This window comes from Massilia aquatica (assembly GCF_011682045.1).
Classification (GTDB): domain Bacteria; phylum Pseudomonadota; class Gammaproteobacteria; order Burkholderiales; family Burkholderiaceae_D; genus Telluria_A; species Telluria_A aquatica.
Window position 1 is genome coordinate 227469 of record NZ_VVIW01000007.1, and the last position, 56682, is coordinate 284150.

General features: G+C 64.4%; 51 protein-coding genes and 1 riboswitch (2 of these 52 running past the window's edge). Of the genes, 21 read left to right on the forward strand and 30 right to left on the reverse strand.

What is annotated here, in order from left to right:
* On the reverse strand, window positions 1-31 hold the 5' portion of the coding sequence (locus tag F1609_RS15005) for a WG repeat-containing protein (protein ID WP_167077204.1). The gene continues 1451 nt to the left of window position 1, outside the view; only the first 31 of its 1482 coding nucleotides appear in the window; the start codon lies at window positions 29-31; its stop codon lies off the left edge, out of view.
* A 168-nt stretch (window positions 32-199) separates the two neighbouring features.
* On the opposite strand from F1609_RS15005, the gene F1609_RS15010 reads away from it, so the two are divergent.
* The 3 genes from F1609_RS15010 (at window position 200) to F1609_RS15020 (ending at window position 3595) form a co-directional block, all read left to right on the forward strand.
* Window positions 200-2347: a S46 family peptidase gene (locus F1609_RS15010; RefSeq protein WP_167077205.1), complete on the forward strand. Its 2148-nt coding sequence runs from the start codon at window positions 200-202 to the stop codon at window positions 2345-2347.
* Window positions 2348-2438: 91 nt separating this feature from the next.
* On the forward strand, window positions 2439-3035 hold the full coding sequence (pnuC, locus tag F1609_RS15015) for a nicotinamide riboside transporter PnuC (RefSeq protein WP_167077206.1): 597 nt from the start codon (window positions 2439-2441) through the stop codon (window positions 3033-3035).
* A complete protein-coding gene (locus F1609_RS15020; RefSeq protein ID WP_167077207.1) occupies window positions 3032-3595 on the forward strand; it encodes an AAA family ATPase in 564 nt (187 codons plus the stop codon). The genes pnuC and F1609_RS15020 overlap by 4 nt, the downstream gene beginning before the upstream one ends.
* Here the strand turns inward: F1609_RS15020 and F1609_RS15025 are convergent.
* The 3 genes from F1609_RS15025 to F1609_RS15035 all read right to left on the reverse strand — a co-directional run bounded on the left by F1609_RS15025 (window position 3592) and on the right by F1609_RS15035 (window position 7883).
* Window positions 3592-5700, reverse strand: a complete 2109-nt coding sequence (locus tag F1609_RS15025; RefSeq protein ID WP_167077208.1) for a TonB-dependent siderophore receptor — start codon at window positions 5698-5700, stop codon at window positions 3592-3594. The genes F1609_RS15020 and F1609_RS15025 overlap by 4 nt on opposite strands.
* Before the next feature lie 77 nt (window positions 5701-5777).
* Window positions 5778-5876: riboswitch (TPP riboswitch) on the reverse strand.
* Window positions 5877-6102: 226 nt separating this feature from the next.
* Complete coding sequence (locus F1609_RS15030; RefSeq protein WP_167077209.1) at window positions 6103-7260, reverse strand: iron-containing alcohol dehydrogenase; 1158 nt, start codon at window positions 7258-7260, stop codon at window positions 6103-6105.
* Window positions 7261-7355: 95 nt separating this feature from the next.
* The gene (locus F1609_RS15035; protein ID WP_167077210.1) at window positions 7356-7883 is read right to left on the reverse strand and encodes an SRPBCC family protein; all 528 of its coding nucleotides are present in this window, start codon (window positions 7881-7883) and stop codon (window positions 7356-7358) included.
* A gap of 135 nt (window positions 7884-8018) precedes the next feature.
* Here F1609_RS15035 and F1609_RS15040 point away from each other — a divergent pair, with 135 nt between their 5' ends.
* Complete coding sequence (locus tag F1609_RS15040) at window positions 8019-8729, forward strand: glutathione S-transferase (RefSeq protein WP_167077211.1); 711 nt, start codon at window positions 8019-8021, stop codon at window positions 8727-8729.
* A 124-nt stretch (window positions 8730-8853) separates the two neighbouring features.
* Here the strand turns inward: F1609_RS15040 and F1609_RS15045 are convergent, their stop codons facing one another.
* On the reverse strand, window positions 8854-10059 hold the full coding sequence (locus tag F1609_RS15045) for an MFS transporter (RefSeq protein WP_167077212.1): 1206 nt from the start codon (window positions 10057-10059) through the stop codon (window positions 8854-8856).
* Window positions 10060-10219: 160 nt separating this feature from the next.
* On the opposite strand from F1609_RS15045, the gene F1609_RS15050 reads away from it, so the two are divergent.
* Window positions 10220-11131 carry a LysR family transcriptional regulator gene (locus F1609_RS15050; RefSeq protein ID WP_167077213.1) on the forward strand — a complete coding sequence of 304 codons (912 nt, stop codon included), beginning with the start codon at window positions 10220-10222 and terminating at the stop codon, window positions 11129-11131.
* A gap of 39 nt (window positions 11132-11170) precedes the next feature.
* Here F1609_RS15050 and F1609_RS15055 read toward each other — a convergent pair whose 3' ends face one another.
* A complete protein-coding gene (locus F1609_RS15055) occupies window positions 11171-11959 on the reverse strand; it encodes an oxygen-binding di-iron domain-containing protein (protein ID WP_167077214.1) in 789 nt (262 codons plus the stop codon).
* A 138-nt stretch (window positions 11960-12097) separates the two neighbouring features.
* Here F1609_RS15055 and F1609_RS15060 point away from each other — a divergent pair, with 138 nt between their 5' ends.
* Both F1609_RS15060 and F1609_RS15065 read left to right on the forward strand, forming a co-directional pair.
* Entirely contained in the window at window positions 12098-12409 is a 312-nt protein-coding gene (locus F1609_RS15060; RefSeq protein WP_167077215.1) for a thioredoxin family protein, read from the forward strand.
* 137 nt (window positions 12410-12546) lie between these two features.
* Window positions 12547-12894: a hypothetical protein gene (locus F1609_RS15065; RefSeq protein ID WP_167077216.1), complete on the forward strand. Its 348-nt coding sequence runs from the start codon at window positions 12547-12549 to the stop codon at window positions 12892-12894.
* A 61-nt stretch (window positions 12895-12955) separates the two neighbouring features.
* Here F1609_RS15065 and F1609_RS15070 read toward each other — a convergent pair whose 3' ends face one another.
* Window positions 12956-13327 (reverse strand): YXWGXW repeat-containing protein, encoded by a 372-nt coding sequence (locus F1609_RS15070; protein ID WP_370661632.1) that lies wholly within the window; start codon window positions 13325-13327, stop codon window positions 12956-12958.
* Between the two features lie 158 nt (window positions 13328-13485).
* On the opposite strand from F1609_RS15070, the gene F1609_RS15075 reads away from it, so the two are divergent.
* The 4 genes from F1609_RS15075 to F1609_RS15090 all read left to right on the forward strand — a co-directional run bounded on the left by F1609_RS15075 (window position 13486) and on the right by F1609_RS15090 (window position 18221).
* Window positions 13486-14037, forward strand: coding sequence for a TolB-like translocation protein (locus F1609_RS15075; protein ID WP_167077218.1), 552 nt, complete (start codon window positions 13486-13488; stop codon window positions 14035-14037).
* Window positions 14034-15482, forward strand: coding sequence for a flavin-containing monooxygenase (locus tag F1609_RS15080; RefSeq protein ID WP_167077219.1), 1449 nt, complete (start codon window positions 14034-14036; stop codon window positions 15480-15482). The genes F1609_RS15075 and F1609_RS15080 overlap by 4 nt, the downstream gene beginning before the upstream one ends.
* A complete protein-coding gene (locus tag F1609_RS15085) occupies window positions 15482-16930 on the forward strand; it encodes a flavin-containing monooxygenase (RefSeq protein ID WP_167077220.1) in 1449 nt (482 codons plus the stop codon). The genes F1609_RS15080 and F1609_RS15085 overlap by 1 nt, the downstream gene beginning before the upstream one ends.
* Window positions 16931-17144: 214 nt before the next feature.
* Window positions 17145-18221 carry a hypothetical protein gene (locus tag F1609_RS15090; protein ID WP_167077221.1) on the forward strand — a complete coding sequence of 359 codons (1077 nt, stop codon included), beginning with the start codon at window positions 17145-17147 and terminating at the stop codon, window positions 18219-18221.
* Here F1609_RS15090 and F1609_RS15095 read toward each other — a convergent pair.
* Window positions 18218-19591 carry a sensor histidine kinase family protein gene (locus F1609_RS15095; RefSeq protein WP_441294930.1) on the reverse strand — a complete coding sequence of 458 codons (1374 nt, stop codon included), beginning with the start codon at window positions 19589-19591 and terminating at the stop codon, window positions 18218-18220. The two genes, F1609_RS15090 and F1609_RS15095, sit on opposite strands and share 4 nt — an antisense overlap.
* Window positions 19591-20292, reverse strand: a complete 702-nt coding sequence (gene ompR, locus F1609_RS15100; RefSeq protein ID WP_229421903.1) for an osmolarity response regulator transcription factor OmpR — start codon at window positions 20290-20292, stop codon at window positions 19591-19593. The genes F1609_RS15095 and ompR overlap by 1 nt, the downstream gene beginning before the upstream one ends.
* 271 nt (window positions 20293-20563) lie before the next feature.
* Between ompR and F1609_RS15105 the strand changes: the two genes are divergently transcribed.
* Together F1609_RS15105 and F1609_RS15110 are read left to right on the forward strand one after the other, a co-directional pair.
* Window positions 20564-20950, forward strand: coding sequence for a hypothetical protein (locus F1609_RS15105; RefSeq protein WP_229421893.1), 387 nt, complete (start codon window positions 20564-20566; stop codon window positions 20948-20950).
* A gap of 269 nt (window positions 20951-21219) precedes the next feature.
* Window positions 21220-23052: a flagellar assembly protein A gene (locus tag F1609_RS15110; protein WP_229421894.1), complete on the forward strand. Its 1833-nt coding sequence runs from the start codon at window positions 21220-21222 to the stop codon at window positions 23050-23052.
* Window positions 23053-23069: 17 nt separating this feature from the next.
* On the opposite strand, the gene arfB is transcribed toward F1609_RS15110, so the two are convergent.
* A complete protein-coding gene (gene arfB, locus F1609_RS15115) occupies window positions 23070-23459 on the reverse strand; it encodes an alternative ribosome rescue aminoacyl-tRNA hydrolase ArfB (RefSeq protein WP_187363034.1) in 390 nt (129 codons plus the stop codon).
* A 5-nt stretch (window positions 23460-23464) separates the two neighbouring features.
* Window positions 23465-24523, reverse strand: a complete 1059-nt coding sequence (locus F1609_RS15120) for an HDOD domain-containing protein (RefSeq protein WP_370661633.1) — start codon at window positions 24521-24523, stop codon at window positions 23465-23467.
* Window positions 24524-24725: 202 nt separating this feature from the next.
* Here F1609_RS15120 and F1609_RS15125 point away from each other — a divergent pair, with 202 nt between their 5' ends.
* Entirely contained in the window at window positions 24726-25214 is a 489-nt protein-coding gene (locus F1609_RS15125; RefSeq protein WP_167077225.1) for a chemotaxis protein CheW, read from the forward strand.
* Between the two features lie 111 nt (window positions 25215-25325).
* Here F1609_RS15125 and F1609_RS15130 read toward each other — a convergent pair whose 3' ends face one another.
* The 8 genes from F1609_RS15130 to F1609_RS15165 form a co-directional block, all read right to left on the reverse strand.
* Complete coding sequence (locus F1609_RS15130; protein ID WP_167077226.1) at window positions 25326-27338, reverse strand: ATP-binding cassette domain-containing protein; 2013 nt, start codon at window positions 27336-27338, stop codon at window positions 25326-25328.
* A 25-nt stretch (window positions 27339-27363) separates the two neighbouring features.
* Entirely contained in the window at window positions 27364-28266 is a 903-nt protein-coding gene (gene prmB, locus F1609_RS15135) for a 50S ribosomal protein L3 N(5)-glutamine methyltransferase (protein ID WP_370661634.1), read from the reverse strand.
* A 13-nt stretch (window positions 28267-28279) separates the two neighbouring features.
* Entirely contained in the window at window positions 28280-29431 is a 1152-nt protein-coding gene (gene dapE / locus F1609_RS15140; protein ID WP_167077227.1) for a succinyl-diaminopimelate desuccinylase, read from the reverse strand.
* Window positions 29432-29452: 21 nt separating this feature from the next.
* A complete protein-coding gene (locus tag F1609_RS15145; protein WP_167077228.1) occupies window positions 29453-29806 on the reverse strand; it encodes an ArsC family reductase in 354 nt (117 codons plus the stop codon).
* Window positions 29807-29946: 140 nt separating this feature from the next.
* Window positions 29947-31098 carry a PilT/PilU family type 4a pilus ATPase gene (locus F1609_RS15150; protein ID WP_167077229.1) on the reverse strand — a complete coding sequence of 384 codons (1152 nt, stop codon included), beginning with the start codon at window positions 31096-31098 and terminating at the stop codon, window positions 29947-29949.
* 31 nt (window positions 31099-31129) lie between these two features.
* The gene (gene dapD, locus F1609_RS15155) at window positions 31130-31957 is read right to left on the reverse strand and encodes a 2,3,4,5-tetrahydropyridine-2,6-dicarboxylate N-succinyltransferase (protein WP_167077230.1); all 828 of its coding nucleotides are present in this window, start codon (window positions 31955-31957) and stop codon (window positions 31130-31132) included.
* Between the two features lie 32 nt (window positions 31958-31989).
* On the reverse strand, window positions 31990-33210 hold the full coding sequence (gene dapC, locus F1609_RS15160; protein WP_167077231.1) for a succinyldiaminopimelate transaminase: 1221 nt from the start codon (window positions 33208-33210) through the stop codon (window positions 31990-31992).
* A 60-nt stretch (window positions 33211-33270) separates the two neighbouring features.
* Window positions 33271-34311, reverse strand: a complete 1041-nt coding sequence (locus F1609_RS15165) for an AraC family transcriptional regulator (RefSeq protein ID WP_167077232.1) — start codon at window positions 34309-34311, stop codon at window positions 33271-33273.
* 100 nt (window positions 34312-34411) lie between these two features.
* Between F1609_RS15165 and F1609_RS15170 the strand changes: the two genes are divergently transcribed.
* From F1609_RS15170 to F1609_RS15180, 3 genes are read left to right on the forward strand one after another with little or no spacing between them, the layout of a single operon-like run.
* Window positions 34412-36007 (forward strand): FAD-binding oxidoreductase, encoded by a 1596-nt coding sequence (locus F1609_RS15170; protein WP_167077233.1) that lies wholly within the window; start codon window positions 34412-34414, stop codon window positions 36005-36007.
* Window positions 36004-37587 carry a glycerol-3-phosphate dehydrogenase/oxidase gene (locus F1609_RS15175; RefSeq protein ID WP_167077234.1) on the forward strand — a complete coding sequence of 528 codons (1584 nt, stop codon included), beginning with the start codon at window positions 36004-36006 and terminating at the stop codon, window positions 37585-37587. The genes F1609_RS15170 and F1609_RS15175 overlap by 4 nt, the downstream gene beginning before the upstream one ends.
* The gene (locus F1609_RS15180) at window positions 37584-39146 is read left to right on the forward strand and encodes an FGGY-family carbohydrate kinase (protein WP_167077235.1); all 1563 of its coding nucleotides are present in this window, start codon (window positions 37584-37586) and stop codon (window positions 39144-39146) included. Before F1609_RS15175 ends, F1609_RS15180 begins: the two co-directional genes overlap by 4 nt.
* On the opposite strand, the gene bluB is transcribed toward F1609_RS15180, so the two are convergent.
* Together bluB and F1609_RS15190 are read right to left on the reverse strand one after the other, a co-directional pair.
* Window positions 39121-39843 carry a 5,6-dimethylbenzimidazole synthase gene (gene bluB / locus F1609_RS15185; protein WP_167077236.1) on the reverse strand — a complete coding sequence of 241 codons (723 nt, stop codon included), beginning with the start codon at window positions 39841-39843 and terminating at the stop codon, window positions 39121-39123. The genes F1609_RS15180 and bluB overlap by 26 nt on opposite strands.
* 15 nt (window positions 39844-39858) lie before the next feature.
* Window positions 39859-40662, reverse strand: a complete 804-nt coding sequence (locus tag F1609_RS15190; protein WP_167077237.1) for an alpha/beta fold hydrolase — start codon at window positions 40660-40662, stop codon at window positions 39859-39861.
* A gap of 275 nt (window positions 40663-40937) precedes the next feature.
* On the opposite strand from F1609_RS15190, the gene F1609_RS15195 reads away from it, so the two are divergent.
* Entirely contained in the window at window positions 40938-42314 is a 1377-nt protein-coding gene (locus tag F1609_RS15195) for a hypothetical protein (protein ID WP_167077238.1), read from the forward strand.
* A 98-nt stretch (window positions 42315-42412) separates the two neighbouring features.
* On the opposite strand, the gene F1609_RS15200 is transcribed toward F1609_RS15195, so the two are convergent.
* The 4 genes from F1609_RS15200 to F1609_RS15215 form a co-directional block, all read right to left on the reverse strand.
* Window positions 42413-43606 (reverse strand): aminotransferase-like domain-containing protein, encoded by a 1194-nt coding sequence (locus F1609_RS15200; RefSeq protein WP_167077239.1) that lies wholly within the window; start codon window positions 43604-43606, stop codon window positions 42413-42415.
* Window positions 43607-43717: 111 nt separating this feature from the next.
* Window positions 43718-44179 (reverse strand): RidA family protein, encoded by a 462-nt coding sequence (locus tag F1609_RS15205; RefSeq protein WP_167077240.1) that lies wholly within the window; start codon window positions 44177-44179, stop codon window positions 43718-43720.
* A gap of 328 nt (window positions 44180-44507) precedes the next feature.
* The gene (locus tag F1609_RS15210) at window positions 44508-45422 is read right to left on the reverse strand and encodes a DMT family transporter (RefSeq protein ID WP_229421895.1); all 915 of its coding nucleotides are present in this window, start codon (window positions 45420-45422) and stop codon (window positions 44508-44510) included.
* 3 nt (window positions 45423-45425) lie between these two features.
* Window positions 45426-46394, reverse strand: a complete 969-nt coding sequence (locus F1609_RS15215; RefSeq protein WP_167077241.1) for a threonine dehydratase — start codon at window positions 46392-46394, stop codon at window positions 45426-45428.
* 101 nt (window positions 46395-46495) lie between these two features.
* On the opposite strand from F1609_RS15215, the gene F1609_RS15220 reads away from it, so the two are divergent.
* Window positions 46496-47941 carry an aminotransferase-like domain-containing protein gene (locus F1609_RS15220; RefSeq protein WP_167077242.1) on the forward strand — a complete coding sequence of 482 codons (1446 nt, stop codon included), beginning with the start codon at window positions 46496-46498 and terminating at the stop codon, window positions 47939-47941.
* Window positions 47942-48019: 78 nt separating this feature from the next.
* Window positions 48020-49939 (forward strand): molecular chaperone HtpG, encoded by a 1920-nt coding sequence (htpG, locus tag F1609_RS15225; protein ID WP_167077243.1) that lies wholly within the window; start codon window positions 48020-48022, stop codon window positions 49937-49939.
* 96 nt (window positions 49940-50035) lie between these two features.
* Here htpG and F1609_RS15230 read toward each other — a convergent pair whose 3' ends face one another.
* The 5 genes from F1609_RS15230 to kynU all read right to left on the reverse strand — a co-directional run bounded on the left by F1609_RS15230 (window position 50036) and on the right by kynU (window position 55451).
* The gene (locus tag F1609_RS15230; RefSeq protein ID WP_167077244.1) at window positions 50036-50581 is read right to left on the reverse strand and encodes an RBBP9/YdeN family alpha/beta hydrolase; all 546 of its coding nucleotides are present in this window, start codon (window positions 50579-50581) and stop codon (window positions 50036-50038) included.
* An 86-nt stretch (window positions 50582-50667) separates the two neighbouring features.
* Window positions 50668-51150: a hypothetical protein gene (locus tag F1609_RS15235; protein ID WP_167077245.1), complete on the reverse strand. Its 483-nt coding sequence runs from the start codon at window positions 51148-51150 to the stop codon at window positions 50668-50670.
* Between the two features lie 133 nt (window positions 51151-51283).
* Window positions 51284-53089 (reverse strand): carbohydrate-binding protein, encoded by a 1806-nt coding sequence (locus F1609_RS15240; protein WP_167077246.1) that lies wholly within the window; start codon window positions 53087-53089, stop codon window positions 51284-51286.
* A gap of 258 nt (window positions 53090-53347) precedes the next feature.
* Complete coding sequence (kynA, locus tag F1609_RS15245) at window positions 53348-54190, reverse strand: tryptophan 2,3-dioxygenase (RefSeq protein ID WP_167077247.1); 843 nt, start codon at window positions 54188-54190, stop codon at window positions 53348-53350.
* Window positions 54191-54212: 22 nt separating this feature from the next.
* Entirely contained in the window at window positions 54213-55451 is a 1239-nt protein-coding gene (gene kynU, locus F1609_RS15250) for a kynureninase (RefSeq protein ID WP_167077248.1), read from the reverse strand.
* Window positions 55452-55663: 212 nt separating this feature from the next.
* On the opposite strand from kynU, the gene F1609_RS15255 reads away from it, so the two are divergent.
* Window positions 55664-56682, forward strand: partial view of a S8 family serine peptidase gene (locus tag F1609_RS15255; RefSeq protein WP_167077249.1) — the 5' portion only. It continues 1003 nt past the right edge of the window; 1019 of the gene's 2022 nt are visible here — the first part of the coding sequence; the start codon lies at window positions 55664-55666; its stop codon lies beyond the right edge, outside the window.

The following is a 56682-nucleotide window of genomic DNA, read 5'->3' on the forward strand; positions in this document are numbered from 1 at the left end:
AGTTTCGGACGAGGAGGGGCGTTGTCGGCATCGGACAGGATTGTGATTATTTGTTAACAGTTGATTGTAACGCACGTCTTTTGCCGGTGTCACAGGCCGATGCCCGTCACGCGCCGTCAATACGGCGCCGACAAAATCATTTCCAGCGCTTTGCATCAGCGATATACTCCCCGCTTGCTTTTATCTTCTGGGGTATATCTTGTTGAAATCCATCGCCTTACCCGTCGCCCTGCTTGGCGTATTTGCTACCGCAAATGCCGATGAAGGCCAGTGGCAGCCATACCAGCTTCCGCAACTGTCGTCGGAACTCAAACGCATCGGCATCACCATCCCCGCCGAGAAGCTGGCCGACCTGTCCAAGCACCCCATGAGCGCCATCGTGTCGCTGGGCGGCTGCTCGGCTTCGTTCGTGTCCGGCGATGGACTGGTGGTCACCAATCACCACTGCGCGTACGGCGCCATCCAGCGTAATTCGACTCCGGAAAAGAACTACATCGTCAATGGCTTCCTGGCCAAGACGCGCGACGCCGAACTGCCGGGCGGCCCGAATACGCTGGTGTATGTGACCGAAAAAGTCGAAAACGTCACCGACCGCGTGCTCAAGGGCCTGTCGCCGACCATGTCCGGGCGCGAGCGCAATGAAGAAGTCCAGAACCGCATCAAGGCGCTGACCGCCGAATGCGAAACCGACAAGGCATACCGCTGTTCGGTGCCGAGCTTTCACCGCGGCCTTGAGTACTACCGCATTCGCCAGTTGATGATCCGCGATGTGCGCCTGGTGTACGCGCCGTCCGACATGATCGGCAATTTTGGCGGCGACGTCGATAACTTCGAATGGCCGCGCCAGACCGGCGACTACTCCTTCCTGCGCGCCTACGTCGGCAAGGATGGCCGTCCGGCCGATCCGTCGCCAGATAATGTGCCGTACAAGTCGAAAGACTTCCTGGTGGTGTCGGCCGAAGGCCTGAAGAACGGCGATCCGATCCTGCTGGCCGGCTACCCGGGCCGCACCAGCCGCTACAAGCTGCCCTCGGAAATCCGCTTCGCGCGCGACGCCAACTTCCCGGTGCGCGTGGCCGAAATGCAGGCCGACCTGGCCGTCATCGCCGCCGCCACCAAGGGCAGCCCTGCCAACGACGTGCGCTACGCCAGCGTGGTCAAGGGCATCAACAACGTGCTCAAGAAAACCCAGGGCCTGCTCGACGGCTTTGCGCGCAAGGACATCGCCGCCATCAAGGACGTGCAGGACGCCGAGTTCCGCGCCTGGTTCAACAAGCCCGGTAACCAGAAAGAGGTGTCGCCGACCTTGCTGGCCGACCTGGACGCCGCCATCGCCGCCGATATGGCGCTGTCGGAACAGGAATTCGCCTGGTCGGTCGCCGGCAACAGCGATATGCTGAAAACGGCGCGCACGCTGTACCGCCTGGCGCTGGAAGGCGCCAAGCCCGATGCCAGGCGCGAAACCGGTTACCAGGAACGCGACCTGTCGTTCATCAAGGCGCGCCTGACCCGCCTTGAGCAGTCGTATGTCGGCAGCGTGGACGAGGCGCGCTTTGCCGCCGGCCTGCAGCGCTACCAGAAGCTGGCTGCGAAGATGCATCCGCAAGGCCTGGACGCCTTGCTGCCGGCGCCGGGTGCCATCGGCGCGCTGTACAAACAGTCGGAACTGGGCGAAACTGCCAAGCGCCTTGGCTGGATCGGCAAGGATGCGGCGGCGTTTGCCAAGTCGGACGACGCCTTCATCAAGCTGGCCGTCAAGCTGCATGACGTGACCATGGCGCTGGAAAACCGCCGCAAGGAAATCGACGGCAACCTCGAACGCATCATCCCGCAGTACATGTCGGCCGTGATCGCGTGGAAGAAGTCGCAAGGCAAACCGGTCTACGCCGATGCCAATTCGACCCTGCGCGTGACCTTCGGCACGGTGGCGCCTTACTCGCCGCGCGATGGCATCGTCAAGGGCCCGTTTACCACGGTCGAAGGCATCGTCGAGAAGCACACCGCGGCCGAGCCGTTCAACGCACCGAAGCCGCTGCTCGACGCGGTCAAGGCAAAGCGCTATGGCGTGTTCAAGGACCCTGTGCTGAACACGGTGCCGGTCAACTTCCTGTCCAGCGCCGATACCACGGGCGGCAATTCCGGTTCGGCGGTGATGAACAAGCGCGGCGAACTGGTTGGTCTGAACTTCGATTCGACCTATGAATCGGTGACCAAGGACTGGTACTTCGACAGCGACATCACGCGCGCCATTCACGTGGACATCCGCTACATGCTGTGGGTGATGAAGGAAGTCGACCATGCCGACAACCTGCTCAAGGAAATGACCATCAAGTACCCGCGCAAGTAAGCCAGGTAAATCCGGGGCAGGGACGCCGTCCCCGCCTTTTGGAAAGCGGCGCATACGCTACAATTGCGCCACTTTCCGCCACTCCCTCCGTATGAACGATTCCTTTGTCCTGCTTGGCCTGGCCACCACACCGCTCGAACTGACGGCGCTGGTCCTGTCGGTCATCACCGTTGTACTCAATATTCGCCAGACTCACTGGGCGTGGCTGTTCGCGATCGCCTCGTCGGCGGTCTACGGCATCGTCTTCCTTAACGCGCGCCTGTATGGCGACATGGGTTTGCAGGGCGTGTTCATCGCCGTGTCGGTATGGGGCTGGTATCAGTGGCTGTATGGTGGCGAGCAGCATGCGCCGCTCACGGCCACGTGCTCTAGCCGTGCCGGCTGGATCGGCGGCATCGTCGGCTGGCTGCTGCTGTTCGCGGCGATCGGCTATGCGCTGCGCAGATTCACCGACACCGATGTACCGCATATCGACGGCTTTTTGACGGCGGGCAGCCTGCTTGGCCAGTTGCTCTTGTCGCGCAAGAAGGTCGAAAACTGGATCGTGTGGATCGTGGTCGATGTGCTGTATGTGGGCCTGTACATCCATAAGGACCTGCATGCCACAGCGGCGCTGTATGCGGCCTTCGTGGTGATGGCGGTGTTCGGATGGCGCGCCTGGGCACGCGTCGCGGGCGGCAAGCCATGATGCCGGTTTTGCGGGTCGCCATCCTGGGGGCGGAATCGTCGGGGAAGTCGACCCTGGCGGCGGCGCTGGCAGCGCATTTCGGCACTGTGTGGGTGCCGGAGTATCTGCGCGAGTTTGTCGATACCACGGGCCGCGTGCCACGCGAGGAAGACCAATGCGAGATCGCACTGACGCAGATGGCGCGCGAAGACGCGGCGGCGCGCGAGGCTACACGGTTCCTGTTTTGCGACACCACGCCGCTGATGACGGCCATTTACAGCCGCTGGTACTGGAACAGGGTCGATGCGCAGTTGTCGGTGCTGGAGCAGCGCCATGACTATGCGCTGACATTCGTGACGGCGCCTGACGGGCCGTGGGAGGCGGATGGGTTGCAGCGCGAATCGGAGGCGGTGCGCCAGACGATTCATGAGCAGGTGGTGCAGATGCTCGATGAGCGCGGGATCGGGTATGCGCTGGTAACAGGCACTCTGGAGGATCGAATGACGCAGGCAGTACGCTTGCTTGCTAACCGGCGGGCCGTCGTCCTTGCCAGGAACGACGGCCTGTGGGGCGGTGCTTAGAAGTCGAACTGCGCCGACACCCGTATCGTGCGCGGAGCACCCGGCAGCAGATAGCCACCCAGCTCCTGCGTCACATCGCGCCAGTAGAACTTGTCGGCCACGTTGTCCACCGTCGCGCGCACTGTCGTTGATACACCCGCGATGCGGGTTGCGTACGCGCCGCCCAGATTGAACACGCTGTACCCCGGCACCAGCGTCTTGTTCTCGATATCGAACGCTTTCTTGCCGGTGTATTGCCACATCCCGTTCACCTTCAGGCCGGGCAGCGCCGGCACCGCGTATTCCAGCACGGCCGCCGTCTTGAACTTCGGTACATTGGTCACACGCTTGCCGTCCAGCGAGGCGGTGCCGGTGCCTTCCTGCTGCGTATCGAGCGCCATCAGCGAGAGGCTGTATTTCAGGTCCTTGCCAGCCTTGCCCTGCGCAGCCAGTTCCAGTCCATTGTGCTTTTGTTCGCCGCTGCGAACAAACGTATTGGCCGCGTTGGTATATTCCAGCCCCTTGACGATGCTGAACACCGACGCCGACATGCTGAGCGCATCATTGACCATGGCCTTGACGCCAAACTCCACCTGCTTTGAGCGGCTTGGCGCGAGCGAGGCGAATTCGTTGGCGGTGCGCTTGGGCGCCACGCCGCCGTGCTCCATGCCATGCGCCAGCGAGCCGTACACCGTCCAGTCGGGCGTCGGGTTGTACACCAGGGCGACGTTCGGCAGCAGGAAGGTGGTGTCGGTGGTCGCATTGCGCTTGATGCCGACGTAGCGCAAGCCGGTGTGCAGCTTGAACTGCGCGCCCAGCGACAGGATGTCCTGCACCACGAAGCCGCGTTCATGGTCGTTGCGGCGCTCGGTCAGCGGGCCGGTGACGCGGCTGGCGTCGACCGGTGGCACCACCAGGTTGTTGTAGATATTACTGAAGCCGACGTAGTCGTACACATACTCGCCCGCCTTGTCGCTGCGTTCGAGGTAGGTCGCGCCCAAGGTCAGCTCGTGGCCGATGGCGCCGGTGGCGAACTTACCCTGCAACAGGGCCTGCGCGCCGAGCGGCGACTTGCGCTCGCCCACGCTCTGGTAATCGTAGACGTCGTAGTCGCCGTTCGAGCAGTAGCCCGGGTAGAAACCATCGCCCTCGTTGCCGCAGCCGTAAGGGAAAGCGGTAAAGTCGTCGCGCTTGAATTCGTGCTTGTTGGCGCTGACCGTGGTGCGCCAGGCGTCGTTGATCTGGTATTCGAAGCGCAGGCCGATATTGCTGCTGCGCGTGTCGACCGGCTTGGTCCACGGCTGGTTGTTGAGCAGCGTCTTGGCCGAGATGTTGGTCGGCAGCGCGACACCGCGAATGAGCTGATAGCCCGGCGCCGTGATCTGCGATTTCTTCTGGTAGTCCATGTCGAGCTGCAGCAGCGCCTGCGGCGAGATCTGCCAGTCGAACGCGCCCGAGACGAACGAGCGCTCGCCATCGGCGCCCTTGACGTAGGAACGCAGGCGTTCACCGGCGGCGTTGACGCGGTAGCCGAAGCGCTTGTCCTCGAAGCGGCCGCCCAGGTCGACCGCGCCGTACACGGTGCCGCGCTCGCGCGCTTCCACGGTGACCGAGCGCAGTGGCGCGGCGGTCGGGCGCTTGAGCGCGTAGTTGACGATGCCGCCGGGAGCGGTCACGCCGGCCTGCAGGCCCGACAAACCCTTGAGGATTTCGATGCGCTCCTTGTTTTCGAGCGGGATCTGGGTGTCGCCCGAGATGGCGATGCCGTCCTTGCGGTAGCTGGCGCCGTTATCGAGCATGAAGCCGCGGATCGAGAATTGTTCGGCGTAGCCGATGGCGTTGTACGAGTCGCTGACGCTGGCGTCGAACTTCATGGCGTCGGTGCTGTTGCGGATGCTGTAGTCCTGCATCTGCTCGCGCCCGATGGACACCACCGTGGCCGGCGTGTACAGCAGGGGCGTGTCGGAAAAGCCGGCCACGCCGGCGCGGTCGGCGGCGACCTGTTTGGCGCCGGTGACGACGACTTCAGGCATCGATTGCGACGTGCTTTGCGCGTGGGCGGAAAAGGCGAACGCCTGGACGATGGCCAGGGCGATGACGGACTGCTTGAATTTTGGCGATGACATAGTGTGCTCGTATTACGCGCCGGCGTGCGGGGCGTTGCTTGAAAAAGCCGGAGCCAACGGGGGGAGCAAACAAAGGAGGGAACTACTTTGCGCTTTCCTTCGCTGGCATTATCCAGATCAGGTACGGAGGGTATCTCTCACCCGGAAAATAAATTCCAGGACCCCTAGCGAAAGTCGATTTTATCACAGCTGGCTGAGAGCCTATCTCAGTAGATCGGAGTCGCTGCTGGCGCGCCTGCAAGCGGGGCCTGCGTTGTTCGTCGTTGCATGGCTAGCCATGCGGCCTCCTCGCGCCTTGCCCGCGCTTGTCAGGCATCGCCACCAGCTTCCCCCGATCCACTGAGATAGGCTCTGGGCACAAAAGGCCCGCGCCAGCCGTATCGGGTGCAACTACAGTGCGGCTTACAGGCTCATTTCAAGTACTTTGCGGCTGACCTCGAGTGTGACGTCGCGCTGCTCGCCGAGTTTGCCCATGCGGTGCGCCTCTAGCGCCGCCAGCACGCCGTCGACGTCCCTGGCGCCCAGACCGTAGTCGCCCAGGCGGGTCTTGACGCCCATCTGCTCGAAGAATTCTTCGGTGCGGGTGATGGCCGCCTCGATGCGGGTGTCCTCATCGCCGCCGGACAGGTTCCATACGCGTTCGGCGAATTGCAGCAGCTTGGCGCGCTTGGCATCCTTGCGCACGCGCAGCATGCTTGGCAGGACGATGGCCAGCGTTTGCGCGTGATCGAGATTATGCAGCGCGGTCAGCTCATGGCCAATCATGTGCGTGGCCCAGTCCTGCGGCACGCCGGCGCCGATCAGGCCATTCAAGGCCAGGGTGGCAGTCCACATGATGTTGGCGCGTACGTCGTAATCGTCCGGGTTGGCCAGCGCCTGCGGGCCTTCTTCGATCAGCGTGAGCAGCAGGCCTTCGGCGAAGCGGTCCTGCACCTTGGCGCCCACCGGGTAGGTCATGTACTGTTCCATCACGTGCGCAAAGGCGTCCACCACGCCGTTGCCGACCTGGCGCGTGGGCAGCGAATAGGTTTTGCTAGGATCGAGCACGGCGAAGGCGGGGAAGCATTTGCGGCTCATGAACGAGTACTTCTCGTGCGTCGATTTGCGGGTGACGACGCCGCCGCTGTTCATCTCGGAGCCGGTGGCGGGCAGGGTCAGCACCGCACCGAACGGCAGGGCGGCGCTAATGTTCGATCCGCGCTTTTCCAGGATGGTCCACGGGTCGGTGTCGAGCAGGGCGCCGGCGGCGATGAACTTGGTGCCGTCGATGACCGAGCCGCCGCCCACGGCGAGCAGGAAGTCGATCTTCTCGGCCTTGACCTGGGCAATGGCGCGCATCAGCGTTTCGTAGCTGGGATTCGGTTCGATGCCGGCGAATTCGGTGACGGTAAAGCCGGCCAGTGCGGCCATGACCTCGTCGTAGACGCCGTTTTGTTTGATGCTGCCGCCGCCGTAGACCAGCAGCACGCGCGCGGACGCGGGAATGTGTTTGGAAATCGCGGCGATCTGGCCCTGGCCGAACAGGATCTGGGTCGGATTGTAGAAGTCGAAGTTAAGCAAAATGGATCCTCGTGTTGGCTCGATTGATGTACGATTATCGCTCAAGCGCGCGATTCTTGCGGCGGGCGGCTTAAAACGCGGCGTATCCGGACGCGCTACTTTTCCGCCTCGGCTTTCAGGTTGGCCAGCCCCTTCTCGAAATCCCTGCCGATGATGCGGTCCATGCTCATGAAGACGCTCATGACTTTCGAGACGAAGGGCATCGGGCCGGACATGGTCCAGGTCACCTGCGTTTGCCCGTCCTTGGGCGCGAGCGTGAATTCGGTCATGTTGGACGCCTCGAACGGCTTGATGAAATCGAGCTTGATCACGACTTTGGACGGCGGCGTGAATTCGGTGATTTCCATTTTGCCGGCGCCGACGTCGTCATTGCCGGTCCAGGCGTACAGCGCGCCTTTGCCGCTCGGCGCGCCGCTGTGGACGCGCTGCATGCCTGGGTCGAGCCGTTCCCACGGCGACCAGCTCTGCCATTGGTGGAAATCGCCGAGCAGGCCCAGGATTTTCTCCGGCGGCGCCTTGATGGCCACCGAACGGGTCACGGAAAACGTGTCCGGCTGCATCGCCGCCATGCCCAGAATGCCAATGAACAAGAACACGAGCACCAGTGCGATCCGTCTGATCATGTGCGTTCCCCTTATATATATGTCGGAGCAGCCGCTGTCGGATTGGCAGCATTGGCAGATTAGCACGGCGTGCGCGGCCCGTTCAAGCGGATCGGCGATAATCGCCGGACAACCGGTCCATGCCTGGGAGGCGCGATGACGTACGAACTTTACTATTGGCCAACGATCCAGGGACGCGGCGAATTCGTTCGCCTGGCGCTGGAGGAAGCGGGCGCGGCGTATGTGGACATCGGCCGCCAGAAGAACGGCGCCGGCAAGGTCGCGGCCGAGCTGGCCACGCAGGCGACCCCGGCGTTCGCGCCGCCGTTTCTCAAGGCCGGCGCGCTGACCATCGGGCAGACGGCGAATATCTTGCTGTATCTGGGTGCGCGCCACGGCCTGGCGCCACGCGCGGAGGCGGGGCGCTTGTGGACCCACCAGTTGCAGCTGACCATTGCCGACCTCGTCAACGAAGCGCACGACACGCACCATCCGGTGGGGGTGTCGCTGTACTACGAAGACCAGAAAAAGGAAGCCAAACGGCGCGCCGCCGACTTTTTGGGGAACCGGGTGCCGAAGTTCTTGTCTTACTTTGAGGGCGTGCTGCAGCAGCCCAAGCGCCGCGGTGGCTTTTTGGCAGGTACGCGCCTGTCGTATGCGGATTTGTCGATGTTCCAGGTGATGGAGGGTTTGCGCTATGCGTTTCCCAAGGCGATGAAGCGGCTGGAAGGCGACTATCCGGCGCTGGTGGCCTTGCACGATCAGGTGGCGCAGCGGCCGAATATTGCCGCCTACCTGGCGTCGAAGCGCAGGATTGCGTTTAACGAAGACGGGATTTTCCGGCATTATCCGGAGCTGGACCGCTGACCGCTTGCCACTGACTGCGGCCGGCTGGCTGGGTGGCTATGGCTGCGACTGCGCTCGGTCATCCAGGCATGCTGTGAACACGTGCTGCCCGCTTGAACAGACGCGCAGCACGGTGGTGTTGCGCTTAGTGCGCCCCGACGGCCCGGCTTGTGCCCGCCACATGCACCAGTCCGTCACGACGGTCGAGCCAGCCTGCCAGCGTGGTCAGTCCCAGCGCGCCGACCACGACAATGGCCCCGATCCATGGCGTGGCCATCAGGCCCATGTGCGCCACGATCAGGCCGCCGCCCCAGGCGCCGAGTGCGATGCCGACGTTGAATGCGGCAATATTCAGGCCCGATGCCACGTCGACCGCCTGCGGCGCGTCGCGTTCGGCGCGCTGCACTACGTAGACCTGCAATCCCGGCACATTTCCGAACGCCACCGCACCCCACAGCAGCACCGTGCCCAGCGCCAGCCACATGTTCGATGCGGTGAAGGTCAGCAGCAACAAGACGGCCGCCAGCAGCGCAAAGACAATCTGCAAGGCCTTGATCGGACCTTTCTTGTCAGCCAGTTTGCCGCCCCAGATATTGCCGAAAGCAACCGACACGCCATACACCAGCATCACCAGGCTCACGCTCGACGCCGAAAAGCCGGATACTTCCTGCAAAATCGGCGCCAGATAGGTGAACGCGATAAACGTGCCGCCGTAGCCCAGGGTGGTCATGGCGTACACCAGCAGCAGGCGCGGTTTCCTGAGCACGGCCAGTTGCGTCAGCAGGCTCGCCGGTTTACTCATGGCGATGGTCGACGGCACCAGAATATAGCTGCCGATAAATGCAATCACCCCCAGCAGCGACACCGCCAGAAAGGTCGATTGCCAGCCGAAGCTCTGGCCGATCCAAGTTCCCAGCGGCACGCCGGTAACCAGGGCGACGGTCAGGCCGGTAAACATCAGGGCAATGGCGCTGGCGGCCTTTTCTTTGCTGACCAGGCTGGTGGCGATGGTGGAGCCGATTGAAAAGAAGACGCCGTGCGCAAGACCAGTGAGCACGCGCGCGGCCATCAGGGCATAGTAACCGGGTGCCATCCAGGCCACCAGGTTGCCGATGGTGAATAGTGCCATCAATCCCAGCAGCAATTGCTTGCGCGGCACGCGGCCGGTGAGGGCGGTCAGGACCGGCGCGCCGATGGCCACGCCGAGCGCGTACAGGCTCACCAGCAGGCCGGCCGAGGGAACAGACACGCCGAGGCTGGCGGCAATGGTGGGAATGAGGCCGACGATGACGAATTCGGTCGTCCCGATGGCGAAAGCGCTGAGTGTCAGCGCCCAGAGTGCGAGTGGCATGGATTCTCCAGTTGAGGCGGTGTGCGATGCCATGCAGTCTGCGCGCAATGACCGGGAAGAAAAATGCCCCGCAGCACACTATACTTTTGACTCGGAGTCACTAATCAGGATGGCGAGCGCGGCTTCCCGGTACAATCGCCTTTTGACTGGGGAGAAAGACATGATCGACGTCGACGCGCTCAGGGCGTTTGCCGCAGTCATCGATACCGGGTCATTTTCGGCCGCTGCCGAGCGGCTCGGGCAAACGCCGTCCGGCATCAGCCGCGCCATTGCCCGGCTCGAATCCCAGCTGGGCATCACCCTGATGCACCGCACCACGCGGCGCCAGGACCTGACCGAAGAGGGCGACTGGCTGCTCGGCCGCGCGCGCAAGATCCTGGCGGAGCTGGAAGACACCGAAGCACAAGTAGCGGCGCGCCGCTCGCAGCCGTCCGGCCTGGTGCGCGTCAACGCCGCCACGCCCGCGCTCGATCATCTGGTGGCGCCGCTGGTGCCGGCCTTTCTCGACGCTTACCCGCTGATCCGGCTCGAACTGGCCAGCGGCGAAACCCTGGTCGACCTGATCGAAGAGCGCGCCGATGTGGCGATTCGCATCGGCCAGCTGGCCGATTCCAGCCTCAATGCGCGCCGCCTCGGGAGCAGTGCGCTGCGGCTGTTGGCGGCCCCATCCTACCAGGCGCGCCACGGCACACCGGCCACGGTGCGGGAACTGGCGGCGCACCGCCTGCTCGGCTTCAGCGCGCCGGTCTCGCTCAATACGTGGCCGCTGGCGGACGAGGCCGTTGGCCCGGATAGCGAAGGGGTGGCGGTGACGCCGGCGGTGCTGGCCTCCAGCGGCGAAACCCTGCGCCACCTGGTGCTGGCGGGGGCGGGCATTGCCTGCCTGGCGGATTTTTTGACGCGCACCGATGTCGAGGCGGGCAGGCTGGTGCCGGTGCTCGATTCGCTGACCCTGCCATGGTCGCAGCCGGTGTGGGCCGTGTTCTACAAGCAGGGCGCGCTGGCGCCGCGCGTGGCGGCGCTGGTCGATTTCCTGGCGGAGCGGCTCGGCGCGACGGTGCTCACGCGCTGAGCCTGCCCGCGCGGGCGTGATGCGGCGCTCGGGCGTGTGTTACAGGCTGATGGTGATCTTGCGCGGAGCCTGATACATTTCCTGGGTCATCAGATCGACGCCGCAGGGAAGCGCTTCAATCCAGTCGAGGAAGCGGCCGATCATCTCGCGGCCCTTGAACGGCGCGCCGTGCTGCGGCACCATCCATTCCGGATCGAGTTTACGCACCATCTCGACCCAGTAGCGACAGACTTTGTTCGACACCATGTAGCGCGCGTGAAAGCCGCGCATGTAGGGCAGGTGCTTGTCGAAATCCTGCACCGGGTCCATTGCCAGCCCGTCCGGCAGCATCGACGCCCCCATGTCCCCCGAGAATAAAATGCGGCTGACCGGATCGTAGAACTGGAAGTTGCCTTCCGCATGCAGAAAGTGGGCCGGAAGAATCTGGAATTCGGTCTCGCCCAAGGGCAAAAGGCTGCCTTCGTCCGGAATCGCGATGATGCGTCCCTCGGTTTTGCCCTGCGCGCAAAAGTGCGGCACGAAGCGCGACCAGATCGACGAGATCAGCAGCTTGGTCTCGGATCCTGCCAGCCAGCGCGGCAGCGAAGCGATGATATCGGGGTCGGCGTGGGACGCGAAGACATAGCGAAGCTGTTTTGGTGGAAAGTACTTACTCATTTCCATGTACAGATCGTTGTAGGTCAGCACCCCGCCCGGGTCGAGCAGGATGCCGGTGCCATCCTGGACAATCAAAAACTGGTTTGACTGGACCGAGGCCTCGCCTTCGTCGACCAGATCGGAGAACATCAGGCAGATGTGCTTGCCATTATTGAACAGTTCGATCGCCATGATAACCCTACCTAGGAAAGGGTTTATTGTAGACCTCTAATTGGTCCTTGGCAATGTTTCCAATTCAAACTTACGAGTCGTGCAGCCCGCGATGCGGTTTTGCGGTAGGCTTATGCGAATGACATCAGGAGCAGCCGCATGAGCACAACTTATTCCCCGGCACAGCCGGAACGCAGCGAGATCGATGCCACGCCGGGCGTGCTGGTGCTGGACTTCGGCACCGACTGGTGCGGCCACTGCCGTGCGGCGGCGCCGCTGATCGAACAGGCGCTCGCCGCCGCGCCAGATGCGCGCCATATCAAGGTCGAGGATGGCAGCGGACGCAAGCTCGGCCGCTCGTTCAAGGTCAAGCTGTGGCCAACGGTCATCGTGATCAAGGATGGCAAGGAAGTCGCGCGCGTGGTCCGCCCGGATGAGGTGGCCGAGGTGCGCAAGGCGCTCGACGCCTAGCGCTGGCAACCAGTCCGTGCGCTGGCGCGAGGCCGCTTCGTTTGCGGGTCAGGCAGTCGCGCAATGTTGTTTTATGTGTTACGGTGGAGGGAAGGGGGCTGCTAAAAAATGCGGCATCCCGCTCCCACGAGGACATCATGATCTTTGCCGCCGATACCGAAGAATGTTCGCTGCTTGTCTTCCCAGACGCGCTGACGGCGTCAGTCTATTGCGACGCGGTCGATGTCGCGTCCAGCCTATGGCGTTTCTGGGATGATGAGGGCGCGCCGCTGATGCCGGCCTTCCTCGTGCCCAACGAGCGGCATTTGTTCACCACCACCACGGGCGTGTACAGCCTGGTTCCGGTGAACGAGGGACATTACGAATTTTTGTGGGATGCGCTACGGCATATTCGCCAGGTGATCGGTGAACTGCCGTTTACCGATGTGCGCGCCGTGCGCGACTATCTGGTCATGCAATGCGGCGGACAGGCTTCTCCGGCCTGAAGCAGGCCTCGCAAGCTGCCGCCGCCGCGCAGGGGGCGTCGCCTCCCGCGCGCAACATTCATTACTGGCGATTCGGATTATTCGGGCGCTCATCGCGACGATTCGGTACGCCATCGCCGTCATTGTCGCGCTGGCCACGTGCCCAGTTACCGCGCTGCATTTCCCAGCGTCCATCACGTTCCTGCCAGGCCGGCGCGGTGTAATGGTAGCCCTTGCGGTCGCGAATCCACGCGCCACGCACCCACACGTGGTGGTTGTTGCGCCAGTCCCAATGTCCCGGTGCCCAGACGTAACCGCGGCGTGGCGGCGGTGTGCGTTCGGCACGCGGTTCCGGCGGTGCTTCGCGCACGATGATCACCGCCGAGATGGCGGGAGCGGCGACGCTGCCGAGCGAGCCGGCGATCAGGGCGGCAATTAACAGTTTCTTCATCATCTTCTTCTCCTGGTATCGAATAGTGTCTGACCTTTATACAGCTTGCATAAGTGCATGTATGTGCGAATTCGCTCATAGCGTTGCTATTGCAAAACGTTGACATTTGCGTGGCCCGCGCCTATCGTCATCGCCACCGACACCACACGAGAGCGAGCTCCATGATCCTGCGCACCACTGCCATCGTCCTGGCCGGCCTGCTGGCGCTGCCCGGCCACGCCGCTCCCGCCAGCGACGCGCGCGACGCTTTTTTCGCCAACCTCGGCAAACTGTGCGGCGCCGTCTACGAAGGTGCTTCCGTGGCGCCCGACGACGGCGGTGAAGCTTTCGCCGGCAAGAAGCTGGTGGCCACCGTCAGCGCCTGCAGCGCCAGCGAGATCCGGATTCCCTTCGTCGTCGGCGAGGATGCCTCGCGCACCTGGATCGTCACCCGCACGCCGGCCGGCCTGACCCTGCAGCACGACCACCGCCACGCCGACGGCTCGCCCGACGAGCAAACCATGTACGGCGGCGCCGCCGGCAGCGACGGCAGCGCCATCGCCCAGCGCTTTCGCGCCGACGCCTACACCGCCCGTCTGATTCCCGCCGCCGCCGCCAACGTCTGGACGCTCTCGGTCTCGCCGGACGGACGCAAACTCAGTTACGTGCTCGAGCGCGACGGCAAGCCGCGCTTTCGGGCCGAACTGCTGCAAACGCGCGTGCCCAACCGATGACCGCGCCGCAGTTCGAGGTGGTCGTCATCGGCAGCGGCTTCGGTGGCCTGTGCGCCGCCGTCAAGCTGAAACAGGCCGGCATCGACAATTTTGTGATCCTCGAAAAAGACGCGCAGTTCGGCGGCACCTGGCAAGTCAATACCTATCCCGGCTGCGCGGTCGACATTCCCAGCCACGTGTATTCGTTTTCGTTCGCGCCCAACCCGGACTGGACGCGCCGCCTGGCTAGCCAGTCCGAACTGCTCGACTACACGCGCGCCATCGTGCGCGACTTCGGCCTTGAACCGCACCTGCGCCTTGGCGTCGCCTATGAAGGCGCGCAGTTCGAGGAGGAGGGCGGCTACTGGCAGGTTCGCACCAGCGCCGGGCCATTGAGCGCCAAGTGCGTGGTCTCGGCCCTGGGCGCGATGAACCGCGCGGCCATTCCGGCCTTGCCCGGCATCGACGCATTTACCGGCACGGCGTTTCATTCGAGCCGCTGGAAGCACGATGTGGACCTGCGCGGCAAGCGCGTGGCGGTGATCGGCAACGGCGCCAGCGCGATCCAGTTCATCCCGCGCATTGCCCCCACCGTCGCGCAGCTCGATGTGTACCAGCGCACCGCGCAGTGGATCGTGCCGCGCCACGACCGCGCCATCGGCCCGCGCGAACGCTCGCTGCTGGCGAGGATCGCGCCGATGCGTCTCTTGTACCGCGCCTTCAACTACACCCTGTATGAAATCAACGCGCCGCTGTACGTTTTTTTTCCGCGCCTGTTCCGCCTGGCGCAGGCGGTCGGCCTGCGCCACCTGCACCGCCAGGTGGCCGATCCGCAGCTGCGGCGCCAGCTCACGCCCGACTACACCATGGGCTGCAAGCGGGTGCTGGTCATGAGCGACTACTATCCGGCGCTCACGCGCCCGAATGTCAGCCTGGTCACCAGCGCGGTGGCGCAGGTGCGCGCCAACAGCATCGTTTGCGCCGACGGCAGTGAGCGGGCGGCCGATGTGCTGATCTACGCGACCGGCTTTCATGTGGGGCACGCACTGGCGTCCATCGAGGTGCGCGGGCGCGGCGCCAGGCGTCTGTTCGAGCATGACCAGGACTGCTACAAGGGCTGCGCCGTGGCCGGCTTTCCGAACTACTTTACCGTCACCGGGCCGAATAGCGGGCTTGGGCACAATTCGATGATCTACATGATCGAGTCGAGCGTCAATTACGTGGTCGAAGCGATCAAGGCGATCCGCGCGCAGGGCCTGCACTCGGTCGAGGTCAAGGCCGAGGTACAGCGCGACTTCGTGGCAAAGGTGCAGCGCAAGCTGCGCGGCACCATCTGGAACAGCGGCTGCAAAAGCTGGTACCTCGATGGGCGCGGGCGCAATTACGCGGCCTGGCCGGGCTTTACCTTTACCTATCGCTGGGCCACGCGCCGTTTCGACATCGGCAACTACCTGGTGCGCACCTGATGGCCGCGCCCGAGTTCGAAGTCATCGTCATCGGCAGCGGCTTCGGCGGCCTGTGCGCCGGCGTGCGGCTCAAGCAGGCCGGCATCGACAACTTTGTCATTCTCGAAAAGGACAAGGACTTTGGCGGCACCTGGTGGGTCAACACCTATCCCGGCTGCGCGGTCGACATTCCCAGCCATCTGTATTCGTTCTCGTTCGCGCCCAATGCGCGCTGGACGCGCCGCTTCGCGGGGCAGGACGAACTGCTGGCCTATACCCGCTCGGTGGTGCGCGACTTCGGCCTGGCGCCGCACCTGCGCCTGGGCACCGCCTTCGAAGGCGCGCAGTTCGACGAGGAGGGCGGCTACTGGCTGGTGCGCACCAGCGCCGGCGAGATGAGCACCCGGTCGGTCATCAGCGCGCCCGGCGCCCTGAGCCGCGCATCCATTCCGGCCTTGCCGGGACTGGCCGACTTTGCCGGCCCGGCCTTTCACTCGAGCCGCTGGGACCACGCGGTCGACCTGCGCGGCAAGCGCGTGGCCGTCATTGGCAACGGCGCCAGCGCGATCCAGTTCATTGCGCACATCGCGCCGCAGGTGGCGCAGCTCGATGTCTATCAGCGCACGCCGCAATGGATCATGCCGCGACCGGAGCGCATGATCGGCCCGCGCGAGCGTTCGCTGCTGGCGCGCGCGGCGCCGCTGCGGCTCGCTTACCGCGCATTGAACTACCTCCTGTACGAATCGCGCGCGCCGCTGTTCCTGTACACCCCGCGCCTGCTGGCGCTGCCCCAGTGGGTGGCGCGGCGGCACCTGGCGCGCCAGGTTGCCGACCCGCTGCTGCGGCGCCAGCTCACGCCCGACTACAAGATGGGTTGCAAGCGGGTGCTGATGGCGAACGATTTTTATCCGGCCCTGATGCGCCCCAATGTCAGGCTGATTACGGACAGCATCAGCCAGGTAAGTGCCAACGGCATCGCCACCACCGGCGGCGCCGAACGGGCGGCCGACGTGATCATTTTCGCTACCGGTTTCGAGGTCGAAAGGGTGCTCAACGCCGTCGATGTGCGCGGCCGCGCCGGCAAGCGCATGTTCGCCGACAGCCTGGAAGCCTACAAGGGCTGCACGGTGGCCGGCTTCCCGAATTACTTCACGATCGTCGGGCCGAATACGGGCCTGGGCCACAGTTCGATGATCTACATGATCGAGGCCGGCGTGAACTACGCGGTCGACGCCATCCAGATAATCCGCGCGCGCAAGCTGCTCTCGGTCGAGGTGAAGGAAGAGGTGCAGCGCGCCTGGAACGAGCGCATGCAGCGCAAGCTGCGCGGCGGGGTGTGGAGCAGCGGCTGCAAGAACTGGTACCTCGATGGCAAGGGCCGCAATTACGCCATCTGGCCGGGTTTCACCTTTGCCTACCGCTGGGCCACGCGCCGCTTTGACATCGGCAACTACGTCTTGCGCACCTGAGTTTGCTGGTGTTTGTAGTGCTCAACCGCCTTCATTCGACTAAATGTCGCGCTATAGCTACATCGAAACACAAAGAATCGGTCACGGCAGAAATTAATTAAATAACAATTTTATCCCCGGTAGAATCAGCGCAAGCCGGGCTCGTCCAGTAAAGACAGCGCAGCGAATAGACGTGTCATTCATGTTCATGCAGCTATCTCAACTGGAGTAAAACATGCTTAATAACACTTTTAGATTCCCTGCGCCGAGTGCGATCACATGGTCGAAGCTGATCGCATTGATGGGGGCCGTGCTGCTGCTGTTCTCCATGGCGCCTGTCTTCGCGGCCGAGGTCGATAAAGGATCAACCGTTGTTGGTGGAAGTTCCATCAAGATGGGGGAATATCTCAGTTCACCTAAAGGAGATTTTTACCTGCTCACGCAGGCCGACGGAAATTTCTGCGTTTACCATGAAGTTGACGGTAGCTATATCTGGTGCACGCGTTCGTCAGCGGCGCCCGCCGGAACCTATGCCACCAATGTGCAGACCGACGGCAATCTGTGTACCTACAGGACCGACGGTTATGTTGCGTGGTGCCTGTCGAACCATGCGCGCGGCGACGGGCCATTTTTCCTCGCCTTGCAAGATGACGCCAATGTCTGCATGTACAAAGGCGTTCCTGGCCAGATTACCGGCACGGTGTGGTGCTCAATGGTCACTGCGCAGGCGCGTGCCCATGGTCCCGTCGTCCGTTACGGCCAGCTTTATCATGTGCAGAACGGCTACGGGAACTGGGGTGGAGGCTATCTGGATGTGCGCGACAGCGGTTGCAATGGGAATACTTTATGTGTTTCCACGTCGGCCTCGGATCATCGCGACGGATCGACCGGTACCTGGATGATTGTCTCGGCGCAGTCCAAGATGGCCGGTGAGCAAGTCAGGCCGGGAGATAAAGTCTATTTGAAAAGCCAATATCCGCTGGCAAATGACGACATGCCGCCTTATCGCCTTTTCGGCGGTTATCTTGACGTGCGCGGCATTGGCTGCCAGGGGAATATGTTCTGCGTATCGGCCTCGCTGACCAAAAATACCGGCATCGATTCCAGTATCTGGACAGTGGAAGCGCCGCGCCACCGTGTTTATTCGGGCCAGGGGATTCATTTGCTGAATAACTTTGCACCGTACGGCTATTTTTCGTATCTGGATACCCGGGACGCGGGGTGCCAGCGAAATCTGTTCTGCGTGTCGGCAAGCACTACCCGCGACCGCGACGGCAAGAGCGGCACCTGGCGCTTTTTGGAAAGCAATTAGCTCGCCAGCGGCATCACCAGCGCGATGCGCAGGCCGCCGCCTTCGCGGTTGCTGACCTGGAGTTCGGCGTTGTGGCGCAAGACCACCCGTTCCACGATCGCCAGCCCCAGGCCGGCGCCGTTGGCCTGGCCGCGCGCGCTGTCCATGCGCGTAAAGGGCTTGAGCAGCAGTTCGATATGATCGTCCGGCACGCCCTGGCCGTGGTCCTGCACTTCGATCACCGCGCGCTTGCCCAGGCCATGCGGCTTGATGCGGCACGAGATATCGAGTTCGGTAAAGTCGCTGCCGGGCGTCTTGCCGTAGCGGCGCGCGTTCTCCACCAGGTTGTTGAAGACGCGCCGCAGGTCGGTGGCGTTGCCCAGCACGTGCACGCCTTCTTCGATGTGGGTGGTCACGTGGATGTCGAGCATGCGCTCCGCCTCGCGCGCGGCGTCTTTCAGCAGTTCGCCGATGTCGACCGGTACGAACGTGGCTGCCTCGGTCGGCTTGGCGTAGTCGAGGAACTGGCCGATGATGGCGTCCATCTGGCCGATATCGGACTGCAAGCCTTCGCGCGCTTCGTTACTGAGCTTGGCCATTTCGAGTTCGAGCTGCATGCGCGTGAGCGGGGTGCGCAGGTCGTGCGAAATGCCGGCCAAAATCACGGCGCGGTCCGATTCGACCTGCTGCAAGTCTTCCACCATCTGGTTGAAGCTGCGATTGGCTTCGATGATCTCTTTCGAGCCTTTTTCGGGCAGGCGGTCCGGCTTCTTGCCCTGGGCGATGGCGCGCGCGGCGGCCGTCAGGCGCGCCAGCGGCAGGTTGACCAGGCTCGAAATGAGTGCCGCGCCCACCACCGACAAGGCGCCCACCACCGTGGCCCAGCCGAGCCACTGCACGCCGGTCAGGCCTTCGAGGCGTTCGCGTTCGAGCATCAGCCAGTAGCTGTCGTCGTCGATCTTGAAACTGATCCAGAAGCCGGCGGTGCCGTTCACGCGGCTCGAAAAACGCGTGTCGGCGCCCAGCTTGGATTTGATGATGGCTTCGATTTCCGGCATCAGGGCGCTGTCCGGCGGCGGGTCGACCGCATCGGAACTTTCGAGCGTGAAGATCCGGATGCCCTCGTTGCTGACCAGTTCGAACAGCAGTTCGCGCCGCAGTTCGGGCGCGGAGTGGGTCAGGGCGGCTTTGGTGATGGTCACGACCGAGATGACCAGGTCGGCCGTCTGTTCGACCTGCGGGCCGCGCTGCACGGCGCTGATCATCCCGATCCACGAGGCCATGGAGACCGTGGTCAGGATGCTGAGCAGGAGGAAGGTGCGCCAGAACAGGCCGCTCCTGAGCCAGCTCATGCGCGTGCTGTGCGGCGTGGTCGAATCGCGTGCAAACACTACCTTGGCTGGCCTTCAGGAATGAACACATAGCCCAGGCCCCACACGGTCTGGATGTACAGCGGGGACGAGGGATCGGGTTCGATCAGCTTGCGCAGGCGCGAAATCTGCACGTCCAGGCTGCGGTCGAACACTTCGTATTCGCGCCCGCGCGCCAGTTCCATGAGTTTCTCGCGCGAGAGCGGCTGGCGCGCATGGCGCGCAAACACCTTGAGCACCGAGAATTCGCCGGTCGTCAGCGGCACCGTTTCGCCGTTTTTTTTCAGGGTGCGCGTGCCCAGGTCCAGCACGAACTGGCCGAACTCGAAGGATTGCGGGGTTTCGGACGGCGCGCCCGGAATTTCGTCCGGCCCCTTGCGGCGCAGGACGGCGCTGATGCGCGCCACCAGTTCGCGCGGATTGAACGGCTTGGGCAGGTAGTCGTCGGCGCCCATTTCGAGGCCGACGATGCGGTCCACGTCTTCGCCTTTGGCGGTGAGCATGATGATCGGCGTCTGGTCGCCCGCACCGCGCAGGCGGCGGCAGATCGACAGGCCGTCTTCGCCAGGCAGCATCAGGTCGAGCACCAGCAGGTCGTAGCGCTCGCGCAGCCAGAGCTTGTTCATGGCCGGCGCGCTTTCGGCGGTGACCACCGAGAACCCTTGTTCGGTCAGATAGCGGCGCAGCAGGTCGCGCAGGCGCACATCGTCGTCGACTACCATAATCTTGGCGGCGTGACCATTGGCGTTCGCCTGCGTTGTATTGTTGCTTGAGATAGGCGTGGCTGGTGTGTTCATTTGGCTGTCAGATTTGTCAGATTCATATCGCTATGGTAACGTCTTATCGCCCGATAGAACATGATGCGCGAAGGTCATTACATACTGTTACAAACTTTACCCAATTCGGCTTATGCCCACATGCAAATGGTCATACACTGAGTCCAGTAGCAGGTCAAGCTTATATGTTTATCAGGCACTGCGGAAGAGGATCACCATGAATAACGCACACACCGACACCAAGACAGCCACCCTCGCAGATCGTTGCAGGCAGGCGTTCGTGCGTCGCGTGGCTGTGTGCTGCCTGTTCGCTTGCGCCGGCTTGTCAGTGGCCCAGGCCAACCCGGGCGACAAGGAGCGCGATGCGCAGCGCGTCGCCGACGCCCAGCGCGCCCAGCAGCAGCAGCGCCAGTTTGAAATGCGCGCCGATGACAATCGCCGCCGCCTGGAATCCCAGGAGGCCCAGCAAGAGCAAAACGCCCAGAGCGCCGAGGCGGCGCGCCGCGGCAGCGGCTCCCGCATGACGCCCGACGAGCGGCGCGACCTGCGGCGCCAGATCAACGAAGCCGGTTCCGACATCTACCGCAACGCACCGCGCCGCTGACCGTCTTCCCGGGCGCGCCACGGCGCCCGCTCCCGCCCCGCGCGGTTTTTCCCTCGCTCCATCCCCTTTCCCCGAACTGTTACTTTTGTTGAGTTTCGCGCATCCAATTGTTTATTTGGGTGGGACAACCTGTTACGCTAGAAAAAACTTACCAATAGCGAAATATACTTGCCAGGTGTATAAGCTTGCCTCAGCAATGGAGTGCCGTCTTGTCGAATGAATTTTCTGGCGCAAGTTCGCCCCGTCCGCCTGCCGGCGCGGGTGCCGCAATGCCCGAGCTGGACCACTGCATCATCGAGCGTCCCGACGGCGTCTACGGCGACCCGAGCGTGCTCGGCACGACGTTCGGCGCCGCCATCGACCGCATCTTCGCCACCAGTTACCTGGCCGACCTCGACTATCCGCTGCTGATCAAGGCCATTTACGGCGCCGGCCCGCCATTGCCGAAGTCCCCCGACGGCCACGTGATCATCCGCCTGGCCTCCGCCATCGTCCCTTTCAGCCCGCAGCGCCGCCCGCTCTACAAGTCGGTCAAGATCAACCGCGGCAAGGCCGAGTATTATTTCGAGCCGGTGTACCTGGCCGACCCCGCCGACCCGGACGGACCGGACAAGCTTGAGCACCTGGATGTGGATGAATTCATCGCCGACATGTGGGTCAAGGGGATCCGCTTCGGGATCGACGTCGAGGCGGTGCGCCAGGCCATCGACGCCGCCAAGCCGGAACGGGTGGCAGTGGCCAGGATGCTCGAAGCGCGCCCCGGGCGTGACGCTCACGTGATCGAAGTGACCAGCGACCTGCATCGCAGCGACGCGCCGCTGCAACTGGCCAACGGCAAGCTCGATCTGATGGCGTTCCAGAACCGCTTTCCGCAGGTGGAGAAGGGCGTGCGCCTGCTGAAGAAAGTGCCTCGCGTGGCGGGCACGCCGGGGTTCGAGCTGTCCGGCTTGCGCATCGAGCCGCCCGTGCCCAAGGATACGGAAGTGACGCCCATGGCCGGACCGGGCACGGTGGTCGAAGTGTCGGGCGACGGCGAATTCCTGATCGCGCAGCACGCCGGTTTTTTGAACGTGGACAGCAAGAGCGGCCAGATTTCGGTGGGCGACAAGATCGTCAGCCGCGATGGCGTGAGCGCGCGCACCACCGGCAACCTGAAACTGACCGGCGACTTCGAGGAATTCGGCGAAGTGCAGGAAAAGCGCGTGGTAGAAGGCGAGGGCATCACGATCCACGCCGATGTCTTCGGGAGCATCATCTCGCGCGGCGGCATGGTGCTGTTGAACCGCAACCTGGTGGGCGGCACGGCGCATAACGCGCGCGGCGACATCCGCGTCAAGGGCGTGGCATCGGGCTCGGTGATCCAGGCCAGCGCCGGCCAGGTGACGCTGAACCGCGCCGAAAGCTGCGTCATTTCCGGCACCCGCGTGAGCATCCTGCATGCGGTGAACTGCGAGATCATGGGCGAGGAAGTGACGATCAGCCAGGCCGAGGGCTGCGCCATCGCGGCGCGCACGGTGACGGTCAACAGCGCCGGGCCGCGCCGGCAGAGCGAGATGAACATCTTCGCCCTGCAGCCCGACAGCGCGCGCCTGGACGAGGTGATCGTGGCGATGACGGCACGGGTGGCGCAGTTCGCCGCGCTGGCGCTGCAGCGCAAGGCCGAACTGGAAGCGATGACCAATGAACCGGAGGTGCGCAAGTACGTCATGCTCGCTTCCAAGGTGCGCAAGAAGGAGTTGATCCTGACCGAGGAGCAGGTGCCGATGTTCCAGAAAATGGCACTGGCGGCGGGGCCGGCCCTGAAGGCCATCGCCAGGGTCTCGCTCGACGTGAAGGCGGCGCAGACGGAGCAGCAGGCCGGCGCCGACCTGGTGGCCGAACTGGTGCGCCAGCGCGCCGACAGCGCCGGGGTCAGTTCGGTGAAGGTCAGGCGGATCGAGGGCGAGACGGTGGTGCGGGGGATGAGCTACAACCCGGACGGCACCAGCATTTACGATTTGCCGGCCAAAGACATCAAGCTCAAGCTGCGCACCAGGCGCGCCGAGGGGGAAGTGATTTTTGCCGGGGAGGCGGGGGTGGTCGACTGGAAGAGCGGGGCGTGAGACGCGCTATTCGCTGACTACTCGCTGACCTTGCCCCGCATCGCCTTGGTCTGCCCGCTTTTGGTCTTCGAATCGAGCCGCCTGCGCTGCGAGCCCTTGGTCGGCTTGGTCGCGCGCCGCACCGTGGGCAGCACCGCCACGCTGTCTACCAGCTCCTGCAACCGGCGCAGCGCGTCTTCCTTGTTCTGTTCCAGGCTGCGCGACTGCTGCGCCTTGAGCACCACCACGCCCGCTTGCGTAATGCGCTGGTCCGACAGGGCCAACAGGCGCTCCTTGATCGCCTCGGGCAGCGACGAGGCGCCCACGTCGAAGCGCATGTGTACCGCGCACGAGACCTTGTTGACGTTTTGCCCGCCCGGTCCCTGGGCGCGGATGGCGGAAAACTCCACCTCGCCCGGATCGATCAACGCGCTCACGGCGCCGGCGTGGCTGGCGAGGGCGTCGCCACGACATCGTCTTCGATCGCGTCGAGCTGGCGGTAGCACGCCATGGCCTGCGCCGACAAGCCCTTGAACAGCACCGGATCGTCATGTTCCAGGCGGTCGTTGTCGACCAGGATGCGCACCTTGCTCAGGTAATCGGACTGCGTCAGCAGTTGGCCCAGCGGCGACACCGCCACGCCTTTGCGCATGCCGGCCTGTTCGCCGATGGCCGTGACCACGCTCTCCGGAAAATTCCATTCGCGCCCGATGCTGCATGTGAGGATGCGGGCGTCGCGCACCAGGCGCGCGCAGAACATCTCCGAGCCCAGTTCCTTTTCTCCGCGGCTCATCTGGTCCATGATGCGCAGGGTGACGATCAGCCCCACGTTCTGCACCAGGCCGGCGAGGAAGGCTTCGAAGGGATCGACCCCCATTGCTTCGGCCAGCATGCGGTTGGCCACCGCGCAGCGCTCGGACTGGTCCCAGATGCGCGGCGCCAGCAAGCGTGTGTACTGGCCCGAATTGAGGTCGATGATGGGGCGGAAGGCGACGCTGGTGATCAGGTGGCGCAAGCCCTCCTGGCCGATCAGCATGACCGCGTGTTCCACGCTGGTAATGGTGGTGCCGCTGCCCTTGAACGAGGTATTGGCCATGCGGATCACGGCCGCCACCAGCACCACGTCGTTGGAGATGGTGCGCGAAAGCTGCGCGCCCGAGAAGTTATCGCTGCGCAGGCTTTGCAGCAGTTGCGGCAGCAGGCCGGGAAGGCGCCGCACCAGCGCCGCGCCGGACTGCTGCGACGCCAGGATGGCCGTGAGCGCGTCGAGCACCTGGTTTTCGTGCGGCGTGGTGTCCAGGCCGGTGACGTCGGCATTCTCGAACAGCCAGCTGAAATAGGTGCCATTGACGCCGTCGCGCTGCTCGAACGATAAGGCGGCAGCCGATCCGCGTGGCGCGTCGCCGACGGCTGCTGCGGCTGGTGGCTGGCTGGCCTGCGCCGCGCCGGGCGCGTCGGGCGCCGGCTCGGAAGCAGAAAAAAGTCGCTTCACCCATTGGTACATTGTCCATCCTTCAAGTTCGCAATTATCCCCCTGGAATATTGCCGCCCCATTGTAAAGACTTCCTGTTGCATTGCAAGCGCGGGCCAGCGTGCCGCAAACCTTGATCGCGCTCAACGAGACGCTTGCACCCGCGCATTACGATGTGGTTTCGCGACCATGCCGCAGCTCCCGCCGAGACGAAAGGACCACCATGCACACGATTTCAACGCAGTCCGCCCCCATCGTCAAGATGGAGTTCCTGAGTTTTCAGCTGGGGGGCATGGAATACGGGGTCGATTGCCGCAAGGTGAAGGAATTGCGCACTTTCCAGTCGCTCGAGCGCTTCGCTGCGGACGGTGCGATCGTCAAGGGCGTGGCGGTGTCGCGCGGGGTGATCATGCCGCTGGTCGATATGCGGGTGGCGTTCAACGAGCGCGCCGCTTCGCCCGGGCCACTGACCGACGTGATCATCCTGCAACTGTCGAGCTGCGTGATGGGGATGGTGGTGGACGGGGTGACCGATGTGGTGCGACTATACCCGGACCAGATCACCCCCATCCCGGGCATGACCGGCGAGAACGGCTGCGACTATCTGGTGGGGCTGGGCGACGCCGACGGGCGGCGCCTGATCCTGGTCGATATCGACAAGCTGATGTCGATCCGGCGCGAGACGGTGGCGGGGGCGCAGAAGGCGGCTTGATTCCGCACCTGTATCAGTATCCGTTTTTCGATTCGCTCAAAGCCGTCGCCCCGCCTGTGCGGGGGCGACGGTCTTAAGGTAAGCGGCTTGAAGGTAAGGGATCAGCCTCTTTTAAGCTAAAGCTCCCAACCCTTCCAATTGCTCCTGCAACTCCATCCACTCCGCTTCCAGCTGCGCCAGGTCTTTCTTGTAGAACGACTGGTCCGCCAGCAGCGTTTTCAGCTTGGCCTTGTTGGCCGCTTCATAGATGCTCGCTTCGCCAAGCTTTCCATCCACGTCCGCCTTCTGCTCGTTGCGCTTGGCGATCTGCTCTTCCAGGCGCTTGATCTTGCCCTCGATCGGTTTGCGCAAGGCTGCCGTGCGCTGGCGCTGCTCCGCGTCCTGGCGCTTCTGCTCCTTCTGGTCCTTCTTGTCGACCACCGGCGCGGCCGGCGCCGCAACCGCCGCCGCCACCGGGAACGCGGTCTTGTTGTCCTTGCCCGCCGCCGGCAGCACGGTGGTGCCCTTGCCAAGCTTGGTCTGGAACAGCCAGTCCTTGTAGTCGTCCAGGTCACCGTCGAACGGCTGCAGCTTGCCGTCGGCGACGATGATGAACTGGTCGGTGGTGGCGCGCAGCAGATGGCGATCGTGCGATACCACCACCAGCGTGCCTTCGAACTGCGCCAGCGCCATGGTCAGCGCTTCGCGGGTTTCCAGGTCCAGGTGATTGGTCGGTTCATCGAGCAGCAGCAGGTTGGGGCGCTGCCAGACGATCAGCGCCAGTGCCAGGCGCGCTTTCTCGCCGCCGGAAAACGGGCGGATCGGGCTGGTGACCATATTGCCGGGGAAGTTAAAGCCGCCCAGGAAGTTACGCAGTTCCTGCTCGCGCACCGTCGGCGCGATTTTTGACAAGTGCCACAGCGGCGACTCGTCATGGCGCAGCATTTCCACCTGGTGCTGCGCAAAATAGCCGATCGACAGGCCCTTGCCGAGCGTGGCGTCGCCGGTCAGCGGCATCAGTTCGCCGGCGATGGTCTTGATCAGGGTCGATTTGCCGGCGCCGTTCACACCCAGCAGGCCAATGCGCTGGCCGATCTGCAGCGAGAACTTGATGTTCGAGACGATCACCTTGTCGCCGATCCTGTCGCCATGCTCGTCGAGGATATGGTAGCCGGCGTCCACGTCTTCCATCACCAGCAGTGGATTCGGTGCGGCCAGCGGCTCGCGGAATTCGAACGAGAATTCGGCGGCGGCGCGCAAGGGCGCCAGTTCTTCCATTTTCTCGAGCGCCTTCATGCGGCTCTGGGCCTGGCGCGCTTTCGAGGCCTGCGCCTTGAAGCGGTTCACGAACGACTCGAGGTGGGCACGCTGGCGCTGCTGCTTGGCCAGCGCACCGGCGGCCAGGATCATCTGGGCCGCGCGCTGGCGCTCGAAGCCGGAGTAGTTACCCGAGTAGCGTTTCAGCCTGCGCTCGTCGATGTGCACGATGACGTTGACGATTTCGTCGAGGAAGTCGCGATCGTGGGAAATGATGATCAGGGTGCCGGCGTAGCGTTTGAGCCAGTCTTCCAGCCAGATGATTGCGTCCAGATCCAGGTGATTGGTCGGTTCATCGAGCAGCAACAGGTCGGAAGGGCACATCAGCGCCTGCGCCAGGTTCAGGCGCATGCGCCAGCCGCCCGAGAAGCTGGCGATTGGCTGCTGCATCTGCGACAGCGAAAAGCCAAGGCCCAGCAGCAGCTGTTCGCCGCGCGACTGCACCGTGTAGGCGTCGGCGTCGGCCAGCGCGCTGTAGATGTCGCCGATGGCGATGCCGTTCTCGGTCGATTCCGGCTCCGATTCCAGGCGCGCCAGTTCCGCTTCGAGTTTGCGCAGGTGGACGTCGCCGTCAATGGCGTAATCGAGCGCCGCGCGTTCGAGCGGCGGCGTTTCCTGGGCTACGTACGCCATGCGCCATTTGGCGGGGAAATCGATCTCGCCCTGGTCCGGGTGCAGCTCGCCGCGCAGCATGCCGAACAGGCTCGATTTGCCGGCGCCATTGGCGCCGATCAGGCCGATTTTATCGCCCGGGTTGAGGGTAAGGTCGACGCCTTCCAGCAGCGGCTTGGTGCCGCGCATCAGGCTAACGTTCAGGAAACGGATCATGTTCTACTTTTTGGTATGAGTGGGATTACTGTGCTTGCAACTGCTCTGCGGTGAGCAGGAAAACCATGTCGTCGCCGGCGCTGGTGGTCACCCAGGTCAGGCCGAGGTGGCCGAAGGCCGCTTCCGCGTACTCGCGCTCGTTGCCGATTTCGACCATCAGGATGCCGTTCGGCGTCAGGCGTTCGGCGGCCCCGGCAACGATCTTGCGCACCAGGTCCATGCCGTCGGCGCCGCCGTCGAGCGCAATCTGCGGCTCGCGCAGGTACTCCGGCGGCAGCGACGCCATCGAGGCCGAATTGACGTACGGCGGGTTGGAGATGATCAGGTCGTATTTTTTGAACGGGACGTTCTGGTACAGGTCCGAGGCGATCGGATTGACGCGGCCTTCGAGCTTGTATTCGCGGATATTCTGTTCCGCCACGGCCAGCGCGTCGGCCGAGATGTCGACCGCGTCGACCACGCTGTCGGGGAAGGCGTCGGCCATCATGATCGCCAGGCAGCCCGACCCGGTGCACAGTTCGAGGATGTTCTCGACCGCGTACGGATCTTCCACCCACGGGCTGAACTGGTGCGGGATCAGTTCGTGGATGAAGGAACGCGGCACGATCACGCGTTCGTCGACGTAGAAGGCATAGGTGCCCAGCCATGCTTCGTTGGTGATGTAGGCGGCCGGCACGCGCTCGCTCACGCGCCGTTCGATCACGGCCAGCACGTGCAGCACTTCGTCCGGCAGCAGGCGCGCGTCGAGGAAGGGATCGAGCTTGTCGAGCGGGAGCTTGAGCGTGTGCAGGATCAGGTAGGCCGCTTCGTCCAGTGCTTCGGCGCTGCCGTGGCCGAAAAACAGCTTGGCGCCGTTGAAACGGGTGATCGCATAGCGCAGCAGGTCGCGCGGCGTGGTAAAAGTCGATGTAAACAGGGTAGTCGTCATGGCTGTTCTCGGGTCAGGTGTTGTGCGGCGCAGGCGCCAGCAGGTTGTCGAGCGTGCGGCGATAGATATTCTTGAGCGGATCGATGAAACGCACGTCGATGTGCTCGTCGATCTTGTGGATGCTGGCATTCGGAGGGCCGAATTCTATCACCTGCGGGCAGATGCGGGCGATGAAGCGCCCGTCCGAGGTCCCGCCCGTGGTCGATAATTCGGTCGTCACGCCAGTCTCGGACAAAATCGCGTTCGACAGCGCATCCGACAAGGTGCCGCGCGGCGTCAGGAAGGGCAGGCCCGACAGGGTCCACGCCAGCTCGTATTCCAGGCCATGCCTGTCGAGGATCGCATGCACGCGCGCTTTCAGGCCTTCAAACGTGCTGGCGGTCGAAAAACGGAAGTTGAAGTCGATCGTCACCTCGCCCGGGATCACGTTGTTGGCGCCCGTGCCGGCGTGGATGTTCGACATCTGCCAGGAAGTCGGCAGGTAGTATTCATTGCCCGCATCCCACTGCTCGGCGGCCAGTTCGGCCAGCGCCGGCGCGCCCTGGTGAATCGGATTCCTCGCCAGCTGCGGGTAGGCGATGTGGCCCTGGATACCCTTGATGACCAATTTGCCCGACAGCGAACCGCGCCGGCCATTCTTGATCATGTCGCCCAGGGTGTTGGCCGATGTCGGCTCGCCCACCAGGCAGTAATCGATCTTCTCGCCGCGTTCTTCCAGCAGGCGGCAGACCACCACGGTGCCGTCGGTGGCCGGGCCTTCCTCGTCGCTGGTGATCAAAAAGGCGATCGAGCCGGTGTGCGCCGGGTGCTCGGCGATGAATTCTTCGCAGGCCACGACCATGGCCGCGATCGAGGTCTTCATGTCGGCCGCGCCGCGTCCATACAGCTTGCCGTCGCGCTGGGTCGGAATGAAGGGCTGCGACTGCCATTGTTCGACCGGGCCGGTCGGCACCACGTCGGTGTGGCCGGCAAAGACGAATACCGGCGAGGCGCTGCCCTTGCGCGCCCACAGATTGGTCACGCCGTTCGACTCGATGGTCTCGCACACGAAGCCGAGCGGCGAGAGCAGGTCAATCAGGTGCTGCTGGCAGCCTTTGTCGTCGGGCGTGATCGAGGACAGCGCGATCAGTTTTTCGGTCAGCGCGAGGGTACGGGAAAAGGTCATCGTGGTCTTAGAAAACGGGTCTTAAAGTGAGAAGATCTGGCGGTACTGGTCGTCCGAAAAACCGACCGACAGCTGGCCGGCGCCGGCCAGCACCGGGCGCTTGATGACGGACGGCTGTTCGAGCATCAGTTCGAGCGCGCCGGCCTTGTCGACGATGGCCGCGCGCCGCTCGTCGGGCAGCTTGCGCCAGGTCGTGCCCTTGCGGTTGACCAGCACTTCCCAGTCCAGTTTGTCGAGCCAGGCGGCCACGGTGGCGCGTTCGAGTCCCTGCTTCTTGAAGTCGTGGAAGTCGAAGGCCTGCTCGTGGTCCGCCAGCCAGGTGCGGGCTTTTTTGACGGTGTCGCAGTTGGGAATGCCGTACAGGGTAGTTTTCATGGTCGATCAGGAGCGCGGCGATCCGCGCCCGGCGTGCGGGCGTGACTGCCTGAGTATTCTTGGGGAACCCGGGAGGATACCACAGGCGCACCTTCGATAGCGCGGTGGCCTGGGGAGGAGGCGGCGAGTTGCCGCCCCGATCAGCTATTGAGCGTGAATTCGGTAAACGACGTCGACGGCGCTTCCTCGACCGGCTTGGGCGGCGCTTCCGGAGCGCTGGTGGCGCGCACGTCCGGACCGTTGTTAAGAAGCCACAACAGGTTGGTTGCCGAGTCGGCGTTGGCCAGGCCTTCTTCCTGGGTGATCAGGCCGCTCTTGACCAGCTCGTACAGGGCCGATTCGAAGGTCTGCGAACCCGGCGACAGGCTGTTTTCCATCGCTTCCTTGATCTGGCCGATTTCGCCGTTGTCGATCAGGTCGGCGATATAGCGCGTGTTGACCATGATTTCCACCGCCGCCTGGCGGGTGCCGCCGGCCGCCGAGCGCACCAGGCGCTGCGACACGATGGCCTTGACCGCCGACGACAAATCCTGCAGCAGCGCCGGACGGTTTTCGATCGGATAGAAACTGATGATACGGTTCAGCGCGTTGTAGGAGTTGTTCGCGTGCAAGGTCGCCAGCACCAGGTGACCGGACTGGGCGTACGCCAGAGCCGCAGCCATGGTTTCCTTGTCGCGGATCTCGCCGATCAGGATGCAATCGGGCGCCTGGCGCATCGAGTTGCGCAGTGCGATGTAGAAACTGTTGGCATCGCTGCCGATTTCACGCTGGTTGACAATCGATTTCTTGTTCTTGAACAGGTACTCGATCGGGTCTTCCAGGGTCAGGATGTGACCGGCGCGCAACTCATTGCGGTGGTCCAGCATCGAGGCGATGGTGGTCGACTTGCCCGAGCCGGTGGCGCCGACCAGCAGCAGCAAGCCGCGCTTTTCCATGATCAGGTCGGCCAGCACGTGCGGCAGGCCGAGGTCTTCCAGCGGCGGGATGATCGCGGGCACGAAGCGGAACACGGCCGAAATCGAGCCGCGCTGGCGGAATGCCGACAGACGGAAGCGACCCAGGTTGGCGACCGAAATACCCATGTTCAGCTCGTTTTCACGCATCAGCTCGTCCATCTGCTCCTGGGTGCAGATTTCGGCGAGCAGGGCGGTGATATTTTCGGGCTCCAGCTTTTGCTGGTTGATGGGAATCAGGTTGCCGTTAATTTTGATGTGGACGGGAGAATTGACCGCGAAGAACATGTCCGACGCGTTTTTTTCTTTCATCAGATGGAACAAGCGGTCCATTGCCATTTTTTTTCTCCTGGTTTGGACTTTTACTGTATCAGATACCGCGAAGCAATTCGTTGATACCTGTTTTCGAGCGTGTCTGGGCGTCCACACGTTTCACGATGACGGCGCAGTACAGGCTGTAGCTGCCATCGGCCGACGGCAGGTTGCCCGAGACGACGACCGAACCGGCCGGCACGCGGCCATAGCTCACTTCGCCGGTGGCGCGGTCGTAGATCTTGGTCGACTGGCCGATGTACACGCCCATCGAAATGACCGAGTTCTCCTCGACAATGACGCCTTCGACGATCTCGGAGCGGGCGCCGATGAAGCAGTTGTCTTCGATGATGGTCGGATTGGCTTGCATCGGTTCGAGCACGCCGCCGATGCCGACGCCGCCGGACAGGTGCACGTTCTTGCCGATCTGCGCGCATGAACCGACCGTGGCCCAGGTGTCGACCATGGCGCCTTCATCGACGTAGGCGCCGATGTTGACGTACGACGGCATCAAGACCACGTTCTTGGCGATGAAGCTGCCGCGCCGCGCCACCGCCGGCGGCACCACGCGGAAACCGCCACGGGCGAAATCGTCGGCCGTGTAGTTGGCGAACTTGGTCGGTACCTTGTCGTAGAACTGCATGGTGCCGTCGGAAGTCATGACGCTGTTGTTCTCGAGGCGGAAGGAGAGCAGCACCGCTTTCTTGATCCACTGGTTGACGACCCAGTCGGCACCGGTTTTTTGGGCCACGCGCATGCTGCCGTCGTCCAGGCCGGCGATCACGTGGGCCACTGCCTCGCGCAGTTCGGCCGTGCCGTTGGCTGGATTGATGTCGGCGCGCTGTTCCCAGGCGGTGTCGATGATGTTTTGGAGTTGTTGGGTCATGATCGTTTTTTTAGTAAGTGGTGTGGCGGATATCAGTCTGACTTGAGGGTCTTGCAAAACTGGACGATGCGCTGGGCTGCCTCGACGCCTTCGTCGACTTCGGCCACCAGCGCCATGCGGATGCGGTTGCTGCCCGGGTTGACGCCGTGCGCGTCGCGCGCCAGATAGCTGCCCGGCAGGACCGTCACATTATATTCCGCGTAAAGACGGCGCGCGAATTCGGTGTCGGACAAGCCGCTGCGGCGCACGTCGGCCCACAGGTAAAAGCCGGCGTCGGGCAGCTCCACATCCATCACTTCCTTGAGCAAGGGTGTGACCAGGGCGAATTTTTCGCGGTACTTGACGCGGTTTTCCTGGACGTGGCTTTCGTCGCCCCAGGCGGCAATCGACGCGGCCTGCACCGGTGGCGACATGGCGCCGCCGCAGTAGGTGCGGTACAACAGGAATTTCTTGATCACGGCAGGGTCGCCGGCCACGAAGCCCGAGCGCATGCCCGGCACGTTGGAGCGCTTGGACAGGCTGGAAAACACGATCAGGTTGGCATACGGCGCCGCGCCGCCGCTGCGCCCGAGCTGGTGCGCCGCTTCCAGCGCGCCCAGGGGCGCCGCGCTGGTGTGGTAAATCTCGGAATAGCATTCGTCGGCGGCGATCACGAAGCCGTAGCGGTCGGACAGCGCGAACAGCTGCTGCCAGTCTTCCAGCGCCAGCGTGGCCCCGGTCGGATTACCCGGCGTGCACAGGTACAGCAACTGCACGCGCGGCCAGATATCGGCCGGCACGCTGGCATAGTCGCAGCCGAAATTGCGGCCCGGTTCCGAGTTGACGAAGTACGGCTCGGCCCCGGCCAGGTAGGCCGCGCCCTCGTAGATCTGATAGAACGGGTTGGGGCAGACGATCAGCGGCGCCGGCTTGGATGCGTCGATCACGCAGTGGGCGATCCCGAACAGGGCTTCGCGCGAACCGTTCACCGGCAGCACCTGGGTGGCCGGATTGATGGCCGGCACGCCGTAGCGCCGTTCCAGCCAGCCGGCGATGGCGCCGCGCAAGGCGTCACTGCCGACCGTGCTCGGGTAGTTGGCCAGTCCCGCCACACCGTGTGCCAGCGCCTTCTGGATGAAGGGTGGCGTCGGGTGTTTCGGCTCGCCGATGCCAAGGCTGATGGCCGCGTAATCCGGGTTCGGGGTCACGCCCGCGAACAACTGGCGCAGTTTTTCAAAAGGGTAGGGGTGCAGTTTGTCGAGATGTGGATTCACGGCGTTGCCAGGTTTTGGCGCAGGAAGCGCAGGGTTAGCGTAGATCGGAACAGCGACGTATTATAGGCGCAAATGGCCGCTGTCGCGCCACGCTCCGGGATTTACCCCGGACCATTCCTTGAAGGCGTGCGAGAAGGCGCTTTGCTCCTGGTAGCCCAGCAAAAACGCAATATCGACCAGCGACAGGCTGCCCTGGCGCAGGTAATCCATGGCCAGCGCATAGCGCGCCTGGTCGAGCACCTGCTGGAAGCTGGCCCCGGCCTCGCTCAGTTTGCGCTGCAGGGTGCGCGGCGAGAGCGCCAGTTGGTCGGCAATCGTGGCCAGCCGCACCCGGTCGTGCGCCAGGTTGCGGATGATCGCCGCGTGCACCCGCGCCACCACCCCATCGTCAGGGGGGCTGCGTTGGCGCAGGAGTTGTTCGGCGTGCTGTTGCAGCACCGGGTACAGGCCCACATCGGCGTTCGGCACCGGCCAGCCAAGCACCCTGGCGTCGAAGCCGGCCGCATTGACCGCTGCGCCAAAGCGCGGCAGGGCGCCGAATACGCGCTCGTACTCGGCGCCGTCGGCCTGCTGCGGATGGGTAAAGCCCAGGTGCGGCAGGGGCAGGGCGGCGCCGGCCAGCCAGGTGGTAAAGGTGCGTATGCCGGCAAACACGCTTTCGACCAGGTGGCGGCTGCCGTCGGGGTAGTTGCTGACCCATTCGTACTGGGCCTGTCCGCCGTCGAGGTGCAGCACCGAGCGTCCCAGGTCGTGCGCCAGCTGCTCGTAGCGCAAGGTCTGCTGGAAAGCCTGGCCGAAATCGCGGCACGACAGCAAAATCAAGCCATACACACTATAAGTGCCGAGCCTGACCCGTTCTCCCACGTGCAGGCCGAAATGCGGGTCGTCCGCCAGCCCGGCGCCGGCCGCCAGCAGGCGCACGTAGTCGGCCGCCCCGAGTGATTCGGGCAGGCGTTCGAGCGCCGTCGCGGGCAGGCCGGCGGCATGGGCCAAAGCGGCCGGGCCGACGCCGCGCGCCTGCGCCGCTTCCAGCAGCGGTTGCAGGTAGGACCCGGTGACGCGGCGCGCGTCAGCGCGGCGGACTGGCAGGGTCGCTGGCATGTTTGAACAAAGCGGTTGTCATGAAAGCGCAATACGTAAAGCCCGCCTTTGCATACGCTGGCGGCTGTGGATGAACTGACAAGTATAACGGGAAAAAACGATGAAACGGTGGAACGGATGGGGCGACGATGCCATTGAATTTGCGCTCAACGACGACGCGCTGGCATTTCTGGGCGAACGGCTCGGTCCCGGGACGGCCGGCGCCGAGACCAGCCATGCCGACGCCTGCGCGCGCATCGGCGCCAGCCGCCTGCCGCCGCATGCGCTGATCGACACCTCGGCCGCTGCGCGCCTGGCCAATGCCCTCGGCCAGAGCCTGCCCGACTGGCTGCGTCTGCGCTACGGCAAAATCGACGCCGCCCCGGACGGCGTGGCCTATCCCGAAAGCGGCGAAGAAGTGCGCGAACTGCTCGATTTTGCGGCGCACTGCGGCGCCATCGTCATTCCCTACGGCGGCGGCACCAGCGTGGCCGGGCATGTGGGGGTCGATGCCGGGCCGAAGCCGGTGTTGACCATCAACCTGACGCGCATGCGCGCCCTGATCGATCTGGACAAGGAAGCCCAGCTGGCCACCTTCGGCGCCGGCGTGCTGGGGCCGGACCTGGAAGCGCAGCTGCGCGCCTTCGGCTACACGCTCGGCCACTTTCCGCAATCGTTCGAATATTCGACCCTGGGCGGCTGGGTGGTGACGCGCTCCTCGGGCCAGCAATCGCTGCGTTACGGGCGCATCGAACAGCTGTTCGCGGGCGGCCGGGTCGAAACACCGGCCGGCACCCTGGATCTGCCGACCTTTCCGGCGTCGGCCGCCGGCACCGACATGCGCGAAATCGTGCTCGGCTCCGAAGGGCGGCTCGGCATCCTCACCGAAGCGACGGTGCGCATCAGCCGCCTGCCGCAGTACGAAGCCTTTCACGCGGTGTTCTTCCCGAGCTGGGATGCGGCGGCGGCGGCCACCCGCGAACTGGCGCAGGCCAGGCTGCCGCTGTCGATGCTGCGCCTGTCGAATCCCCTGGAAACGCTGACCATGCTGACCCTGGCCGGCCACAAGCGCCTGATCGGCGCGCTGGAAACCTGGCTGCGCTGGCGCGGCTGCGCCAACGGCAAATGCATGCTGATGATCGGCGCCAGCGGCAGCGCCCCCAACGCCAGACACGCACTGCGTGCCGCCCTGAGCATCGCGCGCGCCGGCGGCGGCGTGCACGTGGGCCGCACCATGGGCGACAAATGGAAGCAGAACCGCTTCCGCAACGTCTACCTGCGCAACGCCGCCTGGCAGCAGGGCTACGCCATCGACACGGTGGAAACGGCGGTCGACTGGCCGGGCGTGACGCCCATGATGCACGCGCTGGAAGAGGCGGCGACGCAGGCCATGGCTTCGTGCGGCGAGCGGGTGCACGCCTACACCCACCTGTCGCACCTGTATGCGCAGGGCGCCAGCGTCTACACCACCTTCGTGTACCGCCTCTCGGGCAGCTATGAGGAAGACTTGCAGCGCTGGCGCCGTTTGAAGAGTGCCGTGTCGGAAGCGATCGTCGTCAACGGCGGCACCATCAGCCACCAGCACGGCGTCGGGGCCGACCATGCGCCGTATCTCGCGTCCGAAAAGGGTTTGCTGGGCATGGGCGCCATGCGCACCTTGTTCCGTCACTTCGATCCGGACGGGCGCATGAACCCCGGCAAACTGGTGTCGCCATGAGCGCGCACTGGCAGAACGGCTGGCACGCCACCTTGCCGCTGCTGCTGGCGCGCGAATGGGACTTGTTGATCATCGGCGGAGGGATTACCGGCGCCGGCATTCTGCTGGAGGCTTCGCGCCGCGGCCTCAAGGCTTTGCTGGTCGAACAGCGCGATTTCGCCTGGGGTACGTCGAGCCGTTCCTCGAAACTGGTGCACGGCGGCCTGCGCTACCTGAAAGAAGGCCGCTTCGGCCTGACGCGCGAATCGGTGCACGAGCGCGACGCGCTGCTGGCGGGCGCCCCCGGCCTGGTCGAGCCGCAAGGCTTCGCTTTTGGGGATTATGTGGGCCGCAAACCGGGCCGCAAGACCTTTTTGCTTGGCCTGGCCATCTATGACTTCATGGCCGGCAAGCGCGAACGCCATTATGTCGATGGCGATGCGTTCGGCATGATGACGCCCAACGTCGCGCGCGCCGGCCTGCAAGGCGGCATGCTCTACACCGACGCCAAGACCGACGACGCGCGCCTGGTACTGCGCGTGCTGCAGGAAGCCCAGGCCCATGGCGGCGTGGCGGTCAACTACATGGCCGCGCGCGAACTGCTGCGCTCTGGCGCCGTCGTCAACGGCGCAGTGCTGCTCGACGGCCGCAACAACGCCACCCACGAAGTACGCGCCCGCGTGGTCGTCAACGCCACCGGCGCCTGGGCCGACGGCTTGCGCGGGCAGGCGGGCGGCGCGCCGCGACTACGTCCGCTGCGCGGCAGCCACCTGGTGCTGCCGGCGTGGCGCCTGCCGCTGGCGCAGGCGGTCAGCCTGATGCACCCGCTTGATGGCCGCCCGGTGTTCGCGTACCCGTGGGAAGGCGTGACCCTGGTCGGCACCACCGACATCGATCATGGCGACGAACTGGCTGGCGAAGCGGCCATCACCCGCGCCGAACTCGATTACCTGATGGCGGCGCTGCACGCGCAGTTCCCGCAACTGGCGCTCACCGATGCCGACATCGTCGCCACCTACGCCGGCGTGCGCCCGGTGATCGACAGCGGCGCCGGCGACCCGTCGAAGGCGTCGCGCGACCATGAGGTGTGGCTTGAGAACGGACTCTTGAGCGTCACCGGCGGCAAGCTGACCACCTTCCGCGTGATCGCGCTCGACGCGCTGCGTCACGCCATGCCGCAGCTAGCCGGCTGGCGCGACGACCTGGCGCCGCGCGCCGTGTTTGCGCCATCGCCGGCGCTGGTTGCGCCGCTGCGGCCTGCGCTGGTGCGGCGTTTGCGCGGCCGCTACGGCGTGCACGCGCAGGCCTTGATCGACGCGGCCCGCCCCGGCGAGCTGGAAACCATCCCCGGCACGGAATCGCTGTGGGCCGAACTGCGCTGGGCCGCGCGCGCCGAAGCGGTGCAGCACCTGGAAGACCTGCTGCTGCGCCGCACCCGCCTCGGTCTGCAGCTGCGCGGCGGGGGAGTGCGGCACCTGGCGCGCATCCGCGCCATCTGCCAGCATGAGCTGGAATGGGACGACGCGCGCTGGATCGCCAGCGAAGCGGCCTATCTGGCGCTGTGGCAGGCGCACTACGGCGTTCCGGGGAGCCAGCCATGATCCATCAAACCATCCTCGCCATCGACAACGGCACCCAGAGCGTGCGCGCGATCCTGTTTGACCTGAAAGGCAATATCGTCGCCAAGGCGCAGGTGCATTTTGAGAGCTACTTTTCCGAGCATCCCGGCTGGGCCGAGCACGACCCGGAGGATTACTGGCAGTCGCTGTGCCGCGCCTGCGAGCAGCTGTGGCGGCAGCCCGGCGCCGACAAGGCCGCTGTAGCGGGCGTGGCCGTGACCACCCAGCGCGGCACGGTGATCAACGTCGGCATTGACGGCCTGCCGCTGCGCCCGGCCATCACCTGGCTGGACCAGCGCCGCACCGACGTGGCGCCGCACGTGGGCATGTGGTGGAACCTGGCGTTCCGGCTGGCGCGGGTCAAGGGCACGATCGACTATTTTCGCGGCGAGGCCGAGATCAACTGGATCAAGGCGCACCAGCCGCAGGTATGGGCGCGCACGCACAAGGTGCTGCTGTTGTCGGGCTACCTGAATTACCGCCTGTGCGGGCGCTATGTCGATTCGACCGGCTCGCAGGTGGCGTATCTGCCGTTCGACTACAAGCGCCAGCGCTGGGCCGGGCCGCGCGACTGGAAGTGGAAAGCGCTCGCGATCACGCCGCAGATGCTGCCCGAACTGGTGGCCCCTGGCACGGTGATCGGCAAGATCGACGCTGCGGTGGCCGCAATGACCGGCATCCCGGCCGGCACGCCGCTGCTGGCGGCGGCCGCCGACAAGGCGTGCGAAGTGATCGGCGCCGGCTGCCAGGCGCCGCATATTGGCTGCCTCAGTTACGGCACCACGGCCACCATCAATACGACAAGCCGCCGCTATGTGGAGGTGACGCCCTTCATTCCGCCATACCCGGCAGCCATACCCGATACCTACAGCACCGAGGTGCAGATCTTTCGCGGCTACTGGATGGTGAACTGGTTCAAGGAGCAGTTCGGCCACCACGAGCGCGCGCGCGCACTGGAAGAAGATGTCGCGCCGGAGCAGTTGTTCGATGAACTGGTCAACGCGGTGCCGGCGGGGTCCATGGGGCTGATGCTGCAACCCTACTGGAGTCCGGGCATCCGGGTGCCGGGGCCGGAGGCGAAGGGCGCGATCATCGGTTTTGGCGATGTGCACACGCGCGCGCATGTGTACCGGGCCATCCTGGAAGGGCTGGCCTACGCGCTGCGCGAGGGCAAGGAGCGTACCGAGAAGCGCAGCGGGGTCTCGATTACCGAACTGCGCGTCTCGGGCGGCGGCTCGCAGAGCGACGCGGCGATGCAGCTGACCGCCGATATTTTCGGGCTGCCGACGGCGCGCCCGCATGTGTATGAAACCTCGGGACTGGGGGCGGCGATTGCGGCGGCGGTGGGGCTGGGTTTGTATCCGGACTTTGCGGCGGCCATTGCGGGCATGACGCGCATCGGCCGGGTGTTCCAGCCGGTTGCGGCGAACCGGGTCATGTACGACCGTTTGTACAAGCAGGTGTACCGCAAGATGTACGCGCGCTTGCAGCCGATGTATGCGCGGATTGCGGAGATTACGGGGTATCCGCAGAAGCCTTGACGGGTGCAAAATCCCAGCGGTCGACGCTCACCATGTCGCCCAGCTTGCGGCGCGTTTCCCACCCCTCCATTTCCAGCATCGGCATCGGATAAAACTGCGCCACATGGCCGATGCAGACCACCGCCACCGGCTTGCCGCCCTCGGGAATGGCCAGCAGCGCGGCCAGTCTGGCGGGATCGAACAGCGACACCCAGCCCATTCCCAGCCCTTCCGCGCGCGAGGCCAGCCACATGTTCTGGAGCGCGCAGGCGACCGACGCCAGGTCCATCTCGGGCAAGGTGCGCCGTCCGAACACATAGTCTTCGCGCCGGTCCATCAGCGCCGCCACCAGCAATTCGCCGCACTCGCGGATTCCCTCGACCTTGAGCCGCATGAATTCCGAACCGCGCTCGCCCAGCGCCTCGGCCGTGGCCAGCCGTTCCTCGTCGACCAGCTGCACGATGGCTTCGCGCACGGCGGCGCTGCGGATGCGGATGAAGCGCCACGGCTGCATCATGCCCACGCTGGGCGCCTGGTGCGCCGCTTTGATCAAGCGTGCGAACAGCGCTTCGTCGATGGCGCCGGGCACAAAATGGCGCACGTCGCGGCGCGCGGCGATGGCGCGGTAGACGGCGTCGATGTCGTCCTGGCTGAATTGGTCGGTCACGATTCTCTCGCAGGTGGCGGGCGGCGCAAAGTGCGCCGCCGGTGCCGCCATTATCGGGCAGCCCGGCTACTTGAGCAAACGCGAGATAAAGGTCTCGATCAGCTCCGCGCTCTCGCTGGCCGCGCTCATGTGCGGGCAGTGGCCGATATTGTCGACAAACGCCAGCCAGCTCACCGGCAGGTGCAGGCGCATGTATTCGCCCACTTCGCGCGGGGCGATCATGTCGTCGGTGCTTTGCAATACCAGGGTGGGCGTGTGCGAGCGCGGCACGTCGGCGCGGTGGTCCGACAGGAACGTGACGCGCGCAAAATGCCTGGCGATTGCGGGATCGTTGCGGCAAAAGCTGGCGCTCAGCTCCTGTTGCAGGTCGGGCTGGTCGGGCGCGCCCATGATCAGCGGCGCCATGTTGGCGGCCCACTTGAGGTAATTGTCGTGCATGAGGCGTAGCAGGGTGTCGATATCCTCGCGGTTAAAGCCGCCGATGTAATCGCCATCGTTGATAAAGCAGGGCGACGGCCCCACCATCACCTGGCCGGCGAACATGGCCGGCTCGCGGATCGCGGCCAGCATGCCGATCATGGCGCTGACCGAATGGCCGATGAAGAGCACCGGTTCGTTGGCGAATTCGTGGATGATCTCGAGCAGGTCTTCGCCGTGGCGGTGCAGGGTGGCGTAGTCGAATTCGTTGTAGGCCGACAGGTCGGAGCCGCCGCTGCCGACCAGGTCGTACAGGATGATCTTGTAGCGGCCGGAAAAGGCGGGCAGCAGCTTGCGCCACATGCTCTGGTCGCAGCCGAAGCCGTGGCCGAACACCAGGGTGGAGGAACCTGTTCCGTAAAAATTCACGTTGTTGCGTTGCTGAATATTCATGGCGCATCCACGAGTGAGCACAGTGTTGGCTCCTCTACCTATCAGAGCGCGCTGTTGTCGGCTTATTGTATTCCTGTTATCAATACAATTGTGTCTTTGATGCCGATTGCGTGGATTTATGCCAGATGGGTAAGTCGCTCCCCGCGCGCCTCGTATAATGGCGCCCGCCCGTGAGCGGAAACCTTCCGGAGGGGCATTTTCTGGTGCAATCGACGATGACTTTTCCATGCACACCCGCAAGTCCATCCGCAAGCCCATCCGAGAACCTGCGGCCGGTGGATGTTGTCCTGCTGGGCGCGGCGCTGCTCACCTGGATGATTTCCATGGGCAGCCCGGTGTTTGCCACCGGGGCGTACAGTCCCCCGCTGCCGGGCGGTGGCATTTTGCTGCTGGGCCTGTTATTCGGCTGGGCCGCGAACGGCTGGGCGGTGTATGCCAATCCCTTCTTCCTGTACGCGGCGTGGCGTTTGTGCATGGGCAAGGTTCCGCGCAAGTCCATCGTGCTCATGCTGCTGTTCGCCGCCAGCTTTGCCTTGTTGAACGGCATTCCCGGCGTGACGATCGGGCATGGCCCGCAGGCGGTCAGCTGGGGATGGGGCGCTTTCATGTGGCTGTGGTCGCTGGTGCTGCTCACCGCCGCCACCGCGGCCAGGCGCAGCATCATCGGCGTGCGCGGCGCACTGGTGCTGGGGCTGCTCATGGTGTTGAGCTTCGTCGCGGCGGTGACGCTGCATGGACGCCAGTGGCGCGCCGCTGGCGATGAGGACCGGGAGGTGCTTCTGCCGCCCGGCATGATCTTTACCACCAGCGACTTGTGCCCGGTCGCGCTGATCTCGCCGCCGCCGGACGTTCCGGGCGGCGAGCCGCTGGTGCTCGACCTCGATGTGCGCGTGCTGAAACCGGCGGGCGCGGGGCCGGCGCTGGCACTGCCGGGCGGGTTCACCGAAGCCCATGCCGACGGCTCGGCCTGGATCGCGTATGCCGACCGCGACGACAGCCTGATGATCCGCCAGGCGGCGCAGCCCGGCACTCTGGTGCTGCAAGTGAAAGCGCAAGGCGACGGCGCCGTGCTGCGTTTGCTCAAAGGCGAACCGCGCCGCGTGCTGTACCAGCAGCGGCTGGCCAGCGTCGACAACGGCCATGCCCGCCCGCGCAGTCTTTGCCCGCTCATGGAGCGCCCACCGAATGTCGGCCTGCGCTTCGAGTATGGAAGGGTGCTGCTGCATGCCATGGGCCAGGGCCTGCCGTTCACGCAGGACAAGCCGCTGGTGCGTGCCGAAACGGCGCGCCAGCGCTGCCCCATCGGCAGCGCCGACATCGATGGCATCGCGGGCCTGCGCTCGCTGGACGGGCGCCAAGTGATCGCGGCGGGAAGGATGGGCGGCATGTCGGGTTTTTGTTCCGCCAGCTATGTGGTACTGGCCGGCGACCTGGCCCGTTCCGGCGACACCCCCCAGCGCCCGGTGGTGTATGTGCTCGACCGCAAAAGCCTGCGCCCGCTGGCCCGCTTCGAGGGGCAGCGCAGTTGTCCGCCGTCGATCTGCGCGCCGGGGCCGCAAGCCACGCTGGGCGGGGTGCGCCTGGAGGGCGCCAGCGCGGTGATCGAAACCGCGCGCGGCGAGTATGTGGCCACCCTGATCGGACCGCCCTGACGCCGCAATCCCGGCATGGCGCCAGGCGCAGCGAATTACATGCAAAACGCCGTCCGCCAGTTGCCTGGGGGACGGCGCCGGGGTTGCCGCGGCCGGGCTTACATCTGCGCGGCGATCAGCTTGCCGAGGATGGCGACGCCTTCACGGATGCGCTCCGGCGGCACCGTCACGAACGACAGGCGCAGGGTATTGGTTTCCGGTTCGTTGGCGTAGAACGGCGCGCCCGGAACAAAAGCCACCTTGGCCGCGATGGCCTGGTCGAGCAGTTTCATGGCATCGATCTGCTTGGGCAGGGTGACCCAGATGAACATGCCGCCTTCGGGCTTGGTCCAGGTGACGCCTTGCGGGAAGAACTCGGCGACCGCGTCGAGCATCACCTGGCACTGGTTGGCGTACAGCGCGCGGATGGTCGGGATGTGCTGGTCGAGGAAACCATCCTTGACCACTTCGTAGACCACCATTTGCGTCAGCTGCGCGGTGTGCAGGTCGGCGGCCTGCTTGGCCAGTTCGAGGCGGCGCACCAGCGGCAGCGGCGCCACCACGTAGCCCAGGCGGATGCCCGGCGTGAGCACTTTCGAGAACGAGCCCATGTAGATGACGCCGTCCGGGTTCATGTTCAGCATCTTCGGGAACGGCTCGCCCTTGTAGCTCAGCGCGCCGTACGGATCGTCTTCGATCAGCGGCAGGCCGAGGCGGGCGCAGGTTTCGACCAGCTCCTGGCGGCGTTCGATCGACAGGCTGCGGCCGGTCGGGTTCTGGAAGTTCGGCAGCGCGTACAGCAGGCGCGCGCCTTCGGCCACGGCGGCGATCGAGGACGGCACCAGGCCATGCTCGTCGGTTGCGACCGACTTGAATTCGGGACGGTACACCGAGAACGCCTGCAGCGCGCCCAGGTAGCTCGGGGTTTCGACCAGCACGCGGCTGCCTTCGTCGATCAGCACCTTGCCCAGCAGGTCGAGCGCCTGCTGCGAGCCGGAGGTCATCAGGACCTGTTCCGGCAGGATCTTGCAGGTCGCGGTGGAGAGCGAATTGGCGATCCATTCGCGCAGCAGCGGATAGCCGTCGGTCGGGCCGTATTGCAGCGCCACTTTACCGTTTTCGGACAAGACCTTGTCGAAAGCCGCCTTCATGTGCTCGACCGGGAAGGTGGCGGGCGAGGGCAGGCCGCCGGCGAAGGAGATGATCTCCGGACGCTGGGTGATCTTCAGGATTTCGCGGATGAACGAACTCTGGAGCTGGCTGGCGCGCTCGGAGAAACGCCACTCGATGGGGTTGGGATTGTCGATTTTCATACTGGTCTCACAGTCAAGACGGCGGGGTTCGCACCGGGCCGATTATAGAGCACGCTGGGTAAGCGGCTGGAAAGACGCCGCCGGATAAGCAGCGTCCGGGATGATGTTGGTTTAAGCGACTTCGACGATCATTTCGATCTCGACGCAGGCACCGCGCGGATTCTGCGCCACGCCGAAGGCCGAGCGCGCGTGCTTGCCGGCATCGCCGAACACCTCGGCCAGCAGCTCCGAGGCGCCGTTGGTGACCAGGTGCTGGTCGGTGAAGCCGGGGGTCGAGTTGACCAGGCTCATCAGTTTGACCACGCGCTTGACCTTGCCGAGATCGCCGCCGCAGGCTTCCTGGAGCGTGCCCATCAGATCGATCGCAATCGCGCGCGCGGCGCTGATGCCCTGTTCGGTGGTGACATCCTTGCCCAGCTGACCGGCGTTGACGGAACCATCGGCGTTTTTCGCGATGTGTCCGGAAATAAATACCAAGTTCCCGGTTTGCACATACATCACATACGCGGCGACGGGCGCGGCGGGCGGGTTCAGGGTGATATTGAGCGATTTCAGTTTGTCGTAGACGGTCATGGGATTCCTCGAAGCGGAAAGAAAGAACAAGGCGGTATTGTACGTCGGGCACGACCGGCTGCCCACCGGAATCGCGCCAAGGCAAAAAGTTGCAAAACCGGGGACAGACCCCGGTTAAACAACTTCCAAAATTCCTGCAACCCGGGCCAGAGCTTTTATTCGAAATTTTTTCTTTGGATTAACGTTGATCGCCTTCGATCGCTTGCATGGATAGCGCGCCAACTGTGTACGCGCAGGGACGGTCGAGAAAATCTTGCAAAACCGGGGTCTGTCCCCGGTTTTGCAACAAAAAAGTTGCAAATCAGAGCTCTGACCCCGGTTGGCGGGGTTAGCGTTTGATTTGCATGCGGCGGCCGATGGCGACCACGGCAATCACGGCGAGGGCGAAGCCGATGTTGGCCAGCTCCAGCGGTTCGCCCAGCAGCAGCCAGGCGCCAGCCAGGGTCATGAACGGTTGCAGCAGTTGCACTTGACCCACCCGGGCAATGCCGCCGCGCGCCATGCCTCGGTACCAGAAGAAAAAGCCAATGAACATCGAGAATACCGACACGTACGCAAAGCCGATCCATGCCCGCGCACCGGCCTCGGCCATACGGTCCAGCTGCGGCCATGCCAGCCAAATAACCAGCGGCATTACCAGCGGCACCGACAAGACCAGCGCCCAACTGATTACTTGCTGGCCACCCATGCTGCGGGACAGCTTGCCACCCTCGGCGTAGCCCACCGCGGCGGCCGCCACGGCGCCGAACATCAGCAGGTCGGCCTGGTGGAAGCTGCCACCGCTCTGGCGCAGGGCAAAACCGATCACAATGGCGGAACCGGCCAAGGCGGTGAGCCAGAAGCCAAGCGACGGTTTTTCGTTGCCGCGCAGCGCGGAGGCGAGCGCCGTGGCCAGCGGCAGGATGCCGACCAGCACCGCGCCATGCGATGCCGGCAAACTGCGCAGGGCAATCGAAGTGAGCCACGGAAAGCCGATCACGCAGCCGAGCGACACCATCGCCAGCGGCCACAGTGCCGATCTCGGCGGTAGCGGAGCGCGCTTCCACAGCAGCCAGATGGCCGCCAGCAGGGCCGCCACCAGCGCCCGCCCGAGCGCGACGAAGACCGGCTCGAGCCCGGCCACCGCCATCCGCGTGAAGGGCAGCGTCAGACTGAACAGGGCGACCCCGGCCAGCCCCAGCAGCATCCCGGCGCTCTCGTCCGACATGCCCGGGCGCGCCGCTATCGTCAAGGTGGTCGTCATGGCTCAGGCTCCTTGCAGGATGTGGCGGAACAGCGCGGCGTCGACATTGCCGCCAGTGAGCGGCAGGCCGATCTTCTTGCCCCGGATGAGCGGCCCGTCCTTGATCTGCATGGCCGCCGCCAGCGCCGCCGCGCCCGCGCCCTCGGCCAGGTTGTGGGTGCAGCGGTAATACAGGCGCATGGCGCGCGCCACTTCGTCGTCGCTCACGGCCAGCACGTCGTCGGCGCATTCGAGCACCGCCGCCAGCGAGGCGGCGTCGGCCACCCGGCACGCCAGGCCGTCGGCCACCACGGTGCTGACCGCCGCCTCGATGCTGTACCCGGCCCGGAACGAGCGCTGGTAGGCCGGCGCATGGCTCGACACCACGCCGATGATGCGGGTCTTGACCCCGAGCGCGTGGCGCGCCGCGATCGCGCCGCAGATGCCCGAGCCCTGGCCGATCGGCACCAGCACCAGGTCCAGGTCGGGCTGGGCGCGGAACAGTTCGAGCCAGCCGCTGGCCACGCCCGCCACCAGGTCCTCGTGATACGAGGGCACCATGTGCAGGCCTTCGTCGCGCATCAGGGCCAGCGCGTGCTCGCGGCTTTCCTGGAAGTCGTGGCCATGTTCGATCACCCGCGCGCCCAGGCCGCGCATGCAGGCGTTCTTTTCGACGCTGTTCCCGTGCGGGACCACCACCGTCACATCGAGTCCCAGGCGCGCGCCGCTGAAGGCGATCGCCTGGCCGTGGTTGCCGCGGGTCGGGGCGATGATGCCGCGCACCTCGGGCGCGCGCCGCACCAGCGCGTCCAGATAGACCACCGCGCCGCGCGCCTTGAAGGTGCCGAGCGGGGTATGGTTTTCGTGCTTGACCCAGGCGTTCGTGCCGAGCGCCTCGTTCAGCAGCGGCCACGAATACTGGGGCGTGGGCGGCATGGCGCGGTAAACGAGGGCCGCGGCGGCATCGAGGTCGGCGAGGGACGGCAAGTACATGGCGCGCTTTCAAAGGTGGATCGATGGGTGTATCCTAGACGATATAACCAGTACAGTACAAATACACTTATCCACATAATTACGCATACTGTGATGGTGCCATGACCAATACAAGCATTCCCGCCATCGGCCTGCTCACGCGCGGCTCGGGCGAAACGCTGATCGACCAGATCGTGCGCTCGGTCTCGAGCCGCATCGACGACAAGCTGCTGCGCAGCGGTGCGCGCATGCCGTCGATCCGCCAGTTCGCGGCGACCCACGGCGTGTCGTGCTTCACGGTGGTGGCCAGCTACGACAAGCTGGTGGCCAAGGGCTACGTGGAGTCGCGCCGCGGCGCCGGTTTTTTTGTGCGCGAGCGCTCGCCGCTCAACGCCGGCGAGCGCTCGGTGCCGGACGCCGCCCCGGCGCCGCTGGAAACCAAGCCGCTCGATGTGGTCTGGCTGATCCGCAACATGTTCCGTCCCGCGCCGTCGCAGCGCGTGCCCGGTTCCGGCGTGCTGCCGTCCGAATGGCTGGACGGCCCGATGATCGCCAACGCCCTGCGCGCGGTCAGCCGCCAGAGCGCCGCGCTGCTGGTCAACTACGGCATGCCGCAGGGCTTCCTGCCGCTGCGCCAGCAGCTCCAGCTGAAACTGGCCGAACTCGAAATCGATGCCGCGCCCGAGCAGTTCGTCACCACCGTCGGCGTGACCCAGGCGCTGGACCTGGTGGCGCGCGAATTCACCCGCCCCGGCGACACCATTTTCGTCGACGACCCGGCCTGGTTCCTGATGTTCGGCGCGTTCGCGGCGATGGGCCTGAAGGTGGTCGGCATTGCGCGCCTGGCCGACGGCCCCGACATCGCCCAGCTGGCCGCCATGGCGGCGCTGCATAAACCGAAGCTGTACGTGATCAATTCGGTGCTGCACAACCCGACCTCCACCTCGCTGTCGGCGGCCAAGGCGTTCCAGGTGCTGCGCATCGCCGAGGAACACGGCTTTACCATCGTCGAAGACGATATCTACTGCGACCTGCATCCCGGCAGCGCGGTGCAGCCGGCCACGCGCATGGCCGCGCTCGACCAGCTCAAACGGGTTATTTACCTGGGCGGCTTTTCCAAGTCGCTGGCGGCCAACCTGCGGGTCGGTTTTATCGCCACCTCGCCCGAATGGGCGCAGCGCCTGTGCGACCGCAAGATGCTGGCCACGCTCACCACCAGCGATATCGGCGAGCGCGTGGTGTACAAGGTGCTCTCCGAGGGCTTGTACCGCAAGCACGCCGACCGCCTGCGCGCCCGCCTCGACGCGGTGCGCGCGCGTACGGCGCGCCAGATGGAGAAGGCCGGCCTGCAGATCGCCGTGGCGCCGCCGGCCGGCATGTTCATCTGGGCCGACGCCGGCATCGACACCATTCCCCTGGCCGAACGCGCCCTGGCCGCCGGCTTGCTGCTGGCGCCGGGGGCGCTGTTTTCGCCCAGCCAGCTGCCGTCGACCCGGATGCGCATGAATGTCTCGACCTCCCAGGAGCCGGATGTCTGGGAATTTCTGGCCCGGGAACTGGGGCGCTGAGTTCGCAGGCCTTGAAATCGCCCGGAACACCCCCATTTCTGCCCAATCCGTTCAACCCGTCTTACACGAGGACTAAAAATGGCTGTTGCCGAAAAAGAAACCCTTGGTTTTCAAGCAGAAGTAAAACAGTTGCTGCAACTGATGATCCACTCCCTGTACTCGAACAAGGAGATCTTCCTGCGCGAGCTCATTTCGAACGCGTCCGACGCGGCCGACAAGCTGCGCTTCGAGGCGATCAATAACGACGCTTTGTACGGCAACGACCACGAACTGAAAATCCGCGTCGCCTTCGACAAAGAAGCGCGCACGGTCACCATTTCCGACAACGGCATCGGCATGAGCCGCGACGAAGTCATTTCGCACCTGGGCACCATCGCCAAGTCGGGCACCAAGGAATTCTTCGGCAAACTGTCCGGCGACCAGCAGGCCGACGCGGCCCTGATCGGCCAGTTCGGCGTGGGCTTCTATTCGGGCTTTATCGTGGCCGACAAGATCACGGTCGAAACCCGCCGCGCCGGCGCCGAGGCGTCCGAGGGCGTGCGCTGGGAGTCGGCCGGCGAGGGCGATTACAGCGTCGAAGCGATCGAAAAAACCGCGCGCGGCACCGACATCATCCTGCACCTGCGCGAAGGCGAGGACGAGCTGCTGTCGAGCTGGAAGCTGAAATCGATCATCCGCAAGTACTCGGACCACATCTCGCTGCCGATCGTGATGCAAAAGGACGAGTGGGACGCCGAGAAAAGCGAGACCGTCGTCAAGGACGAAGTCGAGACGGTCAACCAGGCCAGCGCGCTGTGGGCCCGCAGCAAGAACGACATCACGCCCGAGCAGTACGAGGAATTCTACAAGCACGTCTCGCACGACTTCCAGGCGCCGCTGGCGCACACCCATAACCGGGTCGAGGGCCGCAGCGAATACACGCAACTGCTGTATGTGCCGAGCCACGCCCCGTTCGACCTGTGGGACCGCAACAAGCGCGGCGGCATCAAGCTGTACGTCAAGCGGGTGTTCATCATGGACGATGCCGAGCAGCTGATGCCGGCCTACCTGCGCTTCATCAAGGGTGTGATCGACTCGAACGACCTGCCGCTGAACGTGTCGCGCGAGATCCTGCAGGAGTCGCGCGATGTGAAGGTGATCCGCGAAGGCTCGACCAAGCGCGTGCTGGGCATGCTCGAAGAATTGGCCAACGCCGAAGAGCAGGAAAAGAAGGACAAGTACACCACCTTCTGGAAGGAATTCGGCCAGGTGCTCAAGGAAGGCATTGGCGAAGACGCCGGCAACCTCGAACGCATCGCCAAGCTGCTGCGTTTCGCTTCGACCGCCAACGAGAACGCCGACCAGACTACCTCGCTGGCCGACTATATCGGGCGCATGAAGGAAGGCCAGGAGAAGGTCTACTACGTCACCGGCGACAATTACACCGCCGCCAGGAACAGTCCGCACCTCGAAATCTTCCGCAAGAAGGGCGTGGAAGTGCTGTTGATGACCGACCGCGTCGATGAATGGATGCTGTCGTTCCTGACCGAGTTCGAAGGCAAGGAACTGGTGTCGGTGGCCAAGGGCGGCCTCGATCTGGGCGGCCTGGAAGACGAAGCCGAGAAGAAGGAACACGAAGAAACCGAGACCTCCTACAAGGACCTGGTCGAGCGCATGAAGGCGGCGCTGGGCGAAAAGGCCAAGGACGTGCGCGTGACGTTCCGCCTGACCGATTCGCCAGCTTGCCTGGTGGCCGATGAAAACGAGCTGTCGGGGAACCTGCTGCGCATGCTGAAGGCGGCCGGGCAGAGTGCGCCGGAATCGAAGCCGATCCTGGAGATCAACCCGAACCACCCGCTGGTGACGCGCTTGAAGAACGAAGACGCGGCCAGCACCCAGTTCGGCGATTGGGCGCACATCCTGTTCGACCAGGCGCTGCTGGCTGAAGGCGGTTCGCTCAGCGATCCGGCGACGTTCGTCAAGCGCTTGAACGAGATGCTGCTGGCCGGGGCGAAGTAAGGCTTTTATCTAGCACCATAAACCCGAAAACCGTTGTTCCCGCCTGCGCGGGAACGACGGTCTTAAGGATAGCGTGGTATTAACTGACAGCGCTGTCTATACCGACACCTGCTCGCACAACTCCCCCAACAGTTTTTCCCCCTCCGGCCAGTCGCCGTACCCGCTCTCCCCATTGATATGTCCGGCGTCGCCAATCTCGACGAAGCGGCTGCCCCACGCCTGGGCAAACGCGCGTGCGCGTTCGATCGACACGTAGGGATCGTTGGTGCTGGCCACCACGATGCTCGGAAATGGCAGCTTTTGCAGCTGCATCGGTGCAAACCCCACCGCCTCGGATGGAAACGAGCTTGCATCGGCATCGGCCGGCGCCACCAGCAAGGCCCCGCCGATACCGAGCGTTGATTCCGAACGCGCCCAGTGTGCCACCAAACCGCACGCCAGGCTGTGCGCCACCAGAATCGGCGGCCCTTCACTCATGGCAATGGCCGCGTCGAGTTCATCGACCCATTCGTGGCAATCGGGATTGTTCCAGTCGCGATGCGCGACCCGCTTCCACTTGGGGTTGCGCTGTTCCCAATGCGTTTGCCAGTGCGACGGGCCCGAGTTCCAGATCCCCGCCAAAGTCAGTACATCGCAATCCATTAGCCCTCCGCCGTAAGTGAGTCGATAGGATCGATTGTACGACTAAACACCGCACCGGTCGCGTACGCGGGCGTGCGGGTGCGCGCTCAGAAGGACAGGGTCAGCGATCCATGAAAGGGCACGGACGCCCAGCGCGCCGTCAACGCCAATGCACCCTCGTACAGCAGTGCGTGCGCGTCGATCCCGGCCAGGTCAAAGGGCGCGCGCTCGCGTGCCATGCACGCCGTGCGCACCGCTTCGGTGAAGTCGGCCTGGTCGAAGCGGCCGCTCCAGAGTTGGGTCTGGAGCGCTTCGACCACTGCTTCGACCTGGATCGCCTCGGTTTCCACCTGCCTGCCGGCCGGATCGTGGGCGATCTCCATGGCGAAGCTGGCCTCGGCGCCGCGCGCAACCAGTCCGGTGAAGCCGTTGCGCAGTCCCAGCCGCGATTCGACCACGTAGTGAACCAGGTCGTGCGGCAGGATGCCCTGGCGCGGCATCGCGGTCTGGGTGCTGCTGCCGTCGTCGCGCACGTAGCGCAGGCGGTCGAGTTTGTCGGATTTGCCGAGTTTTTCCGCTATCAGTTGCATCTTCTCAGGTGCGATGGACGGCCGCGAGCACCGCATCGATAAAGTGATTGTTATCGACATGGTAACGCAGGTGGTGAGCGGCGGCGCAGATCGTCACAGCGCCGCCGCCCGCCTGGTGTGGCGCCTGTCCGGCTTAGCGCGCGCCCTTGCTGACCTTGATCCAGTTCAGGTTCCAGCCGCCCTGTTTCGCATACACCCCGAAGGAGTGGCTGCCGGCATTGAGCGTGACGGTCTTGTTGACCGACGCCCAGTTCTGCCAGCCGCCGGTGGCCGGCAGCGCCACCGTGGCGTAGGTCGGCTTGCCGCCGGCTTCCTCGAAACTCAGTTCGCCCCCGCTCGGGCTGGCGACCCGGAATTCAATGGTGTAGGTGCCGGTTTCGGGAATCGTCACCGGTGAGTTGGTGTACGACATCCAGTCGCCCGTCTCGATATGGCTGGCGTTCCTGCCGCCACCGGCGTCGGTCGTCTGCTCCGACTCCACCCCGCTCATGCTGGCGTGGTCTTCGGCCTGGATCAGCGCGATCTGGCCGCCCGATCCGGCGGCGGCGATGCCGATCCAGTTCAGGTTAAAGCCGCCGGCCTTGGCCGCGATGCCGATCGACTGCTTGCCGGCCGGGAGCTGCACATTGTGCGAGATGGTGTTCCAGTTTTGCCAGCCGCCCGTGGCACCCACCGCGATGGTGCCGAACACCGGGCTGCCGCCCGCCCGTTCCAGGCTGATGCTGCCGCCGCCATTGGCGCTGGCCACGCGGTACGAAACCGTGTACAGGCCGGCGGCGGGCACGTCGACCGTGTAGTTCATCCAGTCGCCGCTGTCGATATAGCCGACGTTCTGGCCGCCGCCGGCGTCCAGGGTGGTTTCAAGCTGCACGCCGCTCATCTGGCACCAGGCTTCGGCCTGGATGGTCGACGGCACGCCGGCCGTGGCGCAGCCGGCGTCGGTCACCTTCGGCCAGTTGCGCACCGTCTCGCGCGCCTGCTTGCCCGATTCGGTCAGGTCCCAGTTGGCCCAGCCGCCGGTGGAGCTGGCGCCCGGCACCAGGCTGGCCGAACCCTCGCGGGCGTCGTCCAGCGCCCAGTTGGCGTTGCTCAGCTTGTGCTTCTGCATGAAGTCGATCCAGGCGTTGGTTTCGGGGTAGTTCACGCCGCCGTTGCCGTCTGCATTGACCGAACCCCATTCGGTTACGAACAGGGCCAGGCCGTTGTTCATGGCGGTGGCAGCCTTGTCGCGCAGGTATTGGGTGTGGTTGCCGGCGTAGAAGTGCAGGGTGTAGGCGATGTTGGAGTGCCCCGTGATGGGGTTGCGCGAGGCGATGTCGGCGTCCTGCGACCAGTGCGGCGAGCCGACGATGATCAGGTTATCCGGGTCGATCGCGCGGATCGCCGCGATCACCGCCTGCGCGTACGGCCTGACGTGGGCGTCCCAGGTGACGTCGTCCTTCGGCTCGTTGTAGATCTCGTAGATGACGTGCTTGTTGTTGCCGTAGGTGCGCGCCATCTCCTGGAAAAACGCGATCGCCTCGTTCTGGTGGCGGAAGGCGTAGTGCGAGTGCCAGTCGATGATGACGTACATGTCCCTGGTAATGGCGGCGTCCACCACGGCCTTGACGCGCGCCTTGTTCTCGGCCGGGAACTCGATATAGCCTCCCTTGTCTTCCACGCCCATGGCGGCGCGCACCAGGGTGGCCTTCCAGTCGTCCTTGAGCCAGCCGACCGCGCCGGCGTTGTAGAAGCGCGCGCCGGGCCATTCGTTGTTGGACCAGTACAGGCTGCTGCCGCTGATGCTGCCCGGTTTGCCGCCGACCAGCACCTGGTTGCCGGCCACCGACAGCGCCGGCACGTCGGCCAGCGCGGCGCCGGCGCACAGCGACAGCGCAAGGGCGCCGGCAAGGCGGGTCAAAGTGCGGGATGCTGCTGCGTTCTTGAGGGTCATGCTCATCGCTATTGTCTCCTGAATGGATGTCGGTGAGCGAGGGGCGACGGGCCAGTGGCGGGATCGGGCTTGCTGCCATCTCGATGTTTGCTCGGCGCGCATGGCGCTGCGGTAGTCTCTGATTTAGGTTTGAAATCGTTTTCAGTTGACTGTGGAGCATTTGACATCAGGGGGAGGACGAAGTCAATGGAAACGTTCCCGATCTGCGTCATGCAAGATACACTGACTCACGGCAAGTGCAGTCGGGATCGGGTCTTGCGCTGCTTACAGGGCCGTGCGCAGCGCGAACAACTCGGGGAACAGCACCACGTCGAGCATCTTGCGCAGGTAGCTCACGCCGGCCGTACCGCCGGTGCCGGTTTTAAAGCCGATGATGCGTTCGACCGTGGTCACGTGGCGGAAGCGCCAGAAGCGGAAGGCGGTCTCCATGTCCACCAGCTTTTCGGCCAGTTCGTACAAGGCCCAGTGCTGCGAGGGGTCCTTGTACACCTCGAGCCAGGCCGCCTTGACCGATTCGTCGGCTTGCGTGGGCAGGGTCCAGTCGGCGTTCAGGCGTTCGGGCGCGATGGCAAAGCCGCTGCGCGAGAGCAGCATGACCGCTTCGTCGTAGACCGAGGGCGCGCGCAGTTCGCGATCGAGCACCGCGTGCGCGGCCGGCGCGGTTTCATGCACGTTCAACAGCGCCGCGTTCTTGTTCCCGAGCAGGAATTCAAGTTCGCGGTACTGGTGCGACTGGAAGCCCGACGAGGCCCCGAGGTACGGACGGATGGCGGTGTACTCGGGCGGCGTCATGGTGGCCAGCACGTCCCACGCATGCACCAGCTGGTCCATGATGCGCGCCACCCGCGCCAGCATCTTGAAGGCCGGGGCCAGTTCGCCGGCGCGCAGGTTGGTGCGCACCGCCTGCAGTTCGTGCAGCATCAGCTTGAGCCACAACTCGCTGGTCTGATGCTGCACGATGAACAGCATTTCATTGTGGTTGGGCGAGCGCGGATGCTGGGCACCCAGGATCTGGTCGAGTCCCAGGTAGTCGCCGTAGCTCATCGCTTCGCTGAAATCCATCTTGGCGCCGTGCCATTGGGCCGGGCATGTTGCTTCATCGGACATGGTGTGCTCTCAGGATGTTGGTTCAGGTGACTGCGCCGCGGCTGGCGGCAATATCGTAGGCTCGGTCATCGAGGATCTGGCGCAGGATCTCGACCGCGTCCCAGACCTCGGCAAAGCTGGTGTACAGCGGCGTGAAGCCGAAGCGCATGATGGCCGGCTCGCGGTAGTCGCCGATGACGCCGCGCGCGATCAGGGCCTGCATCACCGCGTAGCCGTGCGGGTGGGTAAAGCTCACGTGGCTGCCGCGCCGCGCGTGCTCGCGCGGGGTGGCAAGGCCGAGCGGATGGCTGGCGCAGCGTTCTTCCACCAGGGCGATGAACAGGTCGGTCAGGGCCAGCGACTTGGCGCGGATGGCTTGCATGCTGGTTTGCTCGAAAATCTCCAGTCCGCATTCGACCAGGGTCAGCGAGACGATCGGCTGGGTGCCGCACAGGGCGCGCGCGATGCCGGCGGCCGGCTCGAATTCGGGCGCCATGGCGAACGGCCGGGCGTGGCCCCACCAGCCCGACAGCGGCTGGATGAAGGCGGCCTGGTTGCGCTCGGGCACCCAGATAAAGGCCGGCGCGCCAGGGCCGCCGTTGAGGTACTTATAAGTACAGCCGACGGCCAGGTCGGCGCCGTCGCCTTGCAGGTCGAGCGGCACGGCGCCGGCCGAGTGGGCCAGGTCCCACAGGATCAGCGCGCCCTGTTCGTGTGCGTGGCGGCTCATGGCGGCCATGTCGTGCTTGGCGCCGGTGCGGTAGTTCACATGGGTGAGCATGACCACGGCGCAGTCCTGGCCAATGGCGCCTTCAAGCTGCTCGACCGAGTCGACCAGGCGCACTTCGTAGCCCCGGTCGAGCCAGCTGGTCAGGCCCTGGGCCATGTACAGGTCGGTGGGGAAGTTGCTGCGCTCGGTGACGATGACCTTGCGCTCGGGCGAGCCCGATTGCATGTGCAGGGCGGCGGCAAGCGCCTTGAACAGGTTGAGCGAGGTGGTGTCGTTGACCACGACTTCGCCGGCTTTTGCGCCGATCAGCGGGGCCAGGCGGTCGCCCAGGCGCTTGGGCAGGTCGAACCAGCCGGCCGTGTTCCAGCTGGTGATCAGGTCGGTACCCCATTCGCGCGCGATGACGTCCTGGGCGCGCGCGAGGGCGGCGCGCGGACGGGCGCCCAGCGAGTTGCCGTCGAGGTAGATCACGCCGTCGGGCAGGTCGAATTGCTGGCGCAGGGGGGCCAAGGCGTCGCCGGCGTCGAGGGCCAGGCAGTCGTTACGGTTCATTGTTCACCTTAAAAAATACTTTAGGCTTCATCTATTTAGCCAATGCGGGAGTTTAACAAGAATTCGGGCTTCTCCGGAAAGCTTGTTCGCGAATTCAGAAAAATTGCAAGAAATGAAAAGTTGAAATGTAAGAATTATTGATTAAATAGTCATTTATCATGGATTTGTCGTCGGTCGCAAGGGCATGCCGCCAGAGCGCCGGACGCCGGTCGATGCGTGGGCAGGTCTGTCTGCGCTACATTTCCAGCCTGATTTACTACTTGAGAAAAGTGACTATGAAACTAATCAAACACTTGCCAGTTCTCGCCTTGACGCTTTGGATACCCCTGGCATATGCCCAGGCCGCCACCGGCGCAGCCGTGCCATCGCTTAGCCTGGCCCAGGTGAAAGCGGGGCTGACGCCCGCCGCATCGAAAAAGATTCGTCCCCAATTGCTCGACGCGGTGTCGAGAGGCGAGCAGCGCGAGGTGATCGTGATGTTCCAAGACCAGTCGGGCGCTGCAGCCGTCAAGCAACAGGCGCAGCGTCTAGCGATCGAGAAAGATGCGTTCGGCGCGACGCGCCGCAATGTCCAGGCAACACTCGGCGCCGCCAATGTCGTGTTTCTGCGTGAATATAAGCATCTTCCACTTGCCGTGGTACGGGTAGAGAACAACGCCGGGCTGATGAGCTTGCTGAATCATCCCCTGGTCGTCCATGTCGGTGAAAACGTCACCATGCAGCCGCAGACCAGCGAGAGCTTGCCCCTAATTCATCAGCCACAGGTCATCGCAACCGGCCGCCGCGGCACAGGCAGCACGGTTGCCATGCTTGACGTCGGTGTCGAAACCGCGCATCCCTCGCTTGGCTTTTGCGGTGTCCCGGTTCCGCCGCCGTCCTGCCGGATAGTCGAGATCGTCGATAAGTCGGAAGCGGGATTCACGACCGGTGACGATGCCGATCATGGCACCACGGCGGCAGCTGTCGTGGCCCAGACGGCGCCAGGGGCGAAGATCGCCGTTGTCGACATTTTCGTGCGGAAGACGTCCAGTCCCAAGCTCATTTTTGCCGGTATCGACTGGGCCATCGAGAATCAGGCGAAATATAATATCGTGGCCCTGAATTTGAACGCGGCATATGAGGACAGTGGCGGCGGCTTGTGTACTCCGGGTAACAGCGACCTCGCAATCATGAGCGCTACACTCGACCGGCTGAGGGCGCTCAGGATCTTTCCCGTCATCGCTGCCGGCAA

What these genes read in the sequence shown, in the direction of transcription:
- pnuC (WP_167077206.1), top strand. Translation starts at nt 2,439, where the DNA reads ATGAACGATTCCTTTGTCCTGCTTGGCCTGGCCACCACACCGCTCGAA.
- F1609_RS15020 (WP_167077207.1), top strand. Translation starts at nt 3,032, where the DNA reads ATGATGCCGGTTTTGCGGGTCGCCATCCTGGGGGCGGAATCGTCGGGG.
- F1609_RS15025 (WP_167077208.1), bottom strand. Translation starts at nt 5,700, where the DNA reads ATGTCATCGCCAAAATTCAAGCAGTCCGTCATCGCCCTGGCCATCGTC.
- F1609_RS15035 (WP_167077210.1), bottom strand. Translation starts at nt 7,883, where the DNA reads ATGATCAGACGGATCGCACTGGTGCTCGTGTTCTTGTTCATTGGCATT.
- F1609_RS15040 (WP_167077211.1), top strand. Translation starts at nt 8,019, where the DNA reads ATGACGTACGAACTTTACTATTGGCCAACGATCCAGGGACGCGGCGAA.
- F1609_RS15045 (WP_167077212.1), bottom strand. Translation starts at nt 10,059, where the DNA reads ATGCCACTCGCACTCTGGGCGCTGACACTCAGCGCTTTCGCCATCGGG.
- F1609_RS15050 (WP_167077213.1), top strand. Translation starts at nt 10,220, where the DNA reads ATGATCGACGTCGACGCGCTCAGGGCGTTTGCCGCAGTCATCGATACC.
- F1609_RS15055 (WP_167077214.1), bottom strand. Translation starts at nt 11,959, where the DNA reads ATGGCGATCGAACTGTTCAATAATGGCAAGCACATCTGCCTGATGTTC.
- F1609_RS15060 (WP_167077215.1), top strand. Translation starts at nt 12,098, where the DNA reads ATGAGCACAACTTATTCCCCGGCACAGCCGGAACGCAGCGAGATCGAT.
- F1609_RS15065 (WP_167077216.1), top strand. Translation starts at nt 12,547, where the DNA reads ATGATCTTTGCCGCCGATACCGAAGAATGTTCGCTGCTTGTCTTCCCA.
- F1609_RS15070 (WP_370661632.1), bottom strand. Translation starts at nt 13,327, where the DNA reads ATGATGAAGAAACTGTTAATTGCCGCCCTGATCGCCGGCTCGCTCGGC.
- F1609_RS15075 (WP_167077218.1), top strand. Translation starts at nt 13,486, where the DNA reads ATGATCCTGCGCACCACTGCCATCGTCCTGGCCGGCCTGCTGGCGCTG.
- F1609_RS15080 (WP_167077219.1), top strand. Translation starts at nt 14,034, where the DNA reads ATGACCGCGCCGCAGTTCGAGGTGGTCGTCATCGGCAGCGGCTTCGGT.
- F1609_RS15085 (WP_167077220.1), top strand. Translation starts at nt 15,482, where the DNA reads ATGGCCGCGCCCGAGTTCGAAGTCATCGTCATCGGCAGCGGCTTCGGC.
- F1609_RS15090 (WP_167077221.1), top strand. Translation starts at nt 17,145, where the DNA reads ATGCTTAATAACACTTTTAGATTCCCTGCGCCGAGTGCGATCACATGG.
- ompR (WP_229421903.1), bottom strand. Translation starts at nt 20,292, where the DNA reads ATGGTAGTCGACGACGATGTGCGCCTGCGCGACCTGCTGCGCCGCTAT.
- F1609_RS15105 (WP_229421893.1), top strand. Translation starts at nt 20,564, where the DNA reads ATGAATAACGCACACACCGACACCAAGACAGCCACCCTCGCAGATCGT.
- F1609_RS15110 (WP_229421894.1), top strand. Translation starts at nt 21,220, where the DNA reads ATGCCCGAGCTGGACCACTGCATCATCGAGCGTCCCGACGGCGTCTAC.
- F1609_RS15125 (WP_167077225.1), top strand. Translation starts at nt 24,726, where the DNA reads ATGCACACGATTTCAACGCAGTCCGCCCCCATCGTCAAGATGGAGTTC.
- F1609_RS15130 (WP_167077226.1), bottom strand. Translation starts at nt 27,338, where the DNA reads ATGATCCGTTTCCTGAACGTTAGCCTGATGCGCGGCACCAAGCCGCTG.
- prmB (WP_370661634.1), bottom strand. Translation starts at nt 28,266, where the DNA reads ATGACGACTACCCTGTTTACATCGACTTTTACCACGCCGCGCGACCTG.
- dapE (WP_167077227.1), bottom strand. Translation starts at nt 29,431, where the DNA reads ATGACCTTTTCCCGTACCCTCGCGCTGACCGAAAAACTGATCGCGCTG.
- F1609_RS15145 (WP_167077228.1), bottom strand. Translation starts at nt 29,806, where the DNA reads ATGAAAACTACCCTGTACGGCATTCCCAACTGCGACACCGTCAAAAAA.
- F1609_RS15150 (WP_167077229.1), bottom strand. Translation starts at nt 31,098, where the DNA reads ATGGCAATGGACCGCTTGTTCCATCTGATGAAAGAAAAAAACGCGTCG.
- dapD (WP_167077230.1), bottom strand. Translation starts at nt 31,957, where the DNA reads ATGACCCAACAACTCCAAAACATCATCGACACCGCCTGGGAACAGCGC.
- F1609_RS15165 (WP_167077232.1), bottom strand. Translation starts at nt 34,311, where the DNA reads ATGCCAGCGACCCTGCCAGTCCGCCGCGCTGACGCGCGCCGCGTCACC.
- F1609_RS15170 (WP_167077233.1), top strand. Translation starts at nt 34,412, where the DNA reads ATGAAACGGTGGAACGGATGGGGCGACGATGCCATTGAATTTGCGCTC.
- F1609_RS15175 (WP_167077234.1), top strand. Translation starts at nt 36,004, where the DNA reads ATGAGCGCGCACTGGCAGAACGGCTGGCACGCCACCTTGCCGCTGCTG.
- F1609_RS15180 (WP_167077235.1), top strand. Translation starts at nt 37,584, where the DNA reads ATGATCCATCAAACCATCCTCGCCATCGACAACGGCACCCAGAGCGTG.
- bluB (WP_167077236.1), bottom strand. Translation starts at nt 39,843, where the DNA reads ATGGCGGCACCGGCGGCGCACTTTGCGCCGCCCGCCACCTGCGAGAGA.
- F1609_RS15190 (WP_167077237.1), bottom strand. Translation starts at nt 40,662, where the DNA reads ATGAATATTCAGCAACGCAACAACGTGAATTTTTACGGAACAGGTTCC.
- F1609_RS15200 (WP_167077239.1), bottom strand. Translation starts at nt 43,606, where the DNA reads ATGAAAATCGACAATCCCAACCCCATCGAGTGGCGTTTCTCCGAGCGC.
- F1609_RS15205 (WP_167077240.1), bottom strand. Translation starts at nt 44,179, where the DNA reads ATGACCGTCTACGACAAACTGAAATCGCTCAATATCACCCTGAACCCG.
- F1609_RS15210 (WP_229421895.1), bottom strand. Translation starts at nt 45,422, where the DNA reads ATGACGACCACCTTGACGATAGCGGCGCGCCCGGGCATGTCGGACGAG.
- F1609_RS15215 (WP_167077241.1), bottom strand. Translation starts at nt 46,394, where the DNA reads ATGTACTTGCCGTCCCTCGCCGACCTCGATGCCGCCGCGGCCCTCGTT.
- F1609_RS15220 (WP_167077242.1), top strand. Translation starts at nt 46,496, where the DNA reads ATGACCAATACAAGCATTCCCGCCATCGGCCTGCTCACGCGCGGCTCG.
- htpG (WP_167077243.1), top strand. Translation starts at nt 48,020, where the DNA reads ATGGCTGTTGCCGAAAAAGAAACCCTTGGTTTTCAAGCAGAAGTAAAA.
- F1609_RS15230 (WP_167077244.1), bottom strand. Translation starts at nt 50,581, where the DNA reads ATGGATTGCGATGTACTGACTTTGGCGGGGATCTGGAACTCGGGCCCG.
- F1609_RS15235 (WP_167077245.1), bottom strand. Translation starts at nt 51,150, where the DNA reads ATGCAACTGATAGCGGAAAAACTCGGCAAATCCGACAAACTCGACCGC.
- F1609_RS15240 (WP_167077246.1), bottom strand. Translation starts at nt 53,089, where the DNA reads ATGAGCATGACCCTCAAGAACGCAGCAGCATCCCGCACTTTGACCCGC.
- kynA (WP_167077247.1), bottom strand. Translation starts at nt 54,190, where the DNA reads ATGTCCGATGAAGCAACATGCCCGGCCCAATGGCACGGCGCCAAGATG.
- kynU (WP_167077248.1), bottom strand. Translation starts at nt 55,451, where the DNA reads ATGAACCGTAACGACTGCCTGGCCCTCGACGCCGGCGACGCCTTGGCC.